A 54,089-nucleotide genomic window follows, 5' to 3' on the forward strand; every position below is an offset into this window, starting at 1 on the left:
CCGCCCATCAGCACCGGCGGCGCCGCCGGCAGCGCCGGGCCGATGCCGCCCGCGAAGCCGCGCCGCTCGCCGGACCAGATCGCCTTCAGCTCGGCCATCTGGACCTCGACCCGCTTGCCGCGCCCGGCCATGTCCACGCCGCTCGCCCGGAAGTCGTCCGGCCGCGACCCGGCCGCGACGCCCAGCACCAGCCTTCCGCGACAGAGCCGGTCGACCGTCGCCGCCTGCTTGGCGAGCAGCGCGGTGTTGGTGTACAGCGGCGAGATGAGGATCGACGTCACCAGCCGGGCCCGCTCGGTCACCGCGGCCGCGGCGGCGAGCGTGGTCAGGCTGTCGTAGTTGTCGTACACGAGCCGGTCCAGCGTGGCGAGGCTGGCGAACCCGGCCCGGTCGGCCTCGGCGGCCCACTCGAGCACGGTCTCCCCGGCCACGTCGCGGATCACGCTCGGGAGGCCGACGCCGATGTCCATCACGCGGCCGCTTCGGTGTCGGGCGCGGTGTCGGGCGCGGTGCGGTTCAGCACGTTCTCCATGCCGGCCTTCTGGAAGAACGCCCGCGCGCCCTCGGGGGTGACCATGTCCCGTGGCTCGGCCAGGTGCTCCTCGAGCTGCCGCTCGAACTCGCGGACCTCGGGCTGGCGGCTCATGTGCGCGGCGACCAGCGGCAGGGGGCCCTCCACCTGGATCACCCGGATGGCCGCCTCCTTGCCCACGAACGCCATGGTGGCCAGCAGCTTGCCCACGACCTTGCCATCGGCGTCGGTGACCTCGAAGTCGGGCCGGCCGCTGTCGCGGAACAGCTCCTTGACGGTCTCCTCGCTGCCCGCCTTGATCGGGTAGAACAGCGCGTGCCAGGTGGACATCATTACCTCCGTTGCTGCGGTACTAGTGGCTGGCGGTCACGCCGCCGTCGACGTAGACGACCTGGCCGTTGATGAACCGGGCGAGCGGCGTCGCCAGGTAGACCACCGCGCTCGCCACCTCCTCCGGCTCGGCGAACCGGCCGATCGGGATGCGCTGGCGCAGCCTGGCGACGAACTGCTCGTTCCGCTGGGCGGCCTCGACGAAGTCGGTGCGCATGAACCCCGGGGCGACCGCGTTGACCGTGACGCCGCGCCCGCCCCACTCCGTGGCCAGCTGCTTGACCAGCAGGTTCACCCCGGCCTTGCTCGCGCCGTACGCGGAGAACCCCATCCGGCCGCCGGCGTCCCCGCGCACCGAGGAGAGGTGGATGATCCGCCCGCCGCCGTGCGCCAGCAGGTACCGGCCCACCGACTTCGACAGCAGGAACGCGCCGACCAGGTTGGCCCGCACGACCCCTTCCCACTGGTCGTCGTCGAAGTGCTCGGCCGGCACGGTGACGAGCGTGCTGGCGGAGTTCACCAGCACGTCGAGCCCGCCCCACGCGTCGACCACCGCCGCGACCGCGGCGTCGATCGAGGCCGAGTCGGTGACGTCGAGCGCGAGCGGCAGCGTGGTGGCGCCGTTGCCGGCCAGCTTCTCCGCGAGCTCGGTGGCCTTGTCCAGCGACCGGCCGGCGATCGCCACGGACGCGCCCCGCTCGGCGAACTGCTCGCAGATCACCGCGCCGAGTCCGCCGTACCCGCCGACGACCAGCACTCGTTGCGCCTCCCCGGAATGAAAAGTGTTGGTTGCGTTGCGGGACGGAAGGTTCTGTTTGGTCACGTGCTTGTGGCTGGCTTGCGTCACGTTCCCCTGAGGTGCGGTTGCGAAGCCCTCGGCCTGATTCATGACGCCCTCCTCAGCTCGGCCGAACTGAGTCCGAACAGCTCGATCGCGTTGCCGCCCAGCACCTTCGCCCGGTCCTCTTCGGACAGTCCCAGCGCGTCGATCGACGCGAGCGCGGTGTCCAGCGGGGTGGCGAGCGGCGGTGAGTCGGTGCCGAACAGCATCCGGTCCGGCCCGAACACCTCGACGGCCGCGCGCAGCGCCGGCAGCGACGGTGTCGCGGTGTCCACATGGATCTGTCGCAGCTGGTCCGACAGCGGCGGCCCGTCGAGCTGGTCGCGCCGCTGGGCCAGGTCGAGCTTCTCGCGCAGCAGCGCCAGCGCACCGCCGGCGTTCGGCGCGACGAGCTTGAGCCCCGGGTACCGCCGCAGGCGCCCGGCGATCAGGATCGCCGCCACGCCCATCGTGATGTCGCAGGGGCGCACCACGTGCTCGATCGCGCCGACCTTGCGCATCGCCGCCGCGCCGACCGGCACGGCCGGCGGGTGCAGCAGCACCGGCGCGCCGGCCTCCTGCGCCATGGCGAAGAACTCGTCGCTGCGCTCGTCGTCGAGGAACTCGCCGCGCACGCTGGTGTTCACGATCAGGCCCGCGAACTCCTTCTCCCGCAACCACTCCGCGGCCCGCGTGACGCTCGCCGCGCCCTCCAGCGGGTTGACGTAGACGTAGCCGACGAGCACGCCCGGCCGCTCCCGCACGGTCTCGCCGACCCACTCGTGGAACCTCGCGAGGGAGTCCGCGGGCTGCGCGTAGTTGTCGACGCCCGGCACCGGCAGCATCGTGCCCGCGCCGACCGGGCTGCCCACCACGGTGGTGGTGATGCCGAGCGCGGCCTTGCGTTCCACCATGCCGTCGATGTCACCGAGGCTCGGTGGCATCGGGAACTTCTTCAGCAACTCCGGCGGGGTGACATGCCCGTGCACGTCGATGGTCATCGCGGCCGGCCCCGGGTCAGTCGCGCGGCGGGCCGAGGACCTTGCCGCCGTACTTCTCGGTCGAGGCCATGACCGCGCCGAAGTCGGGGAAGGTGGACGGGTCGAACGCGGGGATCTCCGGCCGTTCGGCCGGGGTCCCGGTCTCGACGAACCAGTTCTCGTAGCCGGCGGGCGTGCCGAGCACCAGGGCCTTCACCGAGTCCGACTCGGCCTTGTACGAGTGCGGCACGTCGCGCGGAAGGAACACCGAGGCCCCCGGCTTCGCGTGGTACAGCTCGCCGCCGACCTCGATGCTCATCTCGCCCTCGAGGATGTGGAAGAGCTCGTCCTCCCGGGTGTGCACGTGCACGGGCGAGCCGTAACCGCGGCGGCACGACAGCTCGGCCAGCCAGTACTGCCCGCCGGTGTCCTCGCCCGTCGCCTTGAACACGACCAGCGAGCCGAAGTGCCAGATTGCCTTGCCTTCCTGTGGCGCGCACAGGAACGGCTTCGTCTCCGACATGGAAAACTCCCTCGAATTCGGGGCACAACCCTCTGGAATTCTGTTGTACCCGGCCTTGCTCGAGCCTCGGGCAAGGCCGGGTCGGAGCCTTCCTCGTTACTTCTCAGGCCGCCGGCTCGAGCACGAGCTCGCGCGGCTGCGGAGCCGGTGCCTCGGCTTCGGGCGTGGTCTCCCGGTACAGCGCGAGAACCGCGACCAGGGCGACCACCGCGACACCGGTGCAGACCAGCATGGCGGTCGCGTAGCCAAACGAGCCCGCGAGCGAGACGACCACACCGGCGGCGGCGAACCGCAGGCCCAGCGAGATGCTGGTCTGCACGGTGAAGTCCGCGCCCGCGCTCGCCGGCCGGCTGTTGTCCATGTTGATCGTGTACATGACCACGAAGACCGCCGAGTTGAACACGTTGAGCAGCACGATCGCGATCAGCGCCCACACCATGCCGCCGCCGTTCGCGAGCGGGATCATCGTCGCGATGGCCACCGCCTGGCCCACCCCGTACCAGATCAGCGCGCGCCGCCGGCCGAGCCGGTGGATCCACAGGCCGGCCCCGATCGCCGCGGCGATGCCGATGACGCCGCCGAGCCCATTGGTGAGCAGGCCGACCGCGCCGACCGACACACCCGCGTCGATCAGCATCGGCACGAGCATCCCGTACGCGCCGGGCATCGCGATCGCCAGCAGCGGGGTCAGCACGAGCACCCAGCGGGCCACGCCGGGCTGGCGGAACAGCGAGCGCATCGTTTCGCGGCGCACCCGGTCGACGGGCACCGGCGGGGCCGGCTCGGTGAACCGGCGGATGAAGTGGATCGGCACGGCGACGACCACGGCGAGCGTCAGGATGGCCGGCACCCAGCCGACGGAGTCGTACACCACCAGCACCAACCCGCCGCCGATCACGTCACCGACGAAGTTGGCACCGATCTGCAGGCCGTTGATGCCGCCCCGGCTGCGGCCGTGCATCATCCGTACCGCGAGCGCGTCGGTGGCGATGTCCTGCGTAGCGGAGAGCACCGCGACGACGGCCAGCAGGGCGACGATCAGCCCGAGGTGTTCGCCGACGTCGAGCGGCGCCAGCGCCACGATGCCCAGCGCCGCGGCCGGCTGCGTGACCACGAGCCAGGACCGGTAGTGGCCCCGCCGCCGCGAGCCGTACTTGTCCACCAGCGGCGCCCACAGGAACTTCAGCGCCCAGACGAAGCCGATTCCGTAGATGATCCCGATGTCCTCGAGCGAGCCACCCCGTTCCCTCGTGATGGCCGCCAGCGCGGTGAACAGGAACCCGATTGCCAGGAACTGGCTGCCGTACAACGGTAAGAACAGCCCGAAGATGGCGCGTTTGCTCATCGGTGTGACACCTCATTCGACATTCGGTCGAGCTTGACTCGGACAATAGTCGCGTTTTACTCGCCCACGCTGTTGAGTCTCGAGTCATCCACGAGTCGGGAAACTGAGGTGAAACAAATGCCCGGAAGGCGTCCTTGCGGTCGCTGGGCGTCCTGAAGGCGTCCTTCCGGGCATTTGCAGTCCGCGCCGGGGTTACGCCGCGCGTTGGGCGTCCGAGCCGAACGTCACCGGGAGGGCCTCCAATCTGTTGATGCCGCGCGGGAAGCCACGCTTCCAGCGCACCTGCTCGGCCGGCACGGCGAGCGACAGGCGCGGGAAGCGCCGCAGCAGCGTGCCGAACGCGACGTCGGCCTCGACCCGCCCGAGCGCGGCGCCGAGGCAGTAGTGGATGCCGTGACCGAACGCCAGGTGCGCGTTGTTCCTCCGCGTGATGTCGAGCCGCTCGGCGTCGGCGAACTGGGTCTCGTCCCGGTTCGCCGAGGCCCACAGGAGCTGGACGACCTCACCGGCCGGGATGGTCACCCCGCCGACCTCGACCGGCTCCCTCGTGAACCGCAGCCCGGCGAGCTCGGCCGGGCCGAACAGCCGCAGCATCTCCTCGACGGCCGGCGACAGCAGCGCGGGGTCGGCCCGCAGCGCGGCGAGCTGGTCCGGGTGGGACAGCAGCGCGAACGTGCCGTTCGCGATGAGCTGCGCGCTGGTCTCGTGGCCGGCGTTGAGGATCGTGATCACCAGCGACACCAGCTCGTCGTCGTCGAGCCGGTCGCCGTCGGTGTCCCGGATGCGCACCAGCGCGGAGATGAGGTCGTCGCCGGGCTCGTCGCGGCGCAGCGCGACCAGCCGCTCCGCGTAGTCCGCCATGGCCTGCGCGCCCGGCGCGACCTGCTCCCACGAGCCCCACATCATGCCCTCGAGTGCCGAGCGCCAGTGCGCGCGGAACTCCTCCGGCACTCCGAGCAGCTCGCTGATCACGGCGAACGGCAGCGGGTAGGCGAACTCGGCCAGCAGGTCCAGCTCGCCCGTGCCGGCCAGCTCGTCGAGCAGGTCGTCGGTGAGCTCCTGGATCCGCGGCCGCAGGTTCCGCACCCGGCGCGCGGTGAACACGGTGGACACCAGGCGGCGCACCCTCGTGTGGTTCGGCGGATCCATCATGGACACCCCGCGGCCGAGGTAGCGCAGGTACTCCGGGGGCAGGCCGGGCGCGGCCGTGGTGTTCAGCCGGCTCTGGTGGCGGGGGTCGTTGCTCACCCGCGGGTCCGCCAGCACCGCCTTGATGTCGTCGTAACGGCTGACCAGCCAGGCGACGGTGCCGTTGAAGTGGCGGACCCTGGTGACCGGCCGCGACTCCCGCAGCGCGCGGTACTCCTCGCGGTCGAACAGCAGGTCGAGCATCGTGGGTTCGGCGGGCTCGGTCATGAGAGTTCCGCCTCCCCGGAATCCTGTTCCGCCTCCCCGGAATCCAATGTGTTGGTTGCGTCGGGGGACGGAGGTTCTGGTTGGTCACGTACTTGTGGCTGGTTTGCGTCACGGTCCCCTGAGGTGCGGTTGTGAAGGACTCGGGCTGATTTCGCTCTTGGGGTTGACACAAGAGGTGTCATGGCGCCTTCTCTCGTCTTGGTCGGGCCGGGTGTGCAGATGGCGGTGCCCGCGGACCGCCCTGCTCGGTCCGCGGGACACCGCCGGGGAAGGGGTCGGTGGTTCAGGCCGCCACACCGTCCGCGCTCGTGAGCGCCGGCTCGACCCGCGTCACCGGGGCCGGACGCTTACGCCGCGGCCGGCTGAAGTTCTTCATCAACGGCTCCTCGACGAGCTTGAACAGCAGCCAGGCCGCGAGGATCGTGGCACCGAGGAAGCCGAACCACACGCCGAGCGCGGGGAAGAAGCCCCACTGGCCGGGCACCTGCGTGCGTCCCCAGTAGACGACGACCATCTGCACCATGAAGAAGGCGTAGGAGATGTTGCCGCCCCACACCATGAACCGGCTGGTGAGGATGCTCTTGACACCGCGCAGGTCCGCCGTGGCGATGGCGCCCAGCGTCAGCGCGTTCGGCACGACCGCGACCAGCGCGTAGGTCCACGGCACGGTCACGAACTGCGCGACGGTCCACGACGCGGCCCAGGTCAGCAGCAGCACCGGGACGCGGATCCGCGGGAACTTGCCCCGCCGCACGATCTCGGCGAGCAGCATGCCGAGGACGAACTCGAACAGCCGCGCGGGCGGGAAGATCGAGATGGCCCACATCTCCATCGGCGAGATCGGCAGGATGCCGGGCTGCACGGGGTCGTTGACGAACACCTTCACCGACAGGGCGAGTGTGGCCATGCCGGCCACCATGCCCCCGGCCCACAGCCACAGCCGGTTGGCGGCGATCCGGCGCACCAGCGGGACCAGGAACGGGAACAGCGAGTAGAACAGCAGCTCGGCGCACAGCGACCAGACGATGACGTTCGCCCCGCCCGGCGGCTCGTTCGGGTCCCAGGTGTGCACCAGCAGCAGGTTCGGCAGCCAGTTGGTGGTGGCGCCGGTGATCAGGACGCAGGCGAGCACGAACGTGACCACGTGGTTGGGGATGACCCGGAAGAAGCGGCGGCGCCAGAAGGCCCGGGCCCGCTCGCCCGGCTTCGCCGACCAGGTGAGCACGAACCCGCTGAGCATGAAGAACAACGACAGCATCGGCAGGCCGACGCCGATCAGGAACTCCGACAGCCAGGTCGCGAACCCCTGGTCCGCGAACGGCGTCACCGGCGTCGTGAAACCCGACGCCGGGTTGAACAGGTGGGTGGAGTGGACGAGGAAGATGAACAGTGCGATCGGGAACCGGAAACCGGTTAAGCCGTCGAGCATCCTTAGCTTCTGGCCCGAGCCGGTCGGACTTTCCTTGATGGTCGCAGACATTCAACGTCACCTTTCGTCGGCGGACGGTAAATGCGAATGACACGTCGACGTGGACGAGCCGCCCGGCCAAACGGGTTTGTGGACTGCGAATCAGGGTGTGCCGAGTGCATCCCGGCGTCATGGGCCGCGAGTCTCGGGCGCACCGGGAATGGTCCCCCGAACGCGCGACGAGGGCGGCCGAGCCGGCCGCCCTCGTCGCGATGCGTCCTCCTCAGACCCGAGCCTCCGCGGCCGGCGCGCCGGCCGGAGCCGAGCGCTTCACCACGAACATGATCCCGACGACGAGGAGCCACACGAAGCCCAGGTAGCGGCCGAACAGCGTGAAGGCCACGAAGACCTGCGAGACGCCGGACAGCGACGCGAGCAGCGCCAGGCCGCCGACGACCTGGCCGGTGATCTTCAGCCACTTCGGCAGCACCGCGCCCAGCCCGGTGGCCGCGGCGACCACGAGCAGGCCGAGTGCCGCGACGTGCAGCGGGCCACCGGTCCAGAAGGTCACCTGGTAGAGCGCCTGCGCCACCTCGGGGCTGGCGGTGGCGTCACTGCCGAGGCCGGCCCCGCCCGCGGCCCCGACCAGCAGCAGCGCGGCCGAGAGCGTGCCGCCCAGCGCCGCGACGCTGGCCGCCGCGCCCGATCGGCCGATCGAGCGGATGATGTTCGCGACGACGGCCGCGAAGACCACCAGCGCGATGCCGGCCAGGATTTGCAGTGCGGCGTTCGCCTCGGCCGCGGAGCCGTTGGCCTCGAACCACTTCTGCACGTCGGCCGCGCCGTCGGTGGGCCGGGGGTAGGCAATGCTGGAGTCGGTGGCGGTGAGGTCCTGCGCGAACCCGCCGGCGACCCACAGGAGAGCGAACAACGCCCCCGTCAGTACGCCAAGGTTTCCCCGGCGGGCACCTTGCGTCGAAGTCATCGCATTTCCTTTCTGGACACATGCACCACGATCCGGCGGTGGTATGTGTTACGGACTGTGGTCGGATCCACTCTGGCAGCGACGCCCGACAAATGCCTCAAGGCAGCGGAGTATCCCGAGTGACGCTCGAGTGATCCGCGAGTGCGGCCGTGTTTCGTGCCCGGCCTACTCGGCCCAGCCGGGGCGCACGAGACCCGACTCGTAGGCGAGCACGACGAGCTGCGCGCGGTCGCGGGTGGCGAGCTTGATCATCGCGCGGCTGACGTGGGTCTTGGCCGTCGCCGGGCTCACCACGAGGCGCTCGGCGATCTCGTCGTTCGTCAGGCCCTCGCCGACCAGCGCCACGACCTCGCGCTCCCGCTCGGTCAGAACGTCCAAAGTGGTCGGTTGGTGGACCTTCTTGGCCCGGGTGGCGAACTCGCCGATGAGCCGGCGCGTCACGCTCGGGGACAGCAGCGCGTCGCCGGCCGCCACCACCCGCACCGCGCGCACCAGCTCGACCGGCTCGGTGTCCTTGACCAGGAACCCGCTCGCCCCCACGCGGATGGCCTCGAAGACGTACTCGTCCTCCTCGAACGTGGTGAGGATGAGGATGTGCACGCCCTCCAGGGCCGGGTCGGCCGAGATGCGCCGGGTGGCCTCGAGCCCGTCGAGGCCCGGCATCCGGATGTCCATGAGGATCACGTTCGGCCGGTGCTCGCGGGCCGCGGCCACCGCCTGCTCGCCGTCGGCCGCCTCGGCGGCGACCTCGATGTCGTCCTGCGCGCCCAGCAGCGCCCGGAAGCCGGCCCGCACCAGCGCCTGGTCGTCGGCCAGCACAACTCGAATCATGATGTCTCGTTCCCGGTCCGGGCGGCGCCGTCATCGGTGTGATCGTCGGTGTGATCGTCGGTGTGATCGTCGGTGTGATTGTGGGTGTGGTTGTCGGCGTGGTGGGCGGTGTGTTCGGCAGGGGGCTCGGCGGAGTGTTCCACGTGGCCGGTCGGCAGTGTGGCGGTGACCCGGAACCCGCCGCCCGGCCGCGGCCCGGCCTCCAGCGTGCCGCCCAGCGCCTCCGCGCGCTGCCGCATGCCCGCGAGCCCGCTCCCGCTGCCCAGCTTCGCGCCGGACACGTCGCCGCGACCGTCGTCGTCGACCTGGATGCGCAGGTCGTCGGGCCGGTACTCCAGTAGCACCGTGACGTCCGTCGAGCCGGCGTGGCGGTAGGTGTTGGTCAGCGACTCCTGCACGATCCGCAGGGCGGCGGCGTCCACCCCGCTCGGCACCGCACGCCGCTCGCCGGTCATGTCCAGCCGCACCCGCAGGCCGGCCGAGCGCATCCGCTCCAGCAGCGGGTCGAGCTGGTCCAGGCTCGCCACCGGGTGGCGTGGCGCGTCGCTGGTGCCGTCCACGTCGCGCAGCACCCCGAGGATGCTGCGCAGCTCGACCAGGACCTCCTTGCTCGACTGCTTGATCGCGGTGAGCGCCTGGCGGGCCTGCTCGGGCTGCTGGTCGAGCAGGTGCAGCGCCACCCCCGACTGCACGTTGATCAGCGACACGTGGTGGGCCAGCACGTCGTGCACCTCGCGCGCGATCTTCAGCCGCTCCTCGCCGGCCCGGCGCTTCGCTTGCTCCTCGCGGGTCTCCGCCTCCTGGGCCGCGCGGTCCTTGCGGATCTTGACGATCTCGGCGACCACCATGATCAGGGTCAGCCAGGCGACCGCGAACGCCACCTCGCCCAGCCCGACCGAGTATCCGTGGTCGGTCACGTCCATGAGTGCCATCACCGTGCCGACCGCGGCGGGGCCGGAGAGCCACGCGATGGGGCGCCGGCCGTGCAGCACGGCGTTGAACAGCGCGATCACCACGCTCAGGAACACCGGCCCGTACGGGTACTCGAGCAGGAGGTACAGCACGGTCACGCCGACCACCGAGAGGAACGTGGTGACGGGGAACCGGCGGCGCAACAGCAGCAGCAGCGGGCCGGCCAGCAGCAGCGTGATGGTCAGGGCGTTGATCTTGTCCGATGCGCCCTGGAAATGGGCGGCGGGAAACGTGGCGGCGACCTGGATGATGGCCGCCGGCACCACGATGGCCACGGCGGGCAAGGCGTTGAGCCCTGGCCCGTGGTGGCTCCCGACCGCGGTGTCCATGCTCTGAACAGTAGATCAGGTGGGCGGTGCGCGGCATTGGACCGAGGGCGGCTCGAGCCGTACTCCACCGGGAGCAGTTACGGGTGGGCGACCGCTTCCCGTGGAGTACCCGAGGTGCCCTCCCACGTGCGACGACCCGGCCGGGCGGCGTCGGCACGATTGAGGCCATGAACGAGCCAAGGGATCACAACTCGCCCGCCAAGGCGGTGCGCGCCTCGGACAGCGAGCGGGAGCGGGTCGCCACGCTGGTCGGCGACGCCGCCGGTGCGGGCCGGCTGACCCTGGCCGAGGTCGAGGAGCGGCTGGAGCGGATCTACACCACCAGGTTCCGGCACGAGCTCGACGAGCTCGTCGCCGACCTGCCGACCCCGCACGACGACCGGCCACGCCCGGAGCGGACGGGTGGCCGGGGCGTGCCCACGCGGCTGCGCGTGCACGCGGCGGTCGCGGTGGTGCTGTCGGTCTTCCTCATCCTGCGCTGGGTCGCCTCGGACGCGCCGTTCTTCTGGCCGGCGGGCCCGATGTTCTTCCTGTTCGGCAGCCTCGTCATGCACGCCCGACTCGTGATCTGGTCGAGCCGTGGTCGAGCGCCCGGTTTTCGTCGGTGGGAGCTGACACCATCGGGGACGCAACGGTACGGCGACCCGACGACCGCGAGCGACGGTCGTGACACGGGCCAGGGAAGGGGCGTACGGGCATGAGCGGCACCGCGCACCACGACAGGACTCGCGCCATCATTCCGCCGATGGGACGCAGAGTTCGGCGGGTCTGGATGGTGCTGCACATCATCAGCTCGGTCGGCTGGCTGGGGACCATCCTGGCCGCGATCGCGTTGAGCGCCGCCAGCCTGACCACCGACGACCTCGACCGGGTCAACTCGCTGTACGTCGCGATGGAGGTGCTGGCGGACGCGTTCTTCCTGCCCGGCACCGCGTTGCTGGTGATCACCGGCGTGGTGCTCGGCCTCGGCACCAAGTGGGGCCTGGCGAAGTGGTGGTGGGTGTTCGTCAAGCTGATCGTCGGCCTGGCGCTGTTCGCGGCCGGGGCGTTCAACCTCCGCTTCGCGGTCTACAACGCCGCGGACAAGGCCGGCGAGCTCCAGCCGCTGGAGTCCAGTGTGGACGTCAGCCTGTTCGGCATGCTCTGCGTGATGGCCGGGCTGGGCATCTTCGCCGCGCTGCTCTCGGTCCTCAAGCCGTGGGGCCGGATCAACTGGCGGCGCAACGCAACGACCCGTCGCGAGGTACAGGAGTCCACCGTATGACCACCTTGACCAAGGACACGATCACCGGGCTCGCCGCTCGCGCGGTCGGTGTCACCAAGGCCTACGGCACCGGGCCGGCCGCGGTCGTCGCGCTCGACGAGGTCTCGGTCGACGTCCACCGCGGCCGGTTCACCGCGATCATGGGGCCGTCCGGGTCCGGCAAGTCCACGCTGATGCACTGCCTCGCCGGTCTGGACACAGTGGACACCGGCGAGGTGTGGATCGGCGAGACCGAGCTGGGCGGGCTGAACGACCGCGGCCTCGCGGACCTGCGCCGCAACCGGGTCGGCTTCATCTTCCAGCAGTTCAACCTGCTGCCGACGCTGTCCGCGGAGGAGAACATCACGCTGCCGCTGGCGATCGCCGGCCGCAAGGCCGACCCGGAGTGGTTCGGCCGGGTCGTGGACGCCGTCGGGCTGGCCGACCGGCTCACCCACCGGCCGAGCGAGCTCTCCGGCGGCCAGCAGCAGCGGGTGGCCTGTGCCCGCGCGCTGCTGCCCAAGCCGGACGTCATCTTCGCCGACGAGCCGACCGGCAACCTCGACTCGGGGTCCAGCACGGAGATCCTGCGGTTCCTGCGCCGCTCGGTCGAGGAGTTCGCGCAGACCATCGTGATGGTCACGCACGACGCCAACGCCGCGGCGTACGCCGACCGCGTGGTGTTCCTGCTCGACGGCCGGCTCGTGCACGAACTGTCCGACCCGGACGCCGAGGCGGTGCTCGACACCATGAAGGCGCTCGACACGCTGGGCGCGTGAAGCTCCCGAAATGAGGTCGTGATGCTCAAGGCAACCCTGAAGGGTTTGCTCGCCAGGAAGCTCCGGCTGACCCTGGCCGGCCTGGCTGTCGTGCTCGGCGTGATGTCGGTGTCGGCCGCCATGATCACCACCACCACGGTCGGCAGCGGGTTCGACTCGGTCTTCCGCACCATATCGTCCAATGTGGACGTGTCGGTGTCCGGCAGGTCGAACGTGGACGCGGAGTACCAGGGCAAGGCGTTCACCCCACCGGTGCCCGCGTCGGTGGTCGACGAGCTGGCCGACGTGCCGGGCGCGGCGAAGGTGACCGGCGAGGTGCAGGCCGACGGCGCCCGGCCGATCGGCCCGGACGGCAAGACGATCAGCGTGCAGGGCCCGCCGCGGACCGGCCGGGCCTGGCACGGCGAGACCGGCATGATCCGGCTGAAGGAGGGCCGCGGGCCCACGGCCGACGACGAGGTCGCCATCAACGGCGGGCTCGCCGCGCTCGGTGGGTTCACGGTCGGCGGCACCATCGATGTGCTGACGCTGCAACCGCGCCAGACCTTCGAGGTCGTCGGCATCTACGGGTTCAGCAACGGCCTGGACACGCTGGGCGGCAGCACCGAGGTCGCGTTCACCGAGCCGGTGGCGCAGCGGGTGATGCTGGGCAAGCCCGACGTGTACAGCTCGGTCACGGTCACCGCCGCGGACGGCACGTCGCCGAACGAGCTGGCCGACCGGGTCGCCGAGGCCGTCGGCGGGAACTACGCGGTGCGCACCGGCGACGAGCTGGCGAACGACACGGCGGGCGACGCCATGGCGTTCCTGGACATCGTGAAGATCGTGCTGCTCGGCTTCTCCGGGCTGTCGCTGCTGGTCGGCATCTTCCTGATCCTCAACACGTTCTCGATCCTGATCGCCCAGCGCACCGGCGAGCTGGCGCTGATGTCCGCGCTCGGCGCGCGGCGGCGGCAGATCGCCGGCTCGGTCCTGGTCGAGGCCGTGCTCGTGGGCACGGTCGCGTCCGGCATCGGTCTCGGGCTGGGTGTGCTGGTCTCGATGCTGCTGAAGTCGGTCATGGAGTCGAACAGCGGCGCGCAGCTGCCGGTGTCGCTGATCGTGCCGACGAGCGGCATGGTGCTGGCGTTCGTGGTCGGCGTCGGGGTCACCGTGGTGGCCGCGCTGGTGCCGGCGCGTCGTGCGTCGCGGGTGCCGCCGGTCGAGGCCATGCGCGCGTCCGCGGCCGAACAGCGGTCGCTGACCCGGATCACGGTGCTGGGCGCCGTCGCGGCCCTCGTCGGCGTCGGCGCGGTGGTCGCCAGCCTGGTCAGCGACCTCGGCGGCAACCGGTGGGCGGCGCTGGGCGGTGGGATCGTGCTCGGCCTGTTCGGGCTGGCGCTGCTGACGCCGGTGGCGAGCCGGGTGCTGCTGCCGGGGCTCGGGCGGCTGCTCGGCCGGTCGATGCCGACCAAGCTCGGCCGGCTCAACGCGGCCCGCAACCCGCGGCGGACGGCCATCACGGTCGCGACGCTGGTGGTGACGCTCGGCCTGGTCGGCGGCGTCGGCGTGGTGGCGGAGTCGCTGCGGGCCGACGTGACCACCCGGGTGGGCACGGACCTGGCCGCGGACTTCGTGGTCGCCGGCGACGGGGTGACCGGCCGGGCGGGCGGCGGCGCGGGCGGCGGCCCACCGACCGACGCGGACGGGCGGATCATGCCGACGTTCGAGGAATCGGTGTTGGGCGAGGCCCGCGGGGTCGACGGTGTCGCGGCGGCCACCGCGCAGTACCTCGACAACGTGCAGGTGGCCGGCGCGGGCGACCGTGAGCCGGCCGGGAGCCCGGCGAGCGGTGGTTCGCTCGAGGAGCTGACCGGGGTGCTCGGCCTGGAGAAGGTGTCCGGCTCGCTCGCCGACCTGGGCGCCGGCGAGGTGGCGATGGACACCGAGACGCTGTCCGAGCGCGGCCTGCGTGTCGGCGGCTCGGTGCGGGTCGCGACCGAGCGCGGCGGCTGGCGGGAGTACCGGATCGTGGGCAGCTACGAGCCGATCTTCCTGCTGCGCGGCCCGGTGTTCTCGCCGGACGACGCGAAGCGGGAGTTCGTGTCGGCGCTGCCGGCGATCGGATACGTGAAGCTCGAGCCGGGTGCGGACGTCGCGGCGGTGAAGGGCGAGATCACCGACCTGGTGGCCGACAACCCGGAGGTCTCGGTCCAGGACCAGACCCAGGCCGCGGACGCGGCATCCAGCCAGGTGGACATCGCCGAGCTGATGCTGTACGTCCTCTTGGGACTGTCGGTCGTGATCGGCGTGCTGGGCGTCATCAACACCATGGCACTGTCCATCCTGGAGCGGACGCGTGAGCTGGGCCTGCTGCGGGCCATCGGCATGCGCCGCTCGCACATGGTGCGCATGGTGGTGGCCGAGTCGCTGGTGATGGCCGTGTTCGGTGGTCTGCTCGGCCTGCTGTTCGGTGGCCTGGCCGGCGCCGCGGTCGTGGCGGTGGCCGGGTTGGCGGAGCTGGCCTTCCCGTGGACGTCGCTGGCGATCTTCCTGGGCCTGGCCATCGTGGCCGGCCTGCTGGCCGCCCTGGCCCCGTCCGCCCGGGCGGCGCGGGTGAACGTCCTGTCCGCCATCGCCTACGAGTAAAGGGCGAGGAAGGACGCCTTGCGGACATTCAACGTCCGCAAGGCGTCCTTCCTGGCTCTAGGCCGCGGCTTCGCCCGGGGGCGGGTAGTGGGACAGGCCCGAGATCTGTTCGAAGTAGGCCAGCAGCGCGGCCACGTCGTGCTCGCCGAGGCCGGCGTTCGTGGCGGCGGTCAGCCAGTCGTGGCTCGCCGCGGTGGTGGGCATGGGCACACCGAGCCGCCGGGTCTGCGCCAGCACCAGGTCGAGGTCCTTGCGCATCAGCTTCAGCCGGAAGTCGGCCTTCTCGAACGCCCGCCTGGCCATCACGCCGGCCTTGAACTTCATCATCGGTGAGCTGTAGCCGCCCGCCGCGATCAGCTTGATCAGCGTGCCGCGGTCCAGGCCGGCTCGCTCGCCGAACACGATGGCCTCGGTCAGCGCCTGCATCTGCACGCCCATCAACAGGTTCAGTGCCAGCTTGGCCGTTGCCCCCATGCCGCCGGGTCCCAGGTGGACGATCTCCTTGGCGAGCGGCCCGACGACCGCGGTGAGGACCGCGACGTCCTCGGCGGTGCCGCCGATCATGAAGCGCAGCTCGCCGTCCTTCGCGTGCGCCGCGTTGCCGAGCACGCACGCGTCCAGGCCGCGGTGGCCGGTCGATGCCAGCTTGGCCTGCAAGGACGTGGCGAAGTCCGGCGCCACCGTTGACATGTCGGCAACGATCGCGCCGGGCGGGAGGCCCTCGACCGCGCCGGAGGGGCCGAACAGCAACGCCTCCACGACCTCGCTCGTCGCCAGCGACAGGAACACGACCTCCGCGTCCCGCGCCGCCTCCGCCGGGGTGTCCGCCAGCACCGCGCCCTCGGCCGCGAGCGCCTCGCCCCGCGAGCGGGTCCGGTTGTACACCGTCACCTTCTCGCCCGCCGCGAGCAGGCGGGAGACCATGCCCCCGCCCATCGCGCCGAGGCCGATGAAGGCGATCTCGTGCGCCATCAGCTCGCCTTCGCCTCGGGGATGGCGACGCCCCGCGGCGGCGCGGCACCGGCCGGCGGCTTCGGCTCCTCGACGATCCCGAGCTCGAACAGGATCCGCGGGAAGTCATCGCTGATCCACGACTCCACGACCTTGCCGTCCCGCACCCGGTGCAGGTCGACCCCCTCGACGACGAACGTCCGGCCGGTCGGCGGCATCCACATGAGCGGGCCGGTGTGCGTGCCGGTCGTGCGGAACCGCAGGCCGACGAGGTCGCCGCTGGCGAACATGTCCTGGATGCCACAGGTGAAGTCGGGGAACGCGCGCTTCCAGAACTCCACGGCCATCTGGAACGCCGCCGGGCCCTTCGGCAGCTCCAGGCCGGCGGTGTGCACCTCGTAGTCCTCGGCGAAGACGTCGTTGATGAACTCGAGGTTCCCGTTGTTCAGGCCTTCCTCGGTCACGTACCTGACGAGTTCGATGTTCTCTTCGGACATCGGCAGAACCTCCGCGCGCGGCATTGTCGGTAGACGCCCACCATTTCAACCACGCGTCCCGACGGCTTCTGGACGACGTCCCAGCCCGACGTGAACAATTCCCAGGAATGCCGGGATGTGTGTCCCGGACTTGTTGTCGGGCCATTATCGAGGTGTTAGCGTCGGGAAGCCATGAATTGTCTTTGACGGAGGCCGAGATGCAGACCACCCAGGTTTACGCGGTCAACCGGGACGTGGCCGACTGCCTGCAGACTCGCACCGAGGAGATCGCGGCGCCCCCCGCGGGGCACGTGCGGGTCAGGGTCGAGGCGGCCGGCGTCTCCTACGGTGACCTGCTGTTCCAGCGCGGCGTGGTGCCCGGCGGCCCGAAGCCGCCGTTCGTGCCGGGCTGCGATCTCACCGGTGTCGTCGAGTCCGTCGGCGCCGGCGTGACCGGTCTCGCGCCCGGCCAGCGGGTGACCGCACTCGTCGCCTCCGGCGGGTACACCACCGCGGTGAACCTGCCGGCCGAGCGCGTGGTGCCGGTGCCCGACGGGGTCGACCCGGTGCACGCGGCCGCCGTGTCGCTCAACTACTTCATCGCCTACCAGATGCTGCACCGGGTCGCGCGGGTGCGCTCCGGCCAGCGCATCCTCGTGCACGGCGCGTCCGGCGGCGTCGGGCTGGCGTTCCTGCAGCTCGCGGAGCACATCGGCGGCGTGACCGTGTTCGGCACCGCGTCCGCCGCCAACCTCGACGTGGTCCGCCGGCACGGCGCGGTCGCCATCGACTACCGCGACCAGGACTTCGCCAACGTCGTGCGTGGCTCCGTCGACGCCGGGGGCGAGCTCAACGCGTGGACCGCGTACGACAAGAACGGCACGGTGGACGCCGCGTTCGACCCGATCGGCGGCGCGCACTTCTGGCGCTCCTACAGCGTGCTGCGCCGCGGCGGCCGGCTGGTCGCCTACGGGCAGAACGACGCGCTGCGCGACGGCAAGCCCAACATGTTCATCGGCGCGGTCGGCTTCCTCGGCGGCATCGTGGCGCCGAAACTGCGCCCGGACGGCCGTAGGACAGGCTTCTACAACGCCTGGTCGCTGGAGAAGTCCCAGCCGAGCGCCTACCGCGAGGACCTGACCGAGGTGCTGAACCTCCTGTCCGCGGACAAGATCGCGCCGCGGTCGGTCCGCACGGTGCCGCTGCGCGAGGCGGAGCGGGTCTTCGCCGACCTCGAGCGCGGGGTCACCGGCAAGATCGTGTTCGACTGCACCGAATAAGTCGCGACGGAAAAGATGCCGGTCTGGCTTTCGCCAGGCCGGCATCGTCACGTTCACGGAATTACTCGAGCCCCGCTCGACAGCCCCGGTGGCTGGGACACCCGACTCATGACCATGGGACGGGAGGGAACGCATCCTCAATGGGAACCCGTCCGAATCGGCCGCTCGAATGTGCAGCACAACGCCACGAGCGCCCTCGAAGCTGGAGTGACCGGCGTGCATCGAACACTGATAGTCGCGCGAATGATGCCCGACTCAACCGAGAACGTCCGCGACATCTGGGCCGAGTCCGACGCGACGGAGCTCCCGCGGATCGCCGGTGTGGAGCACCGGTCCCTGTGGCAGCTGGGCGACGTCTACATCCAGCTGCTGGAGACGGCCGAGCCGGGCCCGGGGACCATCAACCGGATCAAGGGACACCCCGAGTTCGTCCGCATCAGCGAGCGGCTCGGCGACTTCGTCTCCCCATACCTGCCGACCTGGCGCTCGCCGAAGGACGCGCAGGCCCAGTGCTTCTACACCTACGACAAATAAGGAGCCCTCACATGGCTGTGTCGTTCGGCGACATCGAGTCGATCCTGGTGAAGAAGGTCGGCCTGGCCCCTCAGGCGCTGGCCGACGGGCCGGAGAACACGCTCGAGGAACTCGGCCTGGACTCCCTCGCGGTCCTCGAGGTGCAGATCGTCATCACCAAGCAGTACGGCGTGGAGATCCCCGACGAGTCCGCGGAGCTGTCCGTCGGCGAGATCGTCGAGTTCATCAACCAGGCCTTCGAGCAGGCGGCGTAGCGGAGGAGAAAGTCGACATGGCTGGGCACACCGACAACCAGATCCGGATCGAGGCACCGTTCCAGCTCGTCTGGGACATCACCAACGACGTGCCGAACTGGCCGAACCTGTTCACCGAGTACGCCGCGACCGACGTGCTGAGCGAGGAGGGCGACACGATCACCTTCCGGCTCACCATGCACCCGGACGACAACGGCACGGTGTGGAGCTGGGTCAGCGAGCGCACCCGCCACCACGACGAGAAGCGCACGCACTCGCACCGCATCGAGACCGGTCCGTTCGAGTACATGGACCTCGACTGGTACTACGAACAGGTCGAGGGCGGCGTCATTCTGCGCTGGGTGCAGGACTTCCACATGAAGGACACCGCGCCGGTGGACGACGAGTGGATGGTCAACAACATCAACAAGAACTCGAAGATCCAGCTGCGGATCATCAAGGACAAGATCGAGAAGGCCTACCACTCGCGGCGCGCGCGGGCGCATAACGTGGTGTCCATTCACGACTGTCCACAGGACCACCGTCGCGGTGGGACCATCCAGACGCTGCTGTCCCCGCGCACGGTCGGCAGCACGTCCGGGTTCATGGGCGGCGCCACGCTGGGCGCGGGCGAGGCCATCGCCGAGCACTACCACCCCTACAGCGAGGAGTTCGTGTTCTGCATCCGCGGCGAGCTGGAGGTGGACGTGGAAGGCGAGGCCGTCCCGGTCCCCGCCGGCAGCGCGATCCTGGTGCCCAAACAGACTCGCCACCGGCTGCGCAACGTCGGCGACGGGGAGGTCTTCGCGGTGTTCCACCTCGGCCCGCTGGCCCCGCGGCCGGAGCTCGGCCACGTGGACACCGAGACCTGCGAGGAGGCCGCCGCGCTGTCCGCGAGGCTCCTGGCGGAGCGGGAGACGAAGGCCGCATGAGCCCTTACCGGAGGGTCGTCGTCACCGGGGTCGGCGTGGTCGCCCCCGGTGGCGTCACCAGAGACCAGTTCTGGGACACCCTGACCGCCGGGCGCACCGCGACGCGGACGATCACGTTCTTCGACGCGAGCAGGTTCCGGTCCAAGGTGGCGGCCGAGGTGGACTTCGACCCGGCCGCCGCCGGGCTGTCCCCGAGGGAGATCCGCCGCGCGGACCGCTATGTCCAGTTCGGACTGGCGTGCGCGGCCGAGGCGATCGCCGACGCGGGCCTGGAGCTCGACGAGCGGACGCTGGAGAACACCGGCGTGGTCATGGGCTCGGCGGTCGGCGGCACGATGGCGCTGGAGGCCGAGTACGTCGCGGTGTCGAACTCCGGCCAGGACTGGCTGGTCGACCACACCTACGCCGGCCCGTTCCTCTACCAGGCGCTGGTCCCGTCGAGCCTGGCCGGCGACATCGCGCACCGGTACGGCACGCACGGGCCGGCCCAGGTGGTGTCGACCGGCTGCACGTCGGGAATCGACGCCATCGGCTACGCGTGGAACCTCGTGCAGGACGGCGAGGCCGACGTGGTCATCGCGGGCGCGTCGGACAGCCCGATCTCCCCGGTGACGGTGTCCTCGTTCGACGCGATCAAGGCCACCACGCCGGAGAACGACGACCCCGAGCACGCCTCGCGCCCGTTCGACGCCACCCGCAAGGGCTTCGTCATGGGCGAGGGCGGCGCGGTGCTGATCCTCGAGGAGCTCGACCACGCACTCGAGCGCGGGGCGAAGGTCTACTGCGAGGTCACCGGCTACGCCAGCCGCTCCAACGGGTTCCACATGACCGGGCTGCGCCCGGACGGGCTGGAGATGGCCGAGGCCATCCGAGTCTCGCTGGACCAGGGCCGCACCGACCCGACCGACGTGGACTACATCTGCGCGCACGGCTCGGGCACCAAGCAGAACGACCGGCACGAGACCGCGGCGTTCAAGAAGGCGCTCGGCGAGCACGCGTACCGGACCCCGGTCAGCTCGATCAAGTCGATGATCGGCCACTCGCTCGGCGCGATCGGCGCGATCGAGATGGCCGCGTGCGCGCTGACGATCGACCGGAACGCGATCGCGCCGACGGCCAACTGGTCGCAGCGCGACCCGGAGTGCGATCTCGACTACACGCCCAACACGGCCCGCGAGGCCAGGGTGGACGTCGCCCTCTCGGTCGGCAGCGGGTTCGGCGGGTTCCAGTCGGCGATGGTCTTCAGCCGCTTGAAGGAGGCGTCATGACACCCCGTGTGTCAACCCCAAGTGCGAATCAGGCCGAGAGCCTCGCAACCGCACCTCAGGGGACCGCGATGCAAACCAGCCACAAGTACGTGCCCAACCAGAACCTTCTGTCTCCCAACGCAACCAACACAATAGAGTCCGGGGAGGCGGAACAGTCATGACTCGCGCGGTGATCACCGGCATCGGGGTGGTCGCACCGTCCGGGATCGGTGCCGACGTGCACTGGAAGTCCATTCTGGACGGTGGCTCGAAGCTGGGCGGGATAAGCCGGTTCGACCCGTCCGGCTACCCGGTCACGCTCGCCGGCGAGGTGCCGAACTTCGACGCCGACGTCCACGTGCCGCCGCGGTTGAAGGTGGCCACCGACCGGTGGACCTGGCACGGCTTCGCCGCGGCCCATGAGGCGCTGGACGAGTCCGGCATCGATCTGTCCACCCTGGACCCGTACGACACGGCCGTGGCGCTCGCGAGCTCCTCGGGCGGCAACGAGTTCGGCCAGGGCGAACTGGCCGCGTTGTGGTGCGAGCCGGACGGCAAGGTCAGCGTCTACCAGTCGATCGCCTGGTTCTACGCCGCGAGCGTCGGGCAGATCTCCATCCTGCACCAGCTCAAGGGCCAGTGCAGCGTGCTGGTCGCGGAGAGCGCGGGCGGGCTGGACAGCTTCGCGCAGGCCACCCGCACGATCCGGCGCGGCACCACGATGGTGCTCGCGGGCGGGACCGAGGGCCCGCTGTCGCCGTACGCGCTGACCTGCCAGCTGGCCAGCCGGCGCATGTCGGAGAGCACCGACCCGGAGACCGCGTACCAGCCCTTCGGGGCCGGGGCGAGCGGGTACGTGGCGGCCGAGGGCGGCGCGGTGCTGCTCGTCGAGGACCTCGACCACGCGCTCGATCGGGGCGCGGAGATCCACGGCGAGGTGCTCGGCTGGGCCGCCACGCACGACGGCCGGCCGAGCCGGCCCGGCTACGGCGGCGACCAGGTGCGGCTGGCCAGGGCCATGCGGCTGGCGCTGGAGCGCGCGGACCGTGAACCGTCCGATGTGGACGTCGTGTTCGCGGACGCGCTCGGGGTGCCCGAGTGCGACCGGGTGGAGGCCGCGGCCATCCGCGAGGTGCTCGGCGACGAGGTGCCGGTCACCACGCAGAAGGGCCGCATCGGCCGCATGTACCAGGGCGGCGCCGCGGTCGACGTGGCCACCGCGCTGCAGGCGATGCGCTACGACCTGCTGCCGCCCACCCATGGGCTCACCGACCCGGCACCGGGCTGCGAGCTCAACTTCGTCCGCGAGCCCACCGCCGCGCGGACCTCGCTGGCACTGGTCAACGCACGCGGCTTCGACGGGTACAACACCGCGCTCGTCGTCGGTCGGTACGAGCCGGCCGGTACGAGCGGTTAGGAGGCGACATGGGTGACGCACCGCCGCGGGCGCGGATCGTGTTCCTGATCCGGGTGCCGGAGGAGAACGTCGAGCGGTTTCTCGCCGCCTACGCGCGGATCCGGTACGAGGTGGCCGGGGGCGTGCCGGGGCACGTCCTCGACCAGGTCTGCCAGTCCACATCGGACCCGGAGCAGTGGCTCATCACCAGCGAGTGGGAGTCGCTCGAGCACTTCGTGGCCTGGGAGCGGAGCCCGGGGCACCGCGAGCTGGCCGGGCCGATGCGGGCCTGCATGACCGAGGCGCGGTCGATCAAGTTCGAGATCCGGGAAGAGACCAGCAAGACCACCACGCGGCTGGCCTCCTGAGAGGAACGGGAAATGGACACGACTCTCACCATCATGAGCATCTGGGTGCTGGCCTGGTCGGGCATTCAGCTCGGCACCTTGTGGATCATGAAGCTGTCGATCCTGCCGCTGCTGAACGCGTTGCCGTACGGCCGGTACGTCAACACCTGCCAGCTCATCGACATGCACGTCTTCCACCCGATCGCCGTGTGGGGCGGCGTCGTCGCGGGCGCTGTCGGCATGGTCGCGGCGTTCGTCACCTCGTCCGGTGTGGCGGCGGCGCTGTTCGTGATCGGCTCGCTCGGCATGCTCGGCGTCGGCCTCACCTCCGAGGGCGTGAACCGGCCGATCTGGCGGCAGATCGAGAAGTGGCCGGTCGACACCGTGCAGGACGAGAAGTGGGCGGCCAAGCGCCACGTGTGGCACATCGCCCACCAGGTCCGGACCTACTTCGCGGTCGTCGCGGTCGCGGCCTACATCGGCGCGGTGCTGGCCGCCTGACCAGTGCGGTGGCCAGCGACGTTCGCCGGGTCTCTCGACGCGCCAGCGAAAACCTGGATCCGCCGATGGCCCCACCAACGTTGCTGGCCACCGCACAAGCGCAAACCACCCCGGCCCGGGGACGTGACAAGACGGCGCCTTCGACTGCGACCACCTGCGGTGAGGGCGCCGTTCGCGCGTTCGTCGGGCCAGTCACCCGAGGAAAGGAAAGGCAGTGCGCCGTAACGTCAAAGCACTCGCGCTCGGCGCGGTCGTGCTGGCGATGGCCTCGTTGGGCGTCGTCGCAGCGAGCTCGTCGGACAACGCGCCGCGGGGCGCGGCGGATCCGCGCCCGGCCGGCGAGGACTGGCCGAGCTGGCAACGTGACCAGGCGGGCACCCGGTACAACGGGGCCGAGTCCGAGATCACCCCGCGGACCGTGGGGAACCTGAAGCTGAAGTGGGCGTACACGTTCGCCGCCGTGCCGTACTCCCGGGTGGGCAGCCAGCCCGCCGTGGTCGACGGCGTGCTGTACACCGGTGCGCCGGACGCCGAGTTCGTCGCGCTGGACGCGAAGACCGGCGCCACGAAGTGGACGTTCGACCTCACCACGGTCACGGGTGGCGGCGAGCAGTTCGCGGTCAACGGCGTCCGCGACGGCGCCGCGGTGTCGGGCGGCAAGGTGTACTTCGGCGACAGCACCGGCCGGGTGTACGCGCTGCACCGTGGCACCGGCAGGCTCGCGTGGGTCGCCCACGTCGACAAGCACCCGCTGGCCAACCTGACCAGCTCGCCCGTGGTCCACGACGGCAAGGTCTACCTCGGAGTGTCCACGAGCGAGGGCGGGGCGACGAGGGACCCGAGCTACCCGTGCTGCACGCACCGTGGCTCGGTGGTCCGCCTCGACGCCCGCACGGGCGCGATCGACTGGCAGTTCTTCACGCTGCCGCCGGCGAAGAAGGTCGGCACGTGGCCGAGCGGCGCCGCGAAGCACGTGCCGGCCGGCGCGAGCGTGTGGGCCACCCCGGTGATCGACCCGCGCACCCGCACGCTGTTCGTCGGCACGGGCAACGACGCCACGGGCCAGTCCGGGTTCAGCGACACCATGCTCGCGCTGGACATCGAGACCGGGCGGCTGCGGTGGAAGCAGCAGGTCACGCACCCGGACACCTACACGGCGGCCTGCGAGCTGACCGAGGTGCCCAACGAGACCTGCCCCGGCAAGGGCACCTACGCCAAGGACAAGGACATCGGCGCGGCCGCGACCCTGGTCCGCACCGGCGGCCGCACACTGGTGGTCGTCGGGCAGAAGGACGGCCGGCTGCACGCGTTCGACGCGCGCACCGGTGAGATCGCCTGGCAGACCGTGCTCGCGCCGGAGACCGTGGACGCGGTCGGCGTCCAGTGGGGCACCGCCTACGACGGCCGCTACCTCTACGCCGCCACCTGGCACGCGACGCCCAGCCGGCTGTTCGCGGTCGACCCGGCCACCGGCCGGATCGTCTGGCGGGCCGACCACCCGGCGGACGGCTGCACCACCGGTGGCGCGGCGGAGTTCCCCGACATGTGCGAGCTGGCGTTCACGCCCGCGGTGAGCGCCACCCCGGGCCTGCTCTACGAGGGCAGCACGGACGGCAAGTTCCGCATCTTCTCGGCCAGGGACGGCGAGCCGCTGTTCGAGTTCGACGCGGTGCGCGACTTCGCCGGCGTCAACGGCGTGCCGGGCCGCGGCTCGGCCATCTCCGGCAACGGCGGCGCGGTGATCGCCGACGGCATGGTGTACGTGATGGCGGGCTACTACCCGTTCTACCCGACCGACAAGGGCAGCGTGCTCCTCGCGTTCGGCCTGTAGCCCCGACACATGACCTCGCCGCACCGGAAACGGGTTCCGGTGCGGCGAGGTCTATTGAGGACTGCTCAGGCGGCCCCGCTGTCGGGCAGCTCCAGCCACCACCGGCTGTCCCTGGCCCACTCGATGGTCCTGGACAGCCCCTCGCGCAGGTCGACCTCCGGTTGCCAGCCCAGCACCCGGCCGGCCTTGGCGTTGTCGGGCACGCGCCGGGACAGGTCCTCGTAGGACCTGCCGAGCTTGGTGATCGTGTCCACCTTGGTGATCTCCGCGCCCGGGCCGGCCAGCTCGGCGATCAGCTCGATCGCGTCGCCGATCGTCGTCTCGGTCATGCTGCCGATGTTGAACGCCTCACCGTTGGCGGCCTCGCTGTCCGCGGCCAGCAGCGTGCCCCGGACCGCGTCCGAGATGTGCGTGAAGCACCGCGTCTGCCTGCCGTCGTCGTAGACCACCATCGGTTTGCCGTTCAGCGCGCGGTGCACCGAGCGGCTGATGACGAAGCCCGGCCGCTGGCGGGCGCCGTAGGCGTTGAAGTACCGCACGATCGTCGCCGCGAGCCCGCGCTGGCGCACGTACGCGAACGTCAGGTGCTCGGTGAGGGCCTTGCTGGAGGAGTAGGTCCAGCGGTCCGCCGCCGTCGCGCCCAGCACGCGGTCGTCGTCCTCGCGCCACGGCACCGAGGGGTTCTTGCCGAACACCTCGCTGGTGCTCGCCACGACCACCTTCGCGCCCGCGTCGTGCGCGAGGTCCAGCACGTTGCGCGTGCCGGTGAAGTTCACGTCGATCACGTCCAGCGGGCGCGCCAGGTACTGGTCCACCCCGACCACCGCGGCCAGATGGAACACCTGGTCCACGCCGGGCTCGATGGCCTTGGCCAACGCCGTGCGGTCGAGGATGTCGCCCCGCACGAACCTGGCACGTTCGCGCGCGACGGTCTGCCACCGCGGCGGCGGGCCGCCGTCGAAGACGGTCACCTCGTCGCCGCGCGCGATCAGCTGCTCCACCAGGTGGCTGCCGATGAACCCGCAGCCACCCGTCACCACGACTCGACTCATCGCCCGATCCCCCGGTAGTGGTAGCCGTACGAGCGCAGCTCGGCGATCTTCTCCCGCGAGTAGTACGCCCGGCCGTCGAGCACGAGGCAGTCGTCCGCGACGGGCAGGTCCGCGAACTCGACGTCCGCGAACTCGCGGTGCAGCGCCAGGATCGCGATGCAGTCCGCGTCGTGCACGGCCTCGTGCAGGCTCGCGGCCTGCGGCTTGCCGAACAGCTCCGCGGCCTCCTCGACGTCCACCAGCGGGTCGTAGATCCTGACCTGGCCGCATGCCCGCTCCAGCGCCGCGACCGCGTCGAGCGTCGGGGTGGCCCGCAGGTCGCCGGTGTTGTTCTTGAACGCCAGCCCCAGCACCGCCACCTTCGCGGTCGCCGGGTCCTTGCCAAGCTTGGTCATCTGGTCGACCGCCAGCTGCGCGGTGTACTCGGGCATGCTGGCGTTGACGTCCCGGCCGGCCGGCGCGGTCAGGATCTCCAGGCCGCGCTCGCGGGCGGAGTACCAGACCATCCACGGGTCCTTGGTCAGGCAGGAGCCGCCGACGCCGACGCTGGGCAGCAGGATGTTGACGTTGCCGTTGCCCTTCGGGATCGAGTTGGCCGCGCGGATGACGTCGAGCGCGTCCACCCCGTACAGGGCGGAGAACTTCGCGAGCTCGTTGCCCAGCGCGATGTTCAGGTCGATCCACCAGTTGTCGGCCAGCTTGACGATCTCCGCGGCCTCCAGCGTGTCCAGCGGGATCACCTCGACGTCGAGGGCGTCCCGCCAGAACTCGGCGGCGTCCTGCGCGCTGTCGTCGTCCAGGCCGCCGGCGACGATCGGGAACGAGCGCAGCTCGGCGAGCGCGGTGCCCTCGGCCAGCCGCTCCGGGGTGAAGGCGAGGCCGAAGTCCCGCCCGCCCACGAGGCCGCCGCGCTGCAGCAGCGGCAGGACGATGCCGCGGGTGGTGCCGGGCGGGACCGTGCTCTTGAGCACGATCAGCTGGCCGCGCCGGATGTGCTTGGACAGCTCGAAGCAGGCGCCACCCAGCTGCTCGTCGGCCAGGGAGCCGTCCTCCCGCACCGGCGTGCCGACCGTGACGAGCACGACGTCCGCGTCGCGCACCGTGGCGGCGTCGGTGGTGGCCCGCAGCTTCCCGGACGCCATGCCACTCTCGATCAGCTCGGGCAGGCCGTGCTCGGCGAACCTGCAGTAACCATTGTTGAGCTCGTCGATCAGCCGGGTGTTGGTGTCGACGCCGACGACCTCGAGGCCGCGGTCGGCCAGGGCGGCGGCCACGCACGAACCGACGTACCCCAGGCCGATGACAGCCACCTTCGGCTCTTGCAGGCCGGACAGAAATCGCATGATGTGCTCCTAACGCGTTGCCGCTAGCGGCTGAATCAAGACTCGATCGCGCCGGTCCCCTCGTCGTGGGCTTGTCATCACCGGTCCGGGGGAAGATGTCCTCGAGTGACCCTCGACCCGGTCTGGGCCGATTGCCTAGCGCCGCGGGGACCGCCGACCCACGACCGCAGGACGGCGACCGGCCAGAGTGCTCCCAAGTTGCCGACTCGGGAGGATCGCCATGGCTGCTGGGAAGGCGGGCGCGCCGCCGTTGGACCGCAGGCTTCTCGCGGTGGCGCTGATCGTCGCGCTCGGGTCGTTCACGGTCGTGCTCGACATGACGATCGTCGGCGTCGCGCTGCACACGGTGGCCGACCACTTCGCGGTGAGCCTGTCGACCGCGCAGTGGGTGACGACGGCGTACATCCTGTCGACGGCGATGGTGGTGCCGCTGACCGGCTGGGCCACGGACCGCTTCGGCGGCCGGCGGCTGTGGCTGTCCGCGGTGGTGCTGTTCACCGCCGCGTCCGTCGCATGTGGACTGGCCGGGTCCGCGGCCGCGCTCGTGGTGTTCCGCGTCCTGCAGGGCATCGGTGCGGGGCTGATGGCACCGGTCGGCACGTCGCTCGTCGCGCGGGCCGCCGGGCCGGAGCGGATGGGCCGGGCCATGGGGCTGATGGGGATCGCGATCGTGTTCGCCCCGGTCGTCGGGCCGGTGGTGGGCGGCGTTTTGGTCGATGCCGGCTCGTGGCGGTGGATCTTCTTCCTTAACCTGCCCATCGGGCTCATCGCGTTCGCCCTGGCGTGGGTCTGGTTCGACCGCAACCAGCCGACGACCCCGGAGCCGATCGACAAGCTGGGCTTCCTGCTGCTCTGCCCGGGCATCACGCTGCTCGTGTACGGGCTGGCCAACGTCAGCACCGTCGCCAGCCTGACCGAGCCGTCGTTCCTGCTCCCGACGCTCGCGGGGGCCGGGCTGGGCGTGCTGTTCGTGCGGCACGCGCTGCGCACCGAGCGGCCCCTGCTGGACCTGCGGCTGTTCCGCAACCGGACGTTCTCCGCGACCGTGGGCACGCAGTTCCTCATGAACGCCACGCTGAGCGGCTCGATGATGCTGTTCCCGCTGTACTACCAGCTGGTGCGGGACGCCTCGCCGCTCGCGTCGGGCCTGATGCTGGTGCCGGAGGGCATCGGCGTCGCGATGGCCATGCCGGTCGCCGGCCGGCTGGTGGACCGCGGCAAGTCCGGCCTGGTGATCCTCTGTGGACTGCCCGCGCTGGTGCTCGGCTTCTTCTCGTTCACCCAGGCCGGCGCGGACGCGAGCCTGTCGCGGCTCGCGCTGTCCCTGTGGCTGATCGGCGCCGGTTCCGGCTGCACGATCATGCCGGCGATGTCCACGGCGTACCGCGCACTGGCGCCGGCGCAGATCCCGCGCGCGTCGGCCACGTTCTCGATCGCGCAGGAGGTCGGCGCGTCCGGCGCGGTGGCGCTGTTCGTGGTGGTGCTGGACGCGCGGTTGCGGGTTTCCCCGGCGCCGGAGGCGTTCGACACCTCGTTCTGGCTGCCACTCGCCCTCACCCTCGTGGTCCTCGCGCCGGCACTGCTGGTGGCCCGCAGCACCGCCCGCCGAGCCGCCGAGGACCGGGCCGCGGCGGACCAGGCCGGGGAAGCGCCGGCCGAGCCGGAGCCCGCGGCTCGGCCGTGACGCTTCAGGCCCTGAAGGGTGGCCTCGCCGTCCGCGTTGCTGGTCGTGTCAGTCGGGCGGGCTGACGATCTCCGACTGGTCTCTCGTCGAATGGTCGTCTGGCGATGGTGCGGCCAGGATGTCGTTCGCAACACGCACGAAGTGCCGCAACGCTTTGCGGTGCTCGAACACGAGCGTGGTTTCGTCGTGCGGCCACCCGAGGTTGAACATGATCCGTCGATCCGCGGTGACCGACGCTTTCATCCGGCACTTCGGGATCTCCACCAGTACCGACGACTTCGGCAGCTTGGCGTTCACTGGCCACCTCCCCGTTCCGATGGGCGCGTCATGCGACCCGCTCCTGTCCGTCGGGACGTTCGTGGCTTGCCCGTTGTTTGTCTGCCTCCGACAAGGCGTCGGTGCCGTGGTCGATGAACCTCCGCAATCCGTCAGTGTCAAAGCTGATGCTGAATTCCTCCCGGTCGCCACCGGCAAAGAACTCGACGGTTTCACCGCCATCACGCACGCGGAAGCACATCTGGCAATCCGCGTCGATACCAACCGATGCGTACATCATCGGCGTGTTGGCCATGGGTTATCAATTCCTCACTCGTCGCGGGGATTCAGAGGTCAGTAGTTCGGTGGTCCGGGTCGCCGTAGGGCATTGGCCGTGGTCGTCGGCCGAGCCACCTGCGTATGCGGACCGGAAGCGATGGGCTCTCGGTCGGCGCTGGTCAGCGTCATGCCGTGGGCCTCCCTCGCCGCCGACGGGGACGGGCGGGCGATAGTTGGACACCGGCAGACGTGGGCGTGTTCTGGGGCTCCAGGGGATCGCCCACGTCTGCCGGTTGCTCGTAGCGGCACAACAGGCGCGACAGCCAGCCAGGTCGGCGGTACTCGGTCATGCGCTGCTCGAAATCACGAAGGTCGGCCCGTACGCATACGAACAGCTCGCACTCTGCGCACCTGCCGAGCGGTCCGACATCCATGCATGCGACCAGGAATCGCTGGCCGCAGAGCGGCTCGAACCAACCCCGAGCAGCCTCGATGCCGGTCGCCTGTGCAACGTCGGTCACCGCATGCTCGGTGCCGTCCGCCTGCGCGGTCATCCAGCAGAACGCCTCGCGGCTCGCGGTCATGTTGCGCACCTCCTCTACCTCGAAGGACGGGCGGGAGGGGCTGAGGTAAGGGAGACCGTCGACCCTCCCGCCCGCCTGCCGACACGAGGTCGACAAGTGCGTAATATAATAGGCGCAAGTACGCCTTACAATAACCCACTCGAGCGTACTTACCTCTATTAGAACCACGCTACGCTATGCACATGGCCACGACCCCCACGAGGCGCAAGCGTCGCCTCGGCCTGTTCCTCGAACGGCTCAGGATCGACGCCGGGCTCCATCTGGTGGACGGCGCGCAGTTGCTTCGCGTGAAGGAACCGACAATGAGCCGGTACGAGACTGGGCAGATTCGCCCAGGTTGGGCCGCACTTCAGGCACTTCTCGGCTTGTACCAGGCGACTCCCGAGCAGCGCGAGGAGGCTGCTCAACTGTGGGAGGACGCTGGCGTGCGGGCCACTCGGGTCGTGACGCCGGCAGGAAGCTCGCGAGCGTTCCGGGCGTTTCTCAGGGCGGAGGCCGAGGCGGATACGGAGCGTATGTTGACGCCGCTGGCGCTCCCCGGCCTGTTGCAGACGGCCGCGTACGCGCGGGCGCTCAACGTCTCGGGGCGCCAGTTCCACACGTCGGATCGCACCGAGCGCTATGTCACGGCCCGCATGAGCCGGAAGGCACGGCTCACCGAGTCGTCGCCGCTCAAGCTCCACGCGCTCATCGACGAAGCCGTCATCCGGCGCGTGGTCGGTGACGCTTCGGTCATGATCGAGCAGCTCAACGACCTTCTGGACATGGACGAGCGGGACAATGTGGCGATTCAGGTGGTCCCGTACTCCGTGGGCTCCTACGGGACGATGTCCGGCGCCTTCTACATCGTCGGATACGCCGGCGACGATCCGCCCGCGGTCTACCTGGAGCACGCGGCCGGCGGCGTGTGGGTGGAGAATGAGAGTGACGTCGAGCGGTTCGGAGCGTTGTTCGACGAGATGGCCGACCTGGCTCTCACCTCGGCGGACTCGCGAATCCTGATCGCTGATGAGGTAAGGGATTTGGAGAAGTCATGACCGAGCACATCAGGTGGCGCAAGTCCAGCCGCAGCGGCGCCAACGCCTCCGGCTGCGTCGAGTTGGCGCACAGCAAGGATCTGGTCCGCGACAGCAAGCACCCCACCGGACCGACTCTGGCCGCTGACGTGGCCGGGCTGCTGGCCGCGGTCAAGGCCGGCAACCTGGACCGCTGATCCGAGACGACAGCACGGCGGGCCCCGGCCTGGCCATTGACGACCGCAGTCCTCGACGCGTGCGCGTGGCGGCGGGGGACCCGCGAATCCTGATCGCTGATGAAGTAAGGGATTTGGAGAAGTCATGACCGAGCACATCAGGTGGCGGAAATCCAGCCGCAGCGGCGCCAGTGCCAACGGTTGCGTCGAGTTGGCGCACAGCAAGGATCTGGTCCGCGACAGCAAGCACCCCACCGGACCGACTCTGGCCGCTGACGTGGCCGGGCTGTTGACCGCAGTCAAGGCCGGCAACCTGGATCGCTGATCTGCGGCCCTGACCGTTGACGACCGCAGCCCTCGGCGCACGCGTGGCGACGGGGGCTGCGTCGTGTCGAGGTAGCGCCCGGAACTGCGGACGCTGTGCGTGGACGGTCTGTGGAGGTGGAGAGCTTGCAACACCCGTCCTTCTGGTGTTCGGGTCGCCACGAGCTACTACACCGACGATGCCGCCGGGCACGAGTCGATCACCCGTGGCCGAGGCAGCCACGCACGGACCCGAGCGAACATCGCCGAGGCAGTGCGCCGGGCGATTCCACTGCTGGTCGGAGTGATCGACATGCGGGACGGGCAACGAGTCGAGCAGGCTCGCGTCGAGCTTGCCGAGATGGGTGTTACCGGGGAGATACGTGTCGATCATCTTCGCCAGGTCGGTCGCGGGATACGAACGGAGCAGCCGAGTGTGTCCCAACTGTGCGGGCAGTGCGGGCAGGGGAAGATCGCGGTAGCACCTGATGGCTCGGTCTGGCCATGCGTGTTCGCCCGTTGGCTGCCGATCGGCAACGTGCGGGGCGAGGCGCTCGCCGACATTCTCGCCGGTCCGCGCATGCTCGCGACTGCCTCGACACTTGCCGATCAGTTCAGAGCCATAGAGATGGGTAAAGGGCCGTGTGACCCGAAGTGCGGGCCGAACTGCAGCCCGGCGTGTAATCCGCAATGCTGGCCAACGGGCACCGGCCCGTGCGGCCCCAAGGGCGGCTGTCAGCCCAACTACGACTAGCAGGGAGACTGTGTGTTCGTCCGCCGCGCATACGTGCCGGAGAATCTGCGCCCCGATGACTTCGAGCTGTGGCCGTACACCGTGCCGAGCGTGGCTGAGTTGGTCGAGCATGGGCTGACGTTCACCCACCCGGTGACGTTCCTCGTCGGTGACAACGGCTCGGGCAAGTCCACGCTGGTCGAAGCGATCGCCGAGGGTTTCAAACTGGACGCACGAGGCGGGCGAGCAGCTCGCAAGATGGGAAGCGCGGACAACACCAAGACACCGCTAGGCGAAGTGCTGCGGCTGGAGACCACCGCCCAGGGTGCCCGGATGCTGGCCGGTCCGCGACTGAAGAAGAAGGGCATCTTTCTGCGCGCCGAGACCGCGTTCAGCATGACGGAAAACCTGGGCGGTGTCCCCGGCTACTGGGATGAGAACACGGCGCAGATGAGCCACGGCGAGGGGTTCCTCGCCGTGTTCCGTGCGATGTTCCGCGATCCCGGGTTCTACGTCATGGACGAGCCCGAGTCAGCGCTGTCGTTCTCCTCGTGCCTGCATCTGGTCGGCGTCATGCACGAACTCGGCGAGTCAGGCGCGCAGGTTGTCTGCGCGACACACTCGCCGATCCTGGCCTCGACCCCTGACGCAGACATCGTCGAGATCGGCGAGCACGGCATGCGCCGGGTGAAGTGGGCAGACCTCGAACTTGTCGAGCACTGGCGCCGCTACCTCGACGGACCGGCGCGCTACCTGCGGCATGTCCTGCCATCGTGACAGCTGTCGGGAAGGATGCAGGCGTGACCGACACCAGCGAGGCGGACGCCTGGTTCAGGCGATGGATGCGCAACAACCTCGACCGCGCCGCGCACCACTTCGACATAACCGTGACTGGGGAGCCGGTGTTCGGGTGGCGGCTGCGGTCGATTAGCGCCCCCGCCTTGGGCACAGGTGGCGATCGCTGGCTGCGGGTCGTCTCGCAAGAACCGGAATGGGCAACCGGCGCACACTGGACCGGCACCGCCGATGCGGACGCGATCAGCGGTATCCGCAAACCACGGGTGCTCGACGTCTACGAGTGGACCGACGGGCGCTGCCAGCGTGCGGAGGTGATGACGCTGCTGTCCGGCCAGCCGTGCTCGCCCACCGACGTACTTCGCAACCAGCCCGACCTCACGGCACGCTGGTGGGCTGATCTCGACGGCGCCCTCGCGACGCTGGCGTCGACACCGACGCAACGGGTCAACGCCGACCAGGACAAGGTCACCCGGCGTGTCCGCGAGCGGTTCGGCGACGACGTCGACACGACCGTCACAGGGTGGGCGACCGTGCACGGTGACCTGCACTGGTCCAACCTCCTGCGTCCACGGTTCGGCCTACTCGACTGGGAACTGTGGGGCACCGGCCCGACCGGCACGGACGAGGCGACCTTGTACTGCTACAGCCTGCTCGTGCCCACGGTCGCCCAACACGTGCACACCTTGTTCGCCACGACACTCGACACACCAGCCGGGCGGCTCGCGCAGCTTTACGTGCTTGCCCGGCTGCTCAGCCGCATCGACGGCGGCGACTACCCCGACCTCGCCGAACCTCTGCACCGCCACGCGGAGAGAATCCTAGCTGGCTACGGACATGCTTGCTGATCAGTCTGATTGCCTGGTGCAGTTGCCCGCCGCGAAACGACGATTGTGGCGACGGGGGCTATGTGGTACTTCAGCCGCGCCGGTAGCGTGAGGCCATGGACAGTCGCACGGTTGCAGGGGCGACGTTGAGGCGTCCGATCGATATCGAGGATCTTCCGACTTCGGAACTCTCGTTGACCGGACGGTTTTCCTACAACGACGGCCAAGCGGAGGACGTCGACCAAGCGGATGCAGTGGGGCAAGGCTCGTTGCAGAACGCCGCGGTCGCACGGTCGAATCTGACTGGTTCTCGACTCATCGGACTTGAGCTGATTGACGTCGCGTTGAGCAATGTCGTTGTGGCTAATGCGGCTTGGGAGAAGGTGACTGCCCGCCGCGTGGAATTGGTGAGTTGCCAGGCCGTTGGGTTCCAGCTAGGGCTGTTGAAGGCGGAAGATCTCTATTTCGAGGACTGCAAGCTGGACTACGCCCGGCTAGATGTGGACCAGCGGCACGGAGTGATCGCGTTTCATCGCTGCACGTTCACCGAAGCGACCATCGACGGGGACCTGTCCGGTGTCATCTTCTCGGAGTGCGAGTTCAAGGGAGCGGAGTTCCGGGCGCGCCGCGCCGCGAACTGCGACCTGACCAGCTCGCGACTGGACGGCGCGACCGGACTCCTCACGCTCGTGGGTGCGAAGATCACCGAGGAGCAGGCCGTGACGCTCTCCGGGCAACTCGCAACCGAAGCGGGCTTCGTTATCGCCTAGGCGGTAGGCAGTTCGGCCTACAGGCGATCGGGTTGCAGCGCGGGCTACAGGACGGGTTGCACTCCGGGTGGCACCCGGCCGTGTACGGCTCACACCTCGGATCACATGCGCCGACGGGCGCGAGCTGAAAGTGTTCGGCCAGCTCGGCGCGGACGCCTTGACACTGGTCTCCCGCAACGATCTCCCCCTAGTGATTGCTCGCGTACGTTGCCGACCGGCAGCCAGCGGGAGAACACGCACGGCCAGACGGCACCCTCCGGAGACACGGCCAGGACGCCGGACGCGCAGTTTCCGCAGAGTTGGCCGACGTCGGCCGCTTGCGTGCGGACACCGCGACCGACCTGCCGTAGCCGGTCGTATCCGATCTCCCGCACGCCCAAGGAGACCAACTCATCGCGGGCTCGTCGACTCGTTGGTCGTCGTGAACGTCCACCATCCCGACCCGGAGCGGTATGGAACGTCGTAGCGCCTCGACGATGTTGCTCTTGGTTCGAGCGTGACTGCCTCGGCGCTTGGTGATTGCCGCGTGCTGCGTTGCGCTGTCCGCGTAGTAGCTCGTCGCCAATCGAACGCCGGGCCGAGTAAAGGCCTCCCAGAGTTCGGGCCGGACGTGGACGAGGTTGCTATACACCTCCACTTCGATTCCGCGCCCGAGCGCATGATCGACGAAGTGTGGTAGACCTGGATGCATGGTCGGCTCGCCGCCGATGAACTGCACCATTTCAATGCCCAACGTCGTCGACTCGTCGATCACTCGGCACCAGTCTGATGTCGTCATTACGCCGTGAGAACCTCGTGGCCCTGAATCGGCATAGCAATGGGCGCATCCGAGCTGGCATTTCCCGGTGATCTCCAACCACAGGAATGTCAATGGCGAAGCCATCGCACACCACCCGCCTTCATCAGCGAACGTTGGAGCCCCACTCGACCGTGCCCAGGCCAGCAGTGATCCACAAGCCACCGCCCGAGTGACGTTGTAGCGTAATCGTCACTCCTGGTGGCCTACGGGGGTTGGGGTTTCCGCGGGTGGTATGGCCATGGCCGTGTCGACCAGCAGTCGGTGCGGCGCGGCGAGCGGCAGGCTGTGCGCATGGGCGAGGGCGGTGCCGGCGTCGCCGAGGAGCTAGGCGGCGGACGCCTTGTGACTGACCAGATTGGCAGAGTCGATACGACCAGGTCACAAGTGCGTAGACAAACAAGACTTCGCGTCGAGGACGGTGGATCTCCTGAATACCACCTCGGGGCTCGACCGGGTAGGAGTCAGGCGTGAGTCAGGTGTAGTCCGGCAGGCGGCGGGCGACCTCGGCGGGTGAGGGCATGTCCGCCACCTGCCGGGCGATCTCCTTCGCCGCCGCGATCCGCTCCGGGTCGCCGAGCAGGGACTTCGCCGCCTCGGCGACGGCGTCCGCGGTGATCTCCTCGTGGCGCAGCCGTGCGCCCGCGCCCGCGTCGCACACCATGCCCGCGTTGAGCAGCTGGTCCGGGCCCGGCAGGTTCTGCAGGAACAGCTGCGGGACGCCCGAGCCGAGCGCGCCGAACGTGGTGCCGTTGCCACCGTGCTGGACCACCAGGTCCACGTGCCCCAGCAGCTCCGCCTGCGCCACCCACGGCTCGACCCGGACCCGGTCGGGCACCTCGCCCAGCTCGCCGGCGAGCTTGGGCGTCGCCACCAGCACGTCGACGTCCAGTGTGGACAGACCGGCGATGGCCGCGCGCATCATCTCGAGCACCCGGTTGTCCGACTCGGTGCCGAGCGTGAGGTACACCAGTGGCCGCGAGGCCGAGCGCGAGCGAACCCAGTCCGGCACCTCGCCGGGCGGGTTGAAGCCGACCGGGCGCATCTCGAACCGACGCTCGCCGCTGGCGGCGACGAAGTCGGGGTCCTGCAACGACGTCGGGCAGATGTCGAGGTACGGGTGGTCGAGGTAGGTGGTGTACGTCGCGGGCAACTCGAGGCCGAGGTCGGTGGCGGCGTACTCGCGCAGCACCTCCTCGGACATGACCATGAGGTAGTCCTTCGCCGGGCGGATGCGGCCGAACGCGTGGCACAGCGCCGGGATGCCGGCCACCTTCGCGGCCAGGCCGGCGCCGGGGTTGTACGACGCGTGGACCACCAGGTCCGGCCGGCGCCGCTCGAACTCCGGCAGCAGGTCATCCACATAGGACTTCGGGGCGAGCCGGCAGAACTCCTTCGAGATCAGCTCCATGGCGCGGCGGTCCGGGGCCTTCTGCTCGCTCGGCGGCGGCACCCCGACGGTGCGGGCCGCCTCGGCGACGAGCTCCTCGGTCTCCCGCCCGGCGGCGACGACCTCGAGGCCGAGCTCGGTCAGCAGCCCGTGGCGGACCTCCCCGGTCGCGAACACCACCTCGTGGCCCGCGTCCCGCGCGGCGATCGCCAGCGGAAGCGCCTGGAAGAAGTGGCCGTACGCCGTCAGCGTGGAGAACAGTACGCGCATGCGGCCATGCTAGGGCGGGAAAACCCTTGCGCGGCACGGCTTCGAGGCGTCCTCGAACGGTCGGCGAGGTGGTCGGTGGCACCCTCGGCGTGACGGTCCGGACGAGTCGTGCCGAGAGGGTGGTGGTTGCCGGTGACCGAGGTGCTACCCGAGGTGGGGCGGATCAGCGCGTGCCGGATGGTCGAGCTCACCGAGCACACCGACCCGCGCGGCAGCCTGACCGTCGTCGAGTCCGGCAAGGAGATCGACTTCGTCGTCCGGCGCGCGTACTACATCCACCACGTGCCGCCCGGCGCCGAGCGCGGCGCGCACGGGCACCGCCGGCTGCGGCAGCTGATCGTCGCGGTGCACGGCAGCTTCGACGTGGTGGTGGACGACGGGTTCGCGCGCCGCACGTACGTGCTGGACCACCCCGGCCGCGGGCTGTACGTGGGCCCGATGGTCTGGCGGGACATGGTCAACTTCGCGCCGGACACGGTGGGCCTGTGGCTGGTGTCCGAGCCCTACGACGAGTCCGAGTACTACCGCGACTACGACGAGTTCCTCTCCGACGCCAGGAGCGCGGCATGACGATCCCCTTCCTCGACCTGGACGCCGCCTACCGCGAGCTGCGCGGCGACCTCGACGCGGCCGCGGCGCGGGTCCTCTCGTCCGGGCGTTACCTCCTCGGCCCGGAGAACGAGGCGTTCGAGGCGGAGTTCGCGGCGTACTGCGGCGGCCGGCACTGTGTGGCCGTCGGGTCCGGGCTGGACGCGATCGTGCTCACGCTGCGCGCGCTGGACATCGGGCCGGGCGACGAGGTGATCGTTCCGTCGCACACGTTCGTCGCCACCTGGCTCGCGGTCGCAGCGACGGGCGCCACGCCGGTGCCGGTCGAGCCGGACCCGGCGACGTTCCTGCTCGAGGCCGGCGCCGTGTCCGCGGCGGTGACCCCACGCACGCGGGCGATCGTCCCGGTGCACCTGTACGGGCAGCCGGTCGACCTGGACGCCGTGTTCGCGGTCGCGGACCGGCACGGGCTGGCGGTGGTGGAGGACGCGGCGCAGGCGCACGGCGCGTTCCACCGGGGTTCGCGGGTCGGCTCCCGGTACGCGGCGGCGTTCTCCTTCTACCCGGGGAAGAACCTGGGCGCGCACGGCGACGGCGGCGCGGTCGTCACGAGCGACGCCGCGCTGGCGGCGAAGGTGCGGCTGCTGCGTAACTACGGGTCGACGGTGAAGTACCACCACGTGGTTAAGGGCACGAACTCGCGGCTGGACGAGCTGCAGGCGGCGCTGCTGCGGGTGAAGCTCGCGCACCTGGACGAGTGGAACGCCCGCCGGGTCGCGGTCGCCGGCCGGTACCTGTCCGAACTGGACGGTGTGCCGGGGGTGGTGCTGCCGGTGGTCAGCGAGTGGGCGGAGCCGGTGTGGCACCTGTTCGTGGTGCGCGCCGCCGCGCGCACGGCCCTGCGGGAGCGGCTGGCGGCGGCGGGGGTCGAGACGCTGATCCACTACCCGGTGGCCCCGCACCGCTCCCCGGCGTTCGCCGAGCTGGGCCTCGGTGCGGGCACCCTGCCGGTCGCCGAGCGGCTCGCCGAGGAGGTGCTGAGCCTGCCGATGGGCCCGCACCTGTCGACGGCCCAGGTGTACCAGGTGATCGCCGCGGTTCGCGACACCGTCGAGCAGCGCGCCGCCTGAGGGACGTCGAGAGCAGCGCGGCGCCCGTACCGAGAGGCGGGGCCGCGCTGTCCTGGCGTTACGTGCGCAAGCTCATCACGAACGAGTGGCCCTTGAAGAGCGTGAAGCCGACTTTCGGGTAGAAGTCGATGTTGCAGGCGAGGCCGACCAGTGCAATGCCGTCGCACCCCTCTTGCCTGCCCTTCTCCTTGAGGGCGTTGACCAACGCCCTCCCGCCGCCCGTGACCCCTTTCTGGGGCGTCGGCCAGCCGACGTTCCACGGCGCGCCGGTGAGCTCCGGGACGTACAACGCCTTCTTCCAGCTCGTGTCCCAGAAGTTGGCATCCTGCTCACTGGCTACGCGGCCGGTGCCGGTGAGGACCTGCCAGATGCAGACCGCTTCGAGGCGGTCGTCGGCGACCACGCCCAGTGCGTTGCGCTCTTGCGGCAGCCCTTTCTCCAGCGCCGCCATGATGATCACGAACCTGTCGGTCTGCTCCTCGACGTTCAGCAGCTTCATGCGGAGGGCCTCGTCCGACTGGGTGCTGGACAGCGATTTTCTCAGTGCCAACGCCTCGGTGTGCTCGTCGTCGCCGTGGTCGAACTTCGGCCACGTGCGCAGCATGCCCTGGATCGTTGCTGCGTCCTCGACCACCCTGGTTGCGCCGATCGGCGTTCGGGTGTTCGCGAACCTGGTCCGCCACTTTCGCGCACTGGCTGTCAGGTCGATAGCGGGCTGGGTCGTTGAAGTGGGCGTGTTCCTCGTCGTCTCGGCCACCGTTCGGGTCTCCGTCCTGTGCCGGCGAATCGGATGAAACGTGTCCGACTGAGGTTCGTACGCGTTGGGCGCGGCGTTACGTCCGGTGAGTCGATGCCGACGATGGAGGAGGATGCGGTTGTCTCGTTATTGATCTTGCAGCAGGCATTACGCCGCCGTTCGGGGGGCCGGCGCGTCGGACTGTCCACTGAGGACCTGCCAGAGGCCGACCAGCGTCACCCCGCCCACGATCTCGTGGCGGGCGATCATCGCCGGGACGTCCGCCAGCGGGATCCAGGCCACCCGCTCGGACTCGAACGCGTGCCGGGGCGGGCCGGCGTAGTGCGCGTGGGTGGCGAGGTAGAGGAACTGCTCGGCGTCCGTGATCCCCGCGCACGGCTGGATGTAGGCCAGCTCGGCCAGCTCGCCCGGCCGCCAGCCGGTCTCCTCCTCGGTCTCCCGTGCCGCGGCCCGCTCGGGGCTCTCGCCCGGGTCGACCCACCCGCCGGGCAGCTCCCAGTTCCACGTCTGCGTCGTGAACCGGTGGCGCCACACCATCAGCACGCGCGACGCGTCGAGCACGAGCGTGCCGACCGACCGCGGCAGCCGGACCAGGTGGTGCTCGTACCGCTCGCCGCCCGGAACCTCCACATCGGACAGGTAGAGGTCCATGTACGAGCTCGCGTAGACCCGCCGCTCGCCGTGCACGATCCACCGCATTGGCACTCCTTCGCTCGACCGCGTCTTGAACCATGCTCGAGTTTCTTCCCGCGTGCATGGGCCCGCTGTCCTGCGAAAACGGGAAAGAGCGCCCAGCGCGGAAGGGTTCCCCACCGCGGCGGGACACCGGACCCACGACGTCGGGAATGCCCGGTTCGAACCTGGACGGCGTCGGTTGCCGACGGTTGGACGCACACAGAACTCGGCGCGCCGCGGCGGACTGCCGCGAAGGAGAGGAAGTTGGTATGACTGAGATCGTCAGCGCGTGGGGCGACAACTCGAACGGCCAGCTCGGTGACGGCAGCACGACCGGCCGGCCGAGCCCCGCCCCGGTGTCCGACCTGGACGGGGTGCGCACGATCGAGTCCGGCAGCGGCCATGTCGTGGCGCTGCTCGACGACGGCACCGCCGTCTCGTGGGGCCGCAACGCCTTCGGCCAGGTCGGCAACGGCGCGGTCGAGGTCAACGCGCACCGGCCGGAACCGGTCAAGAACCTCACGGACATCAAGGACGTCGTCCCCGGCGGCGGGCAGACGCTGTACCTGCTCGAGGACGGCACCGTGTGGGGCGCGGGCGGCGGCTTCTTCGGCCTGCTCGGCCCGGCGAACCTGCGGCTGCACCCCGTGCCGGTCCGGGTCGACGGCATCGAGGAGGTCGTCCAGCTGATCTCCGGCGGCGGCCACGCGATCGCGCTGTGCGCCGAGGGCACCGTGTGGACCTGGGGCCGGGACGACTACGGCCAGCTCGGCGACGGCCCGGACGCCAACGACCGGGTGCCCGGCCGCACCTACCAGGAGCACGCCGGCCGCGGCTACGACAGCCGGCCGGCCCCGACCAAGATCGACGGCCTGGGCGAGGTCCGCTCGCTGGCCGCCGGCGGCGGGCACAGCGTGGCCATCCAGACCGACGGCACCGTGTGGACCTGGGGCGACAACGACCGCGGCCAGCTCGGCCACGGCGACCTCGAGCACCTGTCCAGCCCCAAGAAGGTCGAGGGCATCTCCACGGCGGTCGCCGCCACCTGCGCCTACCACCACACCGTGGTGCTGCTGGAGAACGGCACGTTGCGCTCGTTCGGCATCAACGACCGCGGCCAGCTCGGCGACGGCACCACCGAGGACAAGCTGACCCCGGTCGAGGTCAAGGGCCTGAGCCGGGTCAAGCAGGTCACCGGCACCGGTGGTGGCGGCGAGGCCAACCCGGGCAACTACGGGCACACGCTCGCGTTGCTGGAGGACGGCACGGTCTGGGCGTGGGGCTGCAACGACAAGGGCGAGCTGGGCAACGGCACCACCGACCGGCGCGTCGTGGCCGAGCCCGTCCCGGGCCTGACCGGCGTCCGGCACCTGACCGTCGGCGGCGAGGTGCCGATCTCCCGGGAGAACCCCGGCGGCGGCTACGCCCTGGCCATTCACGAGGTGTGAGGCACATGGTCGAGACGATCGGCGAGCTGAGCAAGCCGCTGGCGGGCAAGCGTGCCCTGGTGGCCGGCGGGGACGGCGAGATCGGCAGCGTGATCAGCGCCGGACTCGCGGCCGACGGCGCCGATGTGGCGATCGCCGGCCTGGAAGAGGACTCGTGTCAGGAGCTCGCCGATCGTCTTGCCACCGGCGAGAACCGGACCGGCGGCCACGCGTTCGACACCACCGACCCGGACAGCGTGGCCGGCCTGGTCGACACGCTCACCCAGGACTGGGGCGGCGTCGACATCCTGGTCAACTGCGTGGGCATCCTCAAGCTCAACCTGGCGGAGAACTTCGACGCCGCCGAGTGGCGCAGCGTGGTGGACATCAACCTCACCGGCGCGTTCCTGCTCTCCCAGGCCGTCGGCAAGGCGATGATCAAGCAGGGCACGGGTGGCCGGATCGTCCACCTGACCTCGGTGCGCGGCCACGTCGGGCTCGCCATCGGCGGCTTCTCCGCCTACGGCGCCAGCAAGGCCGGCGTGCACCTGCTGATCAGGCAGCTGGCGTCGGAGTGGGGCAAGCACCAGATCTCGATCAACGGCGTGGGCGCCGGGTTCGTGCGGACGGCGCTGTCCGAGGCGGCGCTGCAGAACCCCGACTTCGCCAACATGGTCGCCGCGCGCACCCCGCTCGGCCGGGTCGCGGAGCTCCAGGAGGTCGCCAACACCGCGATCTACCTCGCCGGCCCCCGGTCGAGCTTCATCACCGGCCAGATCCTCTACGTCGACGGTGGCCTGTCCGCCTCGCAGTGAGAAAGGCAGTTCCAGTGACCACTCCAGGCTCCTACGCCCTGCCCTACAACGGCGAAGCGCCGCCGCCCATGCAGATGATGGAGATGCTCTACGGCGCGCTGGCCACCCAGATGATCTCGGTCGCCGCCGAGCTCGGCGTCGCCGACGAGCTCGCCGAGGGCCCACGCCCGGTCACGGAGGTCGCGCGGGCCGTCGGCGCGCACGAGGGCAACTTGTTCCGGCTGCTGCGCGGCCTGGCCGGGCTCGGTGTGTTCGAGGAGGTCTCGCCGCGCGTGTTCGGGCTGAACTCGCTGGGCGAGACGCTGCGCTCCGGGGTCGAGGGCTCGATGAAGGAGATCGCCCAGGACGTCGGCGGCCGGACCCGGCTGGTGGCCTACACCGAGCTCGCGCATGCCGTGCGCACCGGTGAGGTCGCCTTCGAGAAGGCCCACGGCACGACGATGTGGAACTACCTGCAGAGCCACCCCGAGGAGGTCGCGCTCTTCGGCAAGGCCATGGGGAACCTGGCCAGCGAGGCGCACTCGGTGGCGTTCGCCAACTACGACCTGTCGGACGCGAAGCACCTGATCGACATCGCCGGTGGCGAGGGCTGGCTGATCGCCGCGGTCGCGCCGCACTACCCGAACCTGAAGGCCACGGTGTTCGACGAGGAGCACGTGGTGGGCGGCGCCGAGCGGGTGTTCGCCAGGGTCGGCATCGCCGACCGCGCGGACGGTGTCGCCGGTGACATGTTCGAGTCGGTGCCCACGGGTGGCGACGTGTACGTGCTCTCCTCGATCCTGTTCAGCTACGACGACCCCGAGGCGGGCAAGGTGCTGGGCAACATCCGCGAGGCCATGGACCCGAACGGGAGGATCCTGATCCTCGAGCCGGTGCTGCCCGACGGCAACGGCCCGCACCCGGGCAAGCTGCTGGACGTCACGCAGCTCGCGCTGCACCGCGGCGGCATCCGCACGGTCGGTGAGTGGGAGCGGCTCTTCGCCTCCGCCGGGCTGAAGCTCGCCGAGACGCGGGTCATGTGGCCGGCCGGCCCGACCGACATGATCATCGCCGAGCCCGCCTGAGCACCCTCTCGACCGCCCTTGGAAAGAAGGAAGTGGACGACATATGAACGCGCACAGGCTGCCGAGCCCCGACGCCGAGGCCGCGGTCCGGCAGGACGTGGCGAACTGGATCAAGGCCAACGCGCGGCCGCTGGCCACCACGGACCCGGCGGCGCCGACCGACGACCTGGAGCCGCTGCGCGGCCTGGTCGGCGACGCGGTGATCGTCGGCCTCGGCGGGTCCACCTACGGCGCCCGCGAGCAGTTCACGACGATCCACCGGGTCGTCCGCTTCCTGGTCTCCGAGCTCGGCTTCCGCGCGGTGGCCACGGAGGAGGACTGGGACGTCGCGCTGCCGCTGAACGACTACGTGCGCTCGGGCTACGGCGACCTCGACACGCTGGTGAAGGAGTCCGGCGTGCCGTGGCGGGTCCGCGAGATGCGCGACGCGGTCGCGTGGCTGCGTGAGTGGAACGCCGCGCACCCTGACGACCTCGTGCAGCTCGTCGGCGTCGGCGTGATCGACACCCGGCTTCCCGTGTACGACGCGGTGGCCGAGTACGTGGCGAAGGTCGCGCCGGACCGGTCCGCCGAGCTCGCCGCGCACCTCGACGTCATCCGCCCGAGCCGCCCGGACCACGTGCCGTGGTTCATCATGCAGGTAAAGGAGAAGGACCCCTACGTGGCGCACGCGCGGGCCGCACTGCGGCTGGTGCAGGAGTCCGGCGGGTCGGGCATGGGGCACGAGCTGGCCGTGCAGCACGCGCGCCAGATCGTGGCCTTCTACGAGCACTACGCCTACCACCTGGTCGACGACGGCTACCGCGACGAGCAGATGGCGGAGAACCTGCGCTGGTGGCACCAGTACACCGGGGACAAGATCGCCTACTGGTCGACTAACGCGCACAGCGTGCGGGCCGAGTCGCTGGACATCTCCGTGCCGCCACGCGGCTCGCTGACGTTCAAGCCGACCGGCGCGACGCTCGCGGAGCTGTTCGGCGAGCGGTACGTCTCCGTCGGCCTGACCTACGACCACGGCACGGTGAGCTCCGGCTGGAGCGCGCCACCGTTCGCCGGCCGTCCACTCGAGACACCCACGCAGCCGGACGAGTTCCACGAGCGGCCGTTTGCCAACGATCTGCCGCGCTACCTCGTCGACCTGCGGGCGGAGGCGCCGGAGCCGGTGGCCGGGTGGCTGCGCCAGCAGGTGAAGGGCCGGGTCATCGGCTCGGTCTGCGACGACTCGCGGCCCGACGACCACTACCTGACCGGCGGCTCGCTGCTGGACTGGTACGACGCCGTCATCCACGAGCAGACCGTCACCCCCTCCACCCCGCTCTGATGCGAAAGGTTTGTGCCGCAATGACTTCCCGCGAACTCGGGGCGCTGTCCGGCCCGCTCGCCGCGGCTGCCTTCGTCGGCAGCGTCGGCGGCTCGATCAAGCTGGCCGGCGGCCCACCACCGCGGCCCGGCTCCGCGCCGGAGGACGTCCGCAAGTGGTATGACGCGAGTCCGAAGGCGGGCCGGGTCAGCGCCGTCGGGCAGGTGGCGTCGCTGCTGTCGGTGGCGAGGTTCACGGCGACGGTGGCGCGGCTGGCGAAGCGGTCCGGCTCCCGGTCGCTGCGTACGGCCGCGCTCGCCGGCGGCACCGCGACGGTGGCCTCGTTGGCCACCTCGGTGGCGTGCACCGCGCAGCTGACCACTGACGCACGCGAGGACGACGAGAAGGCCGTGCGGCTCAACGACACCGCGTTCGCCGCGGGCGGCCCGGTGCACGGCGTCGGCTTCGGTGTGCTGACCGGCTCGCTCGCGCTGGCCGGCCTGCGCGGCGGTGAGCTGCCGAAGCCGCTCGCGGTGGCCGGCCTCGTCTCGGCGGCCGCGAGCCTGGCCTCGCCGGCGTACTTCGCCACCGAGAAGGTGGCGCCGCTGATCCCGATCGGGCGGTTCTCCGGCCTGCTGGTCGGCGGGATCGCCGGCGGCATCCTGGCCGCCCGGCGGCGCTGAGGGGGTGGGAACGGTGGTGGACACGATGCGGGTGCACACGACGGCGAGTCCCGCGGAGTTCGCGGAGCGGGTCGGCGGCTTCCTCGAGCGCGAGCCCGCGCGCAACAACGTGCTGCTGGTGCACGCGCTGGACCCCAACGGCGTGCCGCCGGGTCAGGGTGACCCCGTGTTCTCCTGGGTGACCGACGCGAGCGGCGAGCTCGTCGGCGCCGCGTTCGCCCGGCTGCCCTACCGGATGCCGCTGTCGGAGATGCCCGACGACGCCGCCCGCGCGCTCGCCGAGCACCTCGTGACCGTCCTGCCGGACCTCGAGGGCGTCGCCGGTGCGGCCCAGTCCGCGAAGGTGTTCGCCGCCCGCTGGGCCGAGCTCACCGGCAAGACCGCCAACAGCGAGCGCGACCAGTGGCTGATGGTCTGCACCAAGACGACCCGGCCGGCCGACGCCGCCGGTGGGCCGCGCATGTCCACTCAGGACGACCTGGAGACGGTCGCCGAGTGGTTCATGGCCGGCATGCGGGACTCCGGGCTGCCGCCCGAGCAGATCGCGCAGCGGGCCCGCCAGCTCGCCGGCGGGCAGCTCGCCGGCAACCGCCAGATCGTCTGGGAGGACGAGCACGGCACCCCGGTCGGCGCGGCCGGCTGGGGCCTGCGGATCGCCGGCGTGGTCCGGCCGGCCGGCGTGTTCGTCTCGCCCGACCACCGCTCCGGGGGCTACGCCACGCTGTTGCTGGGCGAGGTGACCGCGCGGGCGCTGGACAACGGCGCGGACGCCTGCGTGTGTACCCACTTCCTGAAGTACGAATCGATGCTGGCGGTCGTGGAGAGGGTCGGCTACAGGCGGCTGGCCGACTTCACCGAGTACCGCTTCTCCTGACCCGCGGGCGCGCTGCCGGCCACCATGATGAAAGGGATCGATCTCCATGACCACGAGCATTCCCACCTACCCCGACCTCGCCGGAAAGGTCGCCGTCGTGACCGGAGGCTCGGGCGAGATCGGCGGGCAGACGTGCCGGTACTTCGCGGCGAACGGCATGAAGGTCGTGGTGAGCGGGCGGGACAAGGACGCCATCGACGAGGTCGTGTCGGACATCCGGGCGAGCGGCGGCGAGGCCGTCGGCGTGCCGGCGGACACCCTGTCGAGCGCGGATCTCGCCAACCTGAACGAGTCCGCCGAGCGCGAGCTCGGCCCCGTGGACGTGCTGTGCACGTTCGCCGGCTTCGAGCCCGGTCCGTCCACGATGGACCAGGTGACCGAACAGGACTGGCGGGCCATCATCGACGGCAACCTGACCGGCACGTTCCTGACGCTCAAGGAGTTCGTGGGTGGCATGACCGAGCGTGGCTCCGGCTCGATCATCACCATGTCGTCGGCCGCGGGCCGGCTGCCCGGCTGGTCGTCCTACGGCTACGCGGCGGCCAAGGCCGGCATCCTGCAGCTGACCCGCCGGGTGGCCCAGGACGTCGGCAGGCACGGCGTGCGGGTGAACGCGCTCGCGCCCTCGGCGATCCTGACCAGGAAGCAGGAGGCCCGCATCCCGGCGCACGTGCGCGACCAGGTGGTCAAGGAGCAGTTCGTGCTCGGCCGCTGGGGCACCCCGGCCGACTGCGCGAACGCCGCGCTGTTCCTGGCCTCCGAGGCGTCGTCCTGGATCACCGGGCAGACCACGGACATCGCCGGCGGAAAGATCATGGTCTGAGCGGGCGGGCGGCATGCATCCGTTGCGCAGCCTGATCCTGGCCGCGGCGGGCAGCGACACCATCCGTCGTGCCGTCACCCGGGTGCCGGTGACCAGGAACGTCGTCTGGCGCTTCGTGGCCGGAGAGTCCACACAGGACGCGGTCGCGGCGGCCAGGGGCCTGGTGGCCGCCGGGTTGACCGCGACGCTGGACTACCTCGGCGAGGACACCACCGACGAGGAGCTGGCCGGCCGCACCGCGGACGCCTACGTCGAGCTGCTCGACGCGGTGGCCGCGGCCGGCCTGGCCCAGTACGTCGAGGTCAGCGTGAAACTGTCCGCGGTCGGCCAGCTGCTCGACGAGGAGCTGGCGCTGGCCAACGCCCGCCGCGTCTGTGCCGCGGCCGCGAGCCGCGGCACGACCGTCACGCTGGACATGGAGGACCACACCACGACCGACTCGACGCTGCGGGTGCTGATGCGGCTGCGGCGGGAGTGGCCGTGGGTGGGCGCCGTGCTGCAGGCCTACCTGCGCCGCACGGCGGCCGACGCGGCGGCGCTGGCGATGCCCGACTCGCGGGTGCGGCTGTGCAAGGGCGCGTACGCGGAGCCGGCCGACGTCGCCTTCCCGGACCGGCACCACGTCGACCTGAACTACGTGCGCTGCGTCAACACGCTGCTCTCCGGCGACGGGTACCCGATGTTCGCCACGCACGACCCGCGGCTGGTGGAGATCGTCGCGGACCGGGCGTCCCACCACGGCCGCAAGGCGGACAGCTTCGAGTTCCAGATGCTGTACGGGGTGCGCCCGGCCGAGCAGCGCAGGCTGGCCGAGCTCGGGCACGTCGTGCGGGTGTACGTGCCCTACGGCACCCAGTGGTACGGCTACCTGATGCGCCGGCTGGCCGAGCGTCCCGCGAACACGGGCCTGTTCCTGCGCTCCCTGGTCTCGCACACGTAGCGGGACGCGAGGCACGGCCGGCGGGACCCGGGTCCCGCCGGCCGTCTCGCTATCCGCGAGCCGGTTCCGGTTCCCGTCGCGGGGCGGCGGTGTCGCTGGTCATCGGGTCGGTCATCGGGCCGGCCATCGGGAGGCGGTGGCCGCCCAGGTGGCGGCGCAGCCGCTGCGTCGGCAGCTCGACGAGGTGCCACGACGCCAGCCCGGCGAGGTAGGCCGCGGGGACGGAGACGAACAGCAGCACCCAGCCGGACGTGACGCCGAGCGCGATGAACGTCTGCTGCAGCGGCGCGGCCCAGATGTAGGCGCCGTAGCTGCCGTAGACCCAGCGGGCGCCCCGCTCGAGCCGCCTCGGCCAGTGCCGGCCCAGCACGATCGCGCCGTACGCGACACCGAGCGCCAGCAGCCACTTGTCCAGCGTCACCAGCCGGAACACCGAACCGTCGGTGCCGGCGGCGCCGCCGGGCGGTGCGGCCGCGTCGGGCATGAACACCTCGTGGATCACCAGCCACGCGGCGGCGAGCGCGAGCGCGTACCTGGGCCGGAAGGCGAGCTTGTCCCGGTAGGCGTGCAGGGTGGCCCCGGCGAGGAAGGCGATCATGAACTTCACCAGGAGGGCGATCGGCATGACGCCGAGGAAGCCGCCCGGGTCGAACTCCGAGAGCGTCACGTCCAGCACGCCCTGGGTCAGCATCAGGCCGCCCAGTGCGGCCGGCAGCACGAACCGGGGCAGGCCGATCGCGATCGCGATGCCGAGGACCAGGGCGAGCCCGTAGCCGAAGACCTCCATCGGCAGCGTCCAGAGCGACGGGTTCACCGACAGGTCGTGCGGGTTGGACTCGAAGACGCCCGGCAGCGGGCCGCGCAGGAAGAACGGCACGACCATGGACAGGTACGCCCAGGTCTGCCCGTCGGTCAGGTACTCCCCGGTGGCCAGGGTGGTGAACAGCGGCCCGATCACGAACGCGGTGACCACGAGGACGACCGCGAGCGGCGGCACGATCCGCAGCACGCGCCGGGCGCTGAACCGCCACCAGGACGGGTCCCGCTCCCAGCTGTCCTGGATCTGGTAGCCGCTCAGCGCGAAGAAGACCAGCAGCGCGTAGTCGCCGACCGAGATGTTCAGCACCGTCGCCGACCGCGTCGGATCCGGCAGGAAGACGCTGTGGTCCAGCACGACGAGCAGCGCGCTCAGTAATCGCAACCACGCGAACGCGACCTGCGGGTTCGCGTGGACCTTCTGGAATGCGGTGGCCATGAAGCCCAGCCCTCCTGTCCTGAGTTTTCAGGGAATTGTCTGGCACCGACGGCCCCGCACCCGGGACTCGAGTCCACAATGGATCGGGATATCGACCCGATCGAGGTGCGTGCCGCGCCCGGGAGCCGCGGATATGACCCAAACGGGACGTTTCCGAATACCTGGGCGATAACGTGACTTAACGAACTTGCTCGATTACTGACCGTTCCTTCAGTCGTGCCCCCCATCCTGGCCGGACGTGGTGATGAGTCGAGGTCATGAGTCGAGGGGATTGGTGGTTCAACGATGAGCAATGTCCTGTCTCGCCGCCGGTTCGTCGGTCTGGCCGCGGGCGCGGCCGCCGGGGCGGCGGCGAGCGGTACCGGGCTGATCGGAAGCCGGACCGCGCAGGCCGCGCCGTCGGGGTCCGGCGAGGTGCTGTCCTGGATCAACCAGCACGCCGTGCCGATGCGGTCCCTCGAACCGGACGGGCCGCTCTTCGACCTGGCCCCGCTGCGCGGGATCGTCGGCGACGCGCGGCTGGTCGGCGTCGGCTACGACGCGCACGGCACGCACAGCCTCACCACACTGCACCACCGCGTGATCCGCTTCCTGGTGGAGCACCTGGGTTTCCGCACGGTCGCCTGGGAGGAGAGCTGGGGCGGCGGGGTGGAGATCGACCGGTACGTGCGGACCGGCGGCGGCGACCCGCGGGCCGCCCGGGACCTGGTCGCGGGGGCGTTCCCCATCGTGCGTCACGAGGCGTTCGTCGAGATCGTGCGGTGGTGCAGCGAGTTCAACGCCGGCCGGCCGGAGCACGACAAGGTTCGCTTCCTCGGCTCCGACGTGCTGGAGGTGCGCCAGTTCCTCTACGACCGCGTCAGGCGGTACGTCACCGACGTCGCGCCCGAGCGGCTCGGTGAGCTGAACGCGCACCTCGAGCCCCTGCGGATGCGCGGCAACCCGCAGGAGACCGTGATCTGGTACATGGACCCGAAGAAGACCGAGAAGTGGCGCGACGAGATGGTGGCGCACGGCCGCGCGATGTTCGACCTCGTCAGCGGGCTGCCCGACGCGCCGTCCGCCGTCGAGTACGTGGACGCCGTGCAGGACGCGCGGAACATCTTCGGCTTCTACCACTTCAACTCCTGGAAGGGCACGCTCGCCGACGTCCGCGAGGTCTACATCGCCGAGACCATGAAACAGTGGCTGCGCCGGGTGCCCAACCGGACCGTCTACATCGCACACAACGGCCACATCGCGGCGAACCCGAACATGGTGATCTCGATCCCGCCGGTCGACATGAACCGCGAACGGGTGCTCTCCGGTGCGTACTTCCGGCGTGACTACGGCAGCGACTACGTCGGGATCGGCACGTGCTTCGGCCACGGCACGATCTTCGTCGGCTGGCAGACCGGGCCACGGGACTACGACATCCCCGCGCCGAATCCATCCTTTGTGGACAACACGCTCGGCCGGGCGGTCGCGCCGAACTACCTGCTGGACCTGAACGCCCGTGGTCCGCGGCCGGACTCGGTGCGCCGGTGGCTCGACGGACCGGCCAAGCTGCGCCTCGTCGCGTCGGCGTACGACCCGGCCAAGGACTTCGAGTACAAGCAGCACATCGACCCGTGGCGGGGCGTGGGCTTCGACGCCATGTTCTACGTCGACGAGGTCGAGACGGCCCGCATGTTCGGCCTGTAGGCCCGGTGGGAAGGGAAGGACGCCGGCACGGCGCGGTGCCGGCGTCTTTCGCTTGTGTCGCCCCGAAACCGTGCCGCCCACACGCTGACCGACGCAGGGTTCGGAATCGTCCACCTGCCCGGGCGGATCCGGATATCCTGGATCGATGCCTGTGGACCCGACGAGCAACACCGGTGGCGTCGATGTGTGGGCCGCCATCCAGGCCGCGGAGCTGCGTCCCGGCGCGGACTCCGGTGGACTGTCGGCACGGTCTGGGGGCGACCGTGCGGGTGCGTACATCGGCCTGGCCACGTTCATGATCGGGTCGCTCGGGATGTTCGGTTGGGTGCTGACGCAGTCCCGGGGTTGGTTGCTCGTGCTGGCCGGGATCCCGCCGTGGTTAGCCATCCGGTGGCTGATGCCGAAGATGCGCGGCATGGAGTTCGGGACGATCACCGTCGCCGACCGAGGCGTGGTTCATGTGGTGTCCGGCCGGCACGCGGTCCGCCGCATGCAACGGATGTTCGACCTCGGCGTGAGCCGCTGGACTCGGCACGCCTGGATCGGCGGTCTGGCGATCGGGGTTCTCGGCCCGATCGGACTCGCCATGTTGTTCGTGGTCCTCGATTCCCCCCTTCCGGTCGTCGTTTTCCTCACCTGCGCCGGTTTCGGCATGCTGAATCTCGCACGGTTGGCGGTCGTTCGGCGGCTCCGCGTCCAGTCGAGCCGGGGACGCCTGCTCGACGCGTCGACGATGCTGCCCGCGTTGGCGCTCTACGCGCGTCACCACGGATGGCGGGCCGCGACGTCCGGCGTACCCGCCGACCGGGTCGCGGCGACCTTCGCCGCACACCCGGCCGAGATCTCGGCCGCACGTGAGTACCAATGGCGGACCGAGCTCATGTCCAGCCTCGCCGAGGTCCCCTTCCCGGGCCGAACAGCTCCGAAAGCGTAGGCCTCAGACCTCGGCGGCCGCGGGGATCAGCTTGCCGAGTGCCTCCAGCGACTCGACGGTCCACGAGTGGAACAGCACCAGGTGCTCCACGCCGTAGCCCGCCAGCACCCCGCAGCGCCGCGCGAACGCGTCCGGCGTCTCGTCCTCCAGGAACAGCGTGCTCGCGGTCTTGTCGATGTCGCCGAACGGCCGGCCGACGTCCGCGCAGTGCCGCTCCAGCACGTCGAGCTTGCGGCGGATCGTGGCGCCCTGGTCCGGCAGGTCGGACAGGTTGCACGCGTCCGCGTACTCGGCCACCAGGCGCAGCGTCTTCTTCTCACCGGTCCCGCCGACCAGCACCGGGGGGTGCGGGCGCCCCAGCGGCGGCGGGCTGCTGATCGGGTTCTCCAGCCGGTAGTGGGTGCCCTCGTACGGCGACGTGTCACCCGACCACATCTGGAACGCGATCTCCAGCGCCTCGGTCAGCCGCTCGAAGCGCTCGGCGGTCGGCGGGAAGTCCAGGCCCATGCCCTTCGCCTCGCCCTCGCTGTAGCCGGCGCCGATGCCGAACCACGCGCGGCCGCCGGAGAGCACGTCGAGCGTCGTCACCGCCTTCACCACCACCGCGGGCGAGCGGTACGACACCGGGGTCACCATCGCGCCGAGCCGCATCCGCTCGGTCCGCGCGGCGATGAACCCCAGCGTCGTGTACGTCTCCAGCATCTCCGCGTCCGGGCTCTTGCGCGGGTCGGCCTGGATGACGTGGTCCGGCAGCCACAGCGTGTGCACCCCGGCGGCGTCCGCGGCCCGAACCAGCGCGCCTAGGTGGTCACGCATCGCCGCCGGCCCGCCCGGCCAGGTGTAGTCGCTCAAGCTGATACTGACGCGCATCCGCGGTCCCTCCGACGCTGCCCTGTACCCGTTTCGAGTGCCGATCAGTGGGAGACCCAGACGACCTTGCGGTACGACTCGGCGTCCGCCAAGCGTGACACGACGCAGTCCGCCAGGTTCGCGCGGGAGATCGTCGAGGAGTCCTTCAGCGGCTCGGTCGACGTGCGGTAGGTGCCGGTGTGCTCGCCGTCGGAGAGCCGCGGCGGGCGGAGTGCCGTCCAGTCGACGTCGCTCTCGGCCAGCAGCCGCTCCATCTCGAGCATGTCCTTGTACTGGTGGGAGAACATGCGCGCCACGATCAGCGCCATCACCAGCCGCTGGCCGATGTTGACGTTCGGGTTGGGCTCGACGCCGTCCGCGGACAGCGCGATGATCCGCCGCGGCCCGCCGTCGGCCATCGCGGTCAGCATGTTCGCCACGCCCCGCGAGTACACGGTCGTCGGCTGCTTGCGGTCGGCGACGCCGAGCACGGAGACCACCGCGTCGCTTCCGGCGACGGCCGGGGCCACCGACTCGGCGTCGAGCACGTCGCCCCGCATCACGGTCAGCCCGTCGCGGTCGCCGGCCACGGCCTCGGGGTCGCGGGCCACCGCGGTGACCTTGTGGCCGGCCGCCAGCGCCTGGTCGACGACCTGCTTGCCGGTGCCGCCGGTCGCGCCGAACACGGTCACCCTCATGGCGGTTCCTCCTCGCTGGTGGATGGGTCAGCTGGTCAGCTCGCGGGGCCTGCGGGCCAGCGCCACGGCGGCGGCCCCGCTGACGAGCAGCGACAGCAGGTGCCCGATGGGCAGCGCGACCATCGTCTGCTTCTTCAGCAGCGTCAGGGGTCCGAGCACGCCGAGCGGCGCGGCCACCAGCGACGCGATCGCCACCGGGCGGGGCAGCTCCCCCGTGCGCAGCCCGGCGACGCCCAGCGCGCCGGTCAGCAGGCCGAAGCCGACCCCGTGCACGTGCCCGCCGAGGTGGTAGGACACCTCGCGCAGGTCCCTGGTGGTCTGCAGGTGATTGTCCTTGCTGGTCAACAACAACGTGGCCGAGGCGGACAGCGCCTGTGTGGCGACCGCCCAGCCGCCGCCGACCAGCGCGGCGGTGCGCAGCGCGCCCGAGCCCTTCCCGGACCGCTTGGCCAGGCCCGCGACCGTGCCGGTGAACCGGGCGAGGCCGGTGGTCGACACCGCGTGCCCGGCG

General features: G+C 70.5%; 60 protein-coding genes (1 of these 60 running past the window's edge). 33 read left to right on the top strand and 27 right to left on the bottom strand.

Annotation, left to right across the window (positions count from 1 at the left end; all coding sequences use genetic code 11):
- From ACRDTB_RS12340 to ACRDTB_RS12390, 11 genes are all read right to left on the bottom strand, one after another.
- Positions 1 to 470: LLM class flavin-dependent oxidoreductase (locus ACRDTB_RS12340; RefSeq protein WP_431430258.1), on the bottom strand; the 470-nt coding region annotated here is incomplete at its 3' end.
- Positions 470 to 862, bottom strand: a complete 393-nt coding sequence (locus tag ACRDTB_RS12345) for a SchA/CurD-like domain-containing protein (RefSeq protein WP_431430259.1) — start codon at positions 860 to 862, stop codon at positions 470 to 472. The genes ACRDTB_RS12340 and ACRDTB_RS12345, both read right to left, overlap by 1 nt.
- Before the next feature lie 22 nt (positions 863 to 884).
- Positions 885 to 1,751: an SDR family NAD(P)-dependent oxidoreductase gene (locus tag ACRDTB_RS12350; RefSeq protein ID WP_431430260.1), complete on the bottom strand. Its 867-nt coding sequence runs from the start codon at positions 1,749 to 1,751 to the stop codon at positions 885 to 887.
- Entirely contained in the window at positions 1,748 to 2,683 is a 936-nt protein-coding gene (locus tag ACRDTB_RS12355; RefSeq protein ID WP_431430261.1) for an amidohydrolase family protein, read from the bottom strand. The genes ACRDTB_RS12350 and ACRDTB_RS12355 overlap by 4 nt, the downstream gene beginning before the upstream one ends.
- Positions 2,684 to 2,699: 16 nt before the next feature.
- The gene (locus ACRDTB_RS12360) at positions 2,700 to 3,185 is read right to left on the bottom strand and encodes a cupin domain-containing protein (RefSeq protein WP_431430262.1); all 486 of its coding nucleotides are present in this window, start codon (positions 3,183 to 3,185) and stop codon (positions 2,700 to 2,702) included.
- A gap of 103 nt (positions 3,186 to 3,288) precedes the next feature.
- The gene (locus tag ACRDTB_RS12365; RefSeq protein WP_431430263.1) at positions 3,289 to 4,530 is read right to left on the bottom strand and encodes an MFS transporter; all 1,242 of its coding nucleotides are present in this window, start codon (positions 4,528 to 4,530) and stop codon (positions 3,289 to 3,291) included.
- Positions 4,531 to 4,722: 192 nt separating this feature from the next.
- Entirely contained in the window at positions 4,723 to 5,946 is a 1,224-nt protein-coding gene (locus tag ACRDTB_RS12370) for a cytochrome P450 family protein (protein ID WP_431430264.1), read from the bottom strand.
- A 283-nt stretch (positions 5,947 to 6,229) separates the two neighbouring features.
- On the bottom strand, positions 6,230 to 7,426 hold the full coding sequence (locus ACRDTB_RS12375; protein WP_431430265.1) for an acyltransferase family protein: 1,197 nt from the start codon (positions 7,424 to 7,426) through the stop codon (positions 6,230 to 6,232).
- A 211-nt stretch (positions 7,427 to 7,637) separates the two neighbouring features.
- The gene (locus ACRDTB_RS12380) at positions 7,638 to 8,339 is read right to left on the bottom strand and encodes a hypothetical protein (protein WP_431430266.1); all 702 of its coding nucleotides are present in this window, start codon (positions 8,337 to 8,339) and stop codon (positions 7,638 to 7,640) included.
- 165 nt (positions 8,340 to 8,504) lie between these two features.
- On the bottom strand, positions 8,505 to 9,170 hold the full coding sequence (locus tag ACRDTB_RS12385; protein WP_431430267.1) for a response regulator: 666 nt from the start codon (positions 9,168 to 9,170) through the stop codon (positions 8,505 to 8,507).
- Positions 9,167 to 10,471 (bottom strand): sensor histidine kinase, encoded by a 1,305-nt coding sequence (locus tag ACRDTB_RS12390; RefSeq protein WP_431430268.1) that lies wholly within the window; start codon positions 10,469 to 10,471, stop codon positions 9,167 to 9,169. The genes ACRDTB_RS12385 and ACRDTB_RS12390 overlap by 4 nt, the downstream gene beginning before the upstream one ends.
- A 167-nt stretch (positions 10,472 to 10,638) precedes the next feature.
- On the opposite strand from ACRDTB_RS12390, the gene ACRDTB_RS12395 reads away from it, so the two are divergent.
- Genes ACRDTB_RS12395 through ACRDTB_RS12410 form a run of 4 tightly spaced genes read left to right on the top strand, consistent with a single transcriptional unit; the run spans position 10,639 to position 15,121 of the window.
- A complete protein-coding gene (locus ACRDTB_RS12395) occupies positions 10,639 to 11,172 on the top strand; it encodes a DUF1707 SHOCT-like domain-containing protein (RefSeq protein WP_431430269.1) in 534 nt (177 codons plus the stop codon).
- A 44-nt stretch (positions 11,173 to 11,216) separates the two neighbouring features.
- Positions 11,217 to 11,735, top strand: a complete 519-nt coding sequence (locus tag ACRDTB_RS12400) for a hypothetical protein (RefSeq protein WP_431430270.1) — start codon at positions 11,217 to 11,219, stop codon at positions 11,733 to 11,735.
- Positions 11,732 to 12,493: an ABC transporter ATP-binding protein gene (locus ACRDTB_RS12405; RefSeq protein ID WP_431430271.1), complete on the top strand. Its 762-nt coding sequence runs from the start codon at positions 11,732 to 11,734 to the stop codon at positions 12,491 to 12,493. Before ACRDTB_RS12400 ends, ACRDTB_RS12405 begins: the two co-directional genes overlap by 4 nt.
- A 21-nt stretch (positions 12,494 to 12,514) precedes the next feature.
- On the top strand, positions 12,515 to 15,121 hold the full coding sequence (locus ACRDTB_RS12410) for an FtsX-like permease family protein (RefSeq protein WP_431430272.1): 2,607 nt from the start codon (positions 12,515 to 12,517) through the stop codon (positions 15,119 to 15,121).
- A 57-nt stretch (positions 15,122 to 15,178) separates the two neighbouring features.
- On the opposite strand, the gene ACRDTB_RS12415 is transcribed toward ACRDTB_RS12410, so the two are convergent.
- Together ACRDTB_RS12415 and ACRDTB_RS12420 are read right to left on the bottom strand one after the other, a co-directional pair.
- On the bottom strand, positions 15,179 to 16,093 hold the full coding sequence (locus tag ACRDTB_RS12415) for an NAD(P)-dependent oxidoreductase (protein WP_431430273.1): 915 nt from the start codon (positions 16,091 to 16,093) through the stop codon (positions 15,179 to 15,181).
- Positions 16,093 to 16,569, bottom strand: a complete 477-nt coding sequence (locus tag ACRDTB_RS12420; protein WP_431430274.1) for an ester cyclase — start codon at positions 16,567 to 16,569, stop codon at positions 16,093 to 16,095. The genes ACRDTB_RS12415 and ACRDTB_RS12420 overlap by 1 nt, the downstream gene beginning before the upstream one ends.
- 197 nt (positions 16,570 to 16,766) lie before the next feature.
- Here ACRDTB_RS12420 and ACRDTB_RS12425 point away from each other — a divergent pair, with 197 nt between their 5' ends.
- From ACRDTB_RS12425 to ACRDTB_RS12465, 9 genes are all read left to right on the top strand, one after another.
- Positions 16,767 to 17,828 carry a medium chain dehydrogenase/reductase family protein gene (locus ACRDTB_RS12425; protein WP_431430275.1) on the top strand — a complete coding sequence of 354 codons (1,062 nt, stop codon included), beginning with the start codon at positions 16,767 to 16,769 and terminating at the stop codon, positions 17,826 to 17,828.
- A gap of 216 nt (positions 17,829 to 18,044) precedes the next feature.
- A complete protein-coding gene (locus tag ACRDTB_RS12430; protein ID WP_431430276.1) occupies positions 18,045 to 18,362 on the top strand; it encodes a TcmI family type II polyketide cyclase in 318 nt (105 codons plus the stop codon).
- Positions 18,363 to 18,373: 11 nt separating this feature from the next.
- Positions 18,374 to 18,616 (top strand): phosphopantetheine-binding protein, encoded by a 243-nt coding sequence (locus ACRDTB_RS12435; RefSeq protein WP_431430277.1) that lies wholly within the window; start codon positions 18,374 to 18,376, stop codon positions 18,614 to 18,616.
- A gap of 17 nt (positions 18,617 to 18,633) precedes the next feature.
- Positions 18,634 to 19,527, top strand: a complete 894-nt coding sequence (locus ACRDTB_RS12440; RefSeq protein WP_431430278.1) for a cupin domain-containing protein — start codon at positions 18,634 to 18,636, stop codon at positions 19,525 to 19,527.
- Positions 19,524 to 20,795, top strand: coding sequence for a beta-ketoacyl-[acyl-carrier-protein] synthase family protein (locus ACRDTB_RS12445; protein WP_431430279.1), 1,272 nt, complete (start codon positions 19,524 to 19,526; stop codon positions 20,793 to 20,795). The genes ACRDTB_RS12440 and ACRDTB_RS12445 overlap by 4 nt, the downstream gene beginning before the upstream one ends.
- Positions 20,796 to 20,952: 157 nt before the next feature.
- Positions 20,953 to 22,191 (top strand): beta-ketoacyl synthase N-terminal-like domain-containing protein, encoded by a 1,239-nt coding sequence (locus ACRDTB_RS12450; protein WP_431430280.1) that lies wholly within the window; start codon positions 20,953 to 20,955, stop codon positions 22,189 to 22,191.
- An 8-nt stretch (positions 22,192 to 22,199) separates the two neighbouring features.
- Positions 22,200 to 22,538, top strand: a complete 339-nt coding sequence (locus ACRDTB_RS12455) for an antibiotic biosynthesis monooxygenase family protein (protein ID WP_431430281.1) — start codon at positions 22,200 to 22,202, stop codon at positions 22,536 to 22,538.
- A 12-nt stretch (positions 22,539 to 22,550) separates the two neighbouring features.
- The gene (locus tag ACRDTB_RS12460) at positions 22,551 to 23,018 is read left to right on the top strand and encodes a hypothetical protein (RefSeq protein ID WP_431430282.1); all 468 of its coding nucleotides are present in this window, start codon (positions 22,551 to 22,553) and stop codon (positions 23,016 to 23,018) included.
- A 214-nt stretch (positions 23,019 to 23,232) separates the two neighbouring features.
- Entirely contained in the window at positions 23,233 to 24,849 is a 1,617-nt protein-coding gene (locus ACRDTB_RS12465) for a PQQ-binding-like beta-propeller repeat protein (RefSeq protein WP_431430283.1), read from the top strand.
- Positions 24,850 to 24,914: 65 nt separating this feature from the next.
- Here ACRDTB_RS12465 and ACRDTB_RS12470 read toward each other — a convergent pair whose 3' ends face one another.
- Together ACRDTB_RS12470 and ACRDTB_RS12475 are read right to left on the bottom strand one after the other, a co-directional pair.
- Positions 24,915 to 25,901 (bottom strand): NAD-dependent epimerase/dehydratase family protein, encoded by a 987-nt coding sequence (locus ACRDTB_RS12470; RefSeq protein ID WP_431430284.1) that lies wholly within the window; start codon positions 25,899 to 25,901, stop codon positions 24,915 to 24,917.
- The gene (locus ACRDTB_RS12475) at positions 25,898 to 27,244 is read right to left on the bottom strand and encodes a nucleotide sugar dehydrogenase (protein ID WP_431430285.1); all 1,347 of its coding nucleotides are present in this window, start codon (positions 27,242 to 27,244) and stop codon (positions 25,898 to 25,900) included. Before ACRDTB_RS12475 ends, ACRDTB_RS12470 begins: the two co-directional genes overlap by 4 nt.
- Positions 27,245 to 27,464: 220 nt before the next feature.
- Between ACRDTB_RS12475 and ACRDTB_RS12480 the strand changes: the two genes are divergently transcribed.
- A complete protein-coding gene (locus ACRDTB_RS12480; RefSeq protein ID WP_431430286.1) occupies positions 27,465 to 28,928 on the top strand; it encodes a DHA2 family efflux MFS transporter permease subunit in 1,464 nt (487 codons plus the stop codon).
- A gap of 48 nt (positions 28,929 to 28,976) precedes the next feature.
- Here the strand turns inward: ACRDTB_RS12480 and ACRDTB_RS12485 are convergent, their stop codons facing one another.
- From ACRDTB_RS12485 to ACRDTB_RS12495, 3 genes are all read right to left on the bottom strand, one after another.
- Positions 28,977 to 29,225, bottom strand: a complete 249-nt coding sequence (locus ACRDTB_RS12485) for a hypothetical protein (protein WP_431430287.1) — start codon at positions 29,223 to 29,225, stop codon at positions 28,977 to 28,979.
- A gap of 28 nt (positions 29,226 to 29,253) precedes the next feature.
- Positions 29,254 to 29,499, bottom strand: a complete 246-nt coding sequence (locus ACRDTB_RS12490) for a hypothetical protein (RefSeq protein ID WP_431430288.1) — start codon at positions 29,497 to 29,499, stop codon at positions 29,254 to 29,256.
- Positions 29,500 to 29,647: 148 nt separating this feature from the next.
- Positions 29,648 to 30,046, bottom strand: a complete 399-nt coding sequence (locus tag ACRDTB_RS12495; RefSeq protein ID WP_431430289.1) for a hypothetical protein — start codon at positions 30,044 to 30,046, stop codon at positions 29,648 to 29,650.
- 182 nt (positions 30,047 to 30,228) lie between these two features.
- On the opposite strand from ACRDTB_RS12495, the gene ACRDTB_RS12500 reads away from it, so the two are divergent.
- The 7 genes from ACRDTB_RS12500 (at position 30,229) to ACRDTB_RS12530 (ending at position 34,666) form a co-directional block, all read left to right on the top strand.
- Positions 30,229 to 31,083, top strand: a complete 855-nt coding sequence (locus ACRDTB_RS12500) for a helix-turn-helix domain-containing protein (protein WP_431430290.1) — start codon at positions 30,229 to 30,231, stop codon at positions 31,081 to 31,083.
- Positions 31,080 to 31,259, top strand: coding sequence for a DUF397 domain-containing protein (locus tag ACRDTB_RS12505; protein WP_431430291.1), 180 nt, complete (start codon positions 31,080 to 31,082; stop codon positions 31,257 to 31,259). Before ACRDTB_RS12500 ends, ACRDTB_RS12505 begins: the two co-directional genes overlap by 4 nt.
- A 124-nt stretch (positions 31,260 to 31,383) precedes the next feature.
- Positions 31,384 to 31,563, top strand: a complete 180-nt coding sequence (locus ACRDTB_RS12510) for a DUF397 domain-containing protein (RefSeq protein WP_431430293.1) — start codon at positions 31,384 to 31,386, stop codon at positions 31,561 to 31,563.
- Positions 31,564 to 31,662: 99 nt separating this feature from the next.
- Positions 31,663 to 32,295, top strand: coding sequence for an SPASM domain-containing protein (locus ACRDTB_RS12515; RefSeq protein ID WP_431430294.1), 633 nt, complete (start codon positions 31,663 to 31,665; stop codon positions 32,293 to 32,295).
- 12 nt (positions 32,296 to 32,307) lie between these two features.
- Positions 32,308 to 33,051, top strand: coding sequence for an AAA family ATPase (locus tag ACRDTB_RS12520; protein ID WP_431430296.1), 744 nt, complete (start codon positions 32,308 to 32,310; stop codon positions 33,049 to 33,051).
- A gap of 23 nt (positions 33,052 to 33,074) precedes the next feature.
- Positions 33,075 to 33,917, top strand: coding sequence for an aminoglycoside phosphotransferase (locus ACRDTB_RS12525; RefSeq protein ID WP_431430297.1), 843 nt, complete (start codon positions 33,075 to 33,077; stop codon positions 33,915 to 33,917).
- A 95-nt stretch (positions 33,918 to 34,012) separates the two neighbouring features.
- A complete protein-coding gene (locus ACRDTB_RS12530) occupies positions 34,013 to 34,666 on the top strand; it encodes a pentapeptide repeat-containing protein (RefSeq protein WP_431430299.1) in 654 nt (217 codons plus the stop codon).
- A 101-nt stretch (positions 34,667 to 34,767) separates the two neighbouring features.
- Here the strand turns inward: ACRDTB_RS12530 and ACRDTB_RS12535 are convergent, their stop codons facing one another.
- The 3 genes from ACRDTB_RS12535 to ACRDTB_RS12545 all read right to left on the bottom strand — a co-directional run bounded on the left by ACRDTB_RS12535 (position 34,768) and on the right by ACRDTB_RS12545 (position 37,122).
- Complete coding sequence (locus ACRDTB_RS12535) at positions 34,768 to 34,932, bottom strand: hypothetical protein (RefSeq protein WP_431430300.1); 165 nt, start codon at positions 34,930 to 34,932, stop codon at positions 34,768 to 34,770.
- Entirely contained in the window at positions 34,854 to 35,549 is a 696-nt protein-coding gene (locus tag ACRDTB_RS12540; RefSeq protein WP_431430302.1) for a radical SAM protein, read from the bottom strand. The genes ACRDTB_RS12535 and ACRDTB_RS12540 overlap by 79 nt, the downstream gene beginning before the upstream one ends.
- A 388-nt stretch (positions 35,550 to 35,937) precedes the next feature.
- Entirely contained in the window at positions 35,938 to 37,122 is a 1,185-nt protein-coding gene (locus ACRDTB_RS12545) for a glycosyltransferase (protein ID WP_431430303.1), read from the bottom strand.
- A 132-nt stretch (positions 37,123 to 37,254) separates the two neighbouring features.
- Between ACRDTB_RS12545 and ACRDTB_RS12550 the strand changes: the two genes are divergently transcribed.
- Entirely contained in the window at positions 37,255 to 37,692 is a 438-nt protein-coding gene (locus ACRDTB_RS12550; RefSeq protein ID WP_431430304.1) for a sugar 3,4-ketoisomerase, read from the top strand.
- Positions 37,689 to 38,801, top strand: coding sequence for a DegT/DnrJ/EryC1/StrS family aminotransferase (locus ACRDTB_RS12555; RefSeq protein ID WP_431430305.1), 1,113 nt, complete (start codon positions 37,689 to 37,691; stop codon positions 38,799 to 38,801). The genes ACRDTB_RS12550 and ACRDTB_RS12555 overlap by 4 nt, the downstream gene beginning before the upstream one ends.
- A 58-nt stretch (positions 38,802 to 38,859) precedes the next feature.
- On the opposite strand, the gene ACRDTB_RS12560 is transcribed toward ACRDTB_RS12555, so the two are convergent.
- Positions 38,860 to 39,558: a hypothetical protein gene (locus tag ACRDTB_RS12560; protein WP_431430306.1), complete on the bottom strand. Its 699-nt coding sequence runs from the start codon at positions 39,556 to 39,558 to the stop codon at positions 38,860 to 38,862.
- Between the two features lie 147 nt (positions 39,559 to 39,705).
- Entirely contained in the window at positions 39,706 to 40,257 is a 552-nt protein-coding gene (locus tag ACRDTB_RS12565; RefSeq protein ID WP_431430307.1) for an NUDIX hydrolase, read from the bottom strand.
- Positions 40,258 to 40,502: 245 nt separating this feature from the next.
- Here ACRDTB_RS12565 and ACRDTB_RS12570 point away from each other — a divergent pair, with 245 nt between their 5' ends.
- Genes ACRDTB_RS12570 through ACRDTB_RS12605 form a run of 8 tightly spaced genes read left to right on the top strand, consistent with a single transcriptional unit; the run spans position 40,503 to position 48,159 of the window.
- Entirely contained in the window at positions 40,503 to 41,681 is a 1,179-nt protein-coding gene (locus tag ACRDTB_RS12570) for an RCC1 domain-containing protein (RefSeq protein WP_431430308.1), read from the top strand.
- Positions 41,682 to 41,686: 5 nt separating this feature from the next.
- Positions 41,687 to 42,475, top strand: coding sequence for an SDR family NAD(P)-dependent oxidoreductase (locus tag ACRDTB_RS12575; protein WP_431430310.1), 789 nt, complete (start codon positions 41,687 to 41,689; stop codon positions 42,473 to 42,475).
- Between the two features lie 14 nt (positions 42,476 to 42,489).
- Positions 42,490 to 43,539 (top strand): methyltransferase, encoded by a 1,050-nt coding sequence (locus ACRDTB_RS12580; RefSeq protein WP_431430311.1) that lies wholly within the window; start codon positions 42,490 to 42,492, stop codon positions 43,537 to 43,539.
- A 43-nt stretch (positions 43,540 to 43,582) separates the two neighbouring features.
- Positions 43,583 to 44,860, top strand: coding sequence for an erythromycin esterase family protein (locus tag ACRDTB_RS12585; RefSeq protein ID WP_431430312.1), 1,278 nt, complete (start codon positions 43,583 to 43,585; stop codon positions 44,858 to 44,860).
- Between the two features lie 20 nt (positions 44,861 to 44,880).
- A complete protein-coding gene (locus ACRDTB_RS12590; protein WP_431430313.1) occupies positions 44,881 to 45,522 on the top strand; it encodes a hypothetical protein in 642 nt (213 codons plus the stop codon).
- Between the two features lie 13 nt (positions 45,523 to 45,535).
- Positions 45,536 to 46,396 carry a GNAT family N-acetyltransferase gene (locus ACRDTB_RS12595; RefSeq protein ID WP_431430314.1) on the top strand — a complete coding sequence of 287 codons (861 nt, stop codon included), beginning with the start codon at positions 45,536 to 45,538 and terminating at the stop codon, positions 46,394 to 46,396.
- Between the two features lie 46 nt (positions 46,397 to 46,442).
- Complete coding sequence (locus ACRDTB_RS12600) at positions 46,443 to 47,219, top strand: SDR family NAD(P)-dependent oxidoreductase (protein WP_431430315.1); 777 nt, start codon at positions 46,443 to 46,445, stop codon at positions 47,217 to 47,219.
- Between the two features lie 13 nt (positions 47,220 to 47,232).
- A complete protein-coding gene (locus tag ACRDTB_RS12605) occupies positions 47,233 to 48,159 on the top strand; it encodes a proline dehydrogenase family protein (RefSeq protein ID WP_431430317.1) in 927 nt (308 codons plus the stop codon).
- Between the two features lie 49 nt (positions 48,160 to 48,208).
- On the opposite strand, the gene ACRDTB_RS12610 is transcribed toward ACRDTB_RS12605, so the two are convergent.
- On the bottom strand, positions 48,209 to 49,414 hold the full coding sequence (locus tag ACRDTB_RS12610) for an acyltransferase family protein (RefSeq protein WP_431430318.1): 1,206 nt from the start codon (positions 49,412 to 49,414) through the stop codon (positions 48,209 to 48,211).
- A gap of 285 nt (positions 49,415 to 49,699) precedes the next feature.
- Here ACRDTB_RS12610 and ACRDTB_RS12615 point away from each other — a divergent pair, with 285 nt between their 5' ends.
- The gene (locus ACRDTB_RS12615; RefSeq protein WP_431430319.1) at positions 49,700 to 51,097 is read left to right on the top strand and encodes an erythromycin esterase family protein; all 1,398 of its coding nucleotides are present in this window, start codon (positions 49,700 to 49,702) and stop codon (positions 51,095 to 51,097) included.
- Between the two features lie 145 nt (positions 51,098 to 51,242).
- Positions 51,243 to 52,031, top strand: coding sequence for a hypothetical protein (locus ACRDTB_RS12620; RefSeq protein WP_431430320.1), 789 nt, complete (start codon positions 51,243 to 51,245; stop codon positions 52,029 to 52,031).
- Between the two features lie 3 nt (positions 52,032 to 52,034).
- Here ACRDTB_RS12620 and ACRDTB_RS12625 read toward each other — a convergent pair whose 3' ends face one another.
- The 3 genes in view from ACRDTB_RS12625 to ACRDTB_RS12635 are tightly spaced (at most 44 nt apart) and all read right to left on the bottom strand, a layout consistent with a single transcriptional unit that may run on beyond the window.
- Positions 52,035 to 52,901: a TIGR03560 family F420-dependent LLM class oxidoreductase gene (locus tag ACRDTB_RS12625; RefSeq protein WP_431430321.1), complete on the bottom strand. Its 867-nt coding sequence runs from the start codon at positions 52,899 to 52,901 to the stop codon at positions 52,035 to 52,037.
- A gap of 44 nt (positions 52,902 to 52,945) precedes the next feature.
- Complete coding sequence (locus ACRDTB_RS12630; RefSeq protein ID WP_431430322.1) at positions 52,946 to 53,578, bottom strand: NAD(P)-dependent oxidoreductase; 633 nt, start codon at positions 53,576 to 53,578, stop codon at positions 52,946 to 52,948.
- Positions 53,579 to 53,605: 27 nt separating this feature from the next.
- On the bottom strand, positions 53,606 to 54,089 hold the 3' portion of the coding sequence (locus ACRDTB_RS12635; protein ID WP_431430323.1) for a hypothetical protein. 191 nt of this gene lie beyond the right edge of the window; 484 of the gene's 675 nt are visible here — the last part of the coding sequence; the start codon falls outside the window, past its right edge; it ends in the stop codon at positions 53,606 to 53,608.

The sequence above is a fragment of the Actinophytocola sp. genome, from assembly GCF_050699935.1.
Classification (GTDB): Bacteria; Actinomycetota; Actinomycetes; order Mycobacteriales; family Pseudonocardiaceae; genus Actinophytocola.

Bases quoted from the DNA above. Each gene is read 5' to 3' on its own strand.
- ACRDTB_RS12570 (WP_431430308.1), top strand. From the start codon at position 40,503: ATGACTGAGATCGTCAGCGCGTGGGGCGACAACTCGAACGGCCAGCTC.
- ACRDTB_RS12370 (WP_431430264.1), bottom strand. From the start codon at position 5,946: ATGACCGAGCCCGCCGAACCCACGATGCTCGACCTGCTGTTCGACCGC.
- ACRDTB_RS12610 (WP_431430318.1), bottom strand. From the start codon at position 49,414: ATGGCCACCGCATTCCAGAAGGTCCACGCGAACCCGCAGGTCGCGTTC.
- ACRDTB_RS12410 (WP_431430272.1), top strand. From the start codon at position 12,515: ATGCTCAAGGCAACCCTGAAGGGTTTGCTCGCCAGGAAGCTCCGGCTG.
- ACRDTB_RS12415 (WP_431430273.1), bottom strand. From the start codon at position 16,093: ATGGCGCACGAGATCGCCTTCATCGGCCTCGGCGCGATGGGCGGGGGC.
- ACRDTB_RS12360 (WP_431430262.1), bottom strand. From the start codon at position 3,185: ATGTCGGAGACGAAGCCGTTCCTGTGCGCGCCACAGGAAGGCAAGGCA.
- ACRDTB_RS12455 (WP_431430281.1), top strand. From the start codon at position 22,200: ATGGGTGACGCACCGCCGCGGGCGCGGATCGTGTTCCTGATCCGGGTG.
- ACRDTB_RS12380 (WP_431430266.1), bottom strand. From the start codon at position 8,339: ATGACTTCGACGCAAGGTGCCCGCCGGGGAAACCTTGGCGTACTGACG.
- ACRDTB_RS12615 (WP_431430319.1), top strand. From the start codon at position 49,700: ATGAGCAATGTCCTGTCTCGCCGCCGGTTCGTCGGTCTGGCCGCGGGC.
- ACRDTB_RS12390 (WP_431430268.1), bottom strand. From the start codon at position 10,471: ATGGACACCGCGGTCGGGAGCCACCACGGGCCAGGGCTCAACGCCTTG.
- ACRDTB_RS12575 (WP_431430310.1), top strand. From the start codon at position 41,687: ATGGTCGAGACGATCGGCGAGCTGAGCAAGCCGCTGGCGGGCAAGCGT.
- ACRDTB_RS12540 (WP_431430302.1), bottom strand. From the start codon at position 35,549: ATGGCTTCGCCATTGACATTCCTGTGGTTGGAGATCACCGGGAAATGC.
- ACRDTB_RS12395 (WP_431430269.1), top strand. From the start codon at position 10,639: ATGAACGAGCCAAGGGATCACAACTCGCCCGCCAAGGCGGTGCGCGCC.
- ACRDTB_RS12545 (WP_431430303.1), bottom strand. From the start codon at position 37,122: ATGCGCGTACTGTTCTCCACGCTGACGGCGTACGGCCACTTCTTCCAG.
- ACRDTB_RS12590 (WP_431430313.1), top strand. From the start codon at position 44,881: ATGACTTCCCGCGAACTCGGGGCGCTGTCCGGCCCGCTCGCCGCGGCT.
- ACRDTB_RS12405 (WP_431430271.1), top strand. From the start codon at position 11,732: ATGACCACCTTGACCAAGGACACGATCACCGGGCTCGCCGCTCGCGCG.
- ACRDTB_RS12530 (WP_431430299.1), top strand. From the start codon at position 34,013: ATGGACAGTCGCACGGTTGCAGGGGCGACGTTGAGGCGTCCGATCGAT.
- ACRDTB_RS12480 (WP_431430286.1), top strand. From the start codon at position 27,465: ATGGCTGCTGGGAAGGCGGGCGCGCCGCCGTTGGACCGCAGGCTTCTC.
- ACRDTB_RS12630 (WP_431430322.1), bottom strand. From the start codon at position 53,578: ATGAGGGTGACCGTGTTCGGCGCGACCGGCGGCACCGGCAAGCAGGTC.
- ACRDTB_RS12470 (WP_431430284.1), bottom strand. From the start codon at position 25,901: ATGAGTCGAGTCGTGGTGACGGGTGGCTGCGGGTTCATCGGCAGCCAC.
- ACRDTB_RS12450 (WP_431430280.1), top strand. From the start codon at position 20,953: ATGACTCGCGCGGTGATCACCGGCATCGGGGTGGTCGCACCGTCCGGG.
- ACRDTB_RS12385 (WP_431430267.1), bottom strand. From the start codon at position 9,170: ATGATTCGAGTTGTGCTGGCCGACGACCAGGCGCTGGTGCGGGCCGGC.
- ACRDTB_RS12440 (WP_431430278.1), top strand. From the start codon at position 18,634: ATGGCTGGGCACACCGACAACCAGATCCGGATCGAGGCACCGTTCCAG.
- ACRDTB_RS12555 (WP_431430305.1), top strand. From the start codon at position 37,689: ATGACGATCCCCTTCCTCGACCTGGACGCCGCCTACCGCGAGCTGCGC.
- ACRDTB_RS12585 (WP_431430312.1), top strand. From the start codon at position 43,583: ATGAACGCGCACAGGCTGCCGAGCCCCGACGCCGAGGCCGCGGTCCGG.
- ACRDTB_RS12475 (WP_431430285.1), bottom strand. From the start codon at position 27,244: ATGCGATTTCTGTCCGGCCTGCAAGAGCCGAAGGTGGCTGTCATCGGC.
- ACRDTB_RS12500 (WP_431430290.1), top strand. From the start codon at position 30,229: ATGGCCACGACCCCCACGAGGCGCAAGCGTCGCCTCGGCCTGTTCCTC.
- ACRDTB_RS12600 (WP_431430315.1), top strand. From the start codon at position 46,443: ATGACCACGAGCATTCCCACCTACCCCGACCTCGCCGGAAAGGTCGCC.
- ACRDTB_RS12510 (WP_431430293.1), top strand. From the start codon at position 31,384: ATGACCGAGCACATCAGGTGGCGGAAATCCAGCCGCAGCGGCGCCAGT.
- ACRDTB_RS12375 (WP_431430265.1), bottom strand. From the start codon at position 7,426: ATGTCTGCGACCATCAAGGAAAGTCCGACCGGCTCGGGCCAGAAGCTA.
- ACRDTB_RS12605 (WP_431430317.1), top strand. From the start codon at position 47,233: ATGCATCCGTTGCGCAGCCTGATCCTGGCCGCGGCGGGCAGCGACACC.
- ACRDTB_RS12350 (WP_431430260.1), bottom strand. From the start codon at position 1,751: ATGAATCAGGCCGAGGGCTTCGCAACCGCACCTCAGGGGAACGTGACG.
- ACRDTB_RS12625 (WP_431430321.1), bottom strand. From the start codon at position 52,901: ATGCGCGTCAGTATCAGCTTGAGCGACTACACCTGGCCGGGCGGGCCG.
- ACRDTB_RS12365 (WP_431430263.1), bottom strand. From the start codon at position 4,530: ATGAGCAAACGCGCCATCTTCGGGCTGTTCTTACCGTTGTACGGCAGC.
- ACRDTB_RS12425 (WP_431430275.1), top strand. From the start codon at position 16,767: ATGCAGACCACCCAGGTTTACGCGGTCAACCGGGACGTGGCCGACTGC.
- ACRDTB_RS12400 (WP_431430270.1), top strand. From the start codon at position 11,217: ATGGGACGCAGAGTTCGGCGGGTCTGGATGGTGCTGCACATCATCAGC.
- ACRDTB_RS12460 (WP_431430282.1), top strand. From the start codon at position 22,551: ATGGACACGACTCTCACCATCATGAGCATCTGGGTGCTGGCCTGGTCG.
- ACRDTB_RS12355 (WP_431430261.1), bottom strand. From the start codon at position 2,683: ATGACCATCGACGTGCACGGGCATGTCACCCCGCCGGAGTTGCTGAAG.
- ACRDTB_RS12620 (WP_431430320.1), top strand. From the start codon at position 51,243: ATGCCTGTGGACCCGACGAGCAACACCGGTGGCGTCGATGTGTGGGCC.
- ACRDTB_RS12445 (WP_431430279.1), top strand. From the start codon at position 19,524: ATGAGCCCTTACCGGAGGGTCGTCGTCACCGGGGTCGGCGTGGTCGCC.
- ACRDTB_RS12490 (WP_431430288.1), bottom strand. From the start codon at position 29,499: ATGGCCAACACGCCGATGATGTACGCATCGGTTGGTATCGACGCGGAT.
- ACRDTB_RS12565 (WP_431430307.1), bottom strand. From the start codon at position 40,257: ATGCGGTGGATCGTGCACGGCGAGCGGCGGGTCTACGCGAGCTCGTAC.
- ACRDTB_RS12345 (WP_431430259.1), bottom strand. From the start codon at position 862: ATGTCCACCTGGCACGCGCTGTTCTACCCGATCAAGGCGGGCAGCGAG.
- ACRDTB_RS12505 (WP_431430291.1), top strand. From the start codon at position 31,080: ATGACCGAGCACATCAGGTGGCGCAAGTCCAGCCGCAGCGGCGCCAAC.
- ACRDTB_RS12435 (WP_431430277.1), top strand. From the start codon at position 18,374: ATGGCTGTGTCGTTCGGCGACATCGAGTCGATCCTGGTGAAGAAGGTC.
- ACRDTB_RS12495 (WP_431430289.1), bottom strand. From the start codon at position 30,046: ATGACCGCGAGCCGCGAGGCGTTCTGCTGGATGACCGCGCAGGCGGAC.
- ACRDTB_RS12420 (WP_431430274.1), bottom strand. From the start codon at position 16,569: ATGTCCGAAGAGAACATCGAACTCGTCAGGTACGTGACCGAGGAAGGC.